This window comes from Pelobium manganitolerans (assembly GCF_003609575.1).
GTDB lineage: Bacteria > Bacteroidota > Bacteroidia > Sphingobacteriales > Sphingobacteriaceae > Pseudopedobacter > Pseudopedobacter manganitolerans.
Map to the genome: position 1 here is coordinate 115,344 of NZ_MBTA01000002.1, position 57,671 is coordinate 173,014.

Consider the following 57,671-nt stretch of genomic DNA (forward strand, 5'->3'; position numbering starts at 1 on the left):
TGATGATTGACGACAATATTTGGCCTTTGCCAAAATTCAGAGAGTTGTTATTTATCAAATAACCGAGTTCCATCTCAATAAAAAAGTCGCTCTTATAAAAATAGGGCGACTTTTTTGTTTTGGGCGTTCGGGCGGGCTTTCCGTTGCAATCTTTTTGCTGGTAGAAGCAAAAAGGATTTACACTGCAATCCCTAACGCAACCTGTCTCTTAATTACAAATCATCTAAGCCGACGGCTCTCCCCAGGCAGTAAGCACCAATTTCCTTCGTCCGCCGGCATTTCGGTGTTCGCACAAATAAATGCCCTGCCAAGTTCCTAAGGCCAATTTTCCGTTTTTAATAGGAACACTTACCGAAGCTCCCAAAATTGAGCTTTTTAAATGCGCCGGCATATCATCAGATCCTTCGTAATCATGCAAATATTCCGGATCGTTCTCGCGCACGGTTTTATTAAAAAACATCTCAAAATCTTGCCTCACCGTTGGGTCGGCGTTCTCGTTAATGGTTAAAGATGCGGAAGTATGCTGAATAAAAACCTGCAACATCCCCACTTTAAGTTCAGAAATTTGAGGAATAGCCCTTAAAACATCATTCGTAATCAAATGAAAACCTCTCCTTCTTTCCGCTAAAACCAATGTCTCTTGATAAAATTTCATCGTTACAAATTTATATGCTGTATCAATAAAGCGCTTAAATCTTCCTCTTCGCCATTAAAAACGTTCATATCTACCTTGTGCTTTATACCTTCAACTTTTGCATTATCCGCATGTTGCCAAAAACGCCAAGCAGTTTCTTTACCAAACTTCAACTTCGGCTGGTAATAATGTGCTACCCAAAGTGGATAATCATCAAATTCGCCCTGCAAATGGTCGCGGTAAAACTGGTAGCCGGTGTAAATAATCGGCTTTGCTTTGGTTTTTCGTTCCACTTCATCCAAAAAATCCTGAATATTGGGTATCAGCTCCGCTTTTGATAAGCCCGCGCTTTCTTCTATATCTACTACCGCGGGCAAATCGCCAGCTTCCATTTTTACAGTCTGCAAAAAAAACCGTGCCTGCCAAATCCCTGATTTTTTCGGTTTAAAGTAATGGTAAGCGCCTCTAATTACGCCTTCTTTCTTGGTTTCGCGCCAATTCCGCTGAAAATAAGAATCAACCAAAGTAATGCCTTCGGTGGCTTTTATAAACGCGAACGAAATTTTGACTCCATTATAATCCACCGCAGCAACTTTATCCCAATCTATCTTACCTTGGTAGTAAGAAACATCAATGCCGTGGACGTAGTATTTCCGCGGAATGCGTATGCCAAATTCTTCGTAATGCGGGTACTCGTCAAAAACAAATAAATCGCGAAACCATCTGCCGGTAGAGACCGCTGTTTTAAGCACTTTGCCATAGTAAAATGGCGAAAAAACCAACAGCACAATTAAAACCAAAACAACTTTTGTTTTAATGCCAAACGTTGTTTTCTTCTTGGCTTTTTTTCGCGTTCCGGTATTTGCGCGTGGCTTAACACTGCGTTTAGCGGGCGCTTTTTTTTGCACAGCCATTTAAATTAATGCAGATTAGGCTACAAATTTTTTGCGCAAATATTCGTAAAAGCGCTCAACTGTTGGCTGTTTACTTTCCCAATCATTTTTTACCGCATAGTTTTTCTGTAAAAAGTTATCAGCCGCGTCAAAACTTTCAAAACGGTTAACAATTTCAATGGCTTCGCTGTAAGCCAAATTATAGCCGTTAAATAGTTCTTTAATAAAAACCATTTTATCATTAATGCTTATCGCCGATTTCAGGTCTTCTAACTTTGCACCGTGCCTACTACTTTGATGGCCCGCCGCTTGGTTAAGCTTCGCCGAAAGCATTTCATTTAGGGTTAAAGGCCGTTCTTCTTTTGTGGCATAACCCGAAACAGGTGTGTTTTGTGCCGGTACATGTTGCACTGGTACCTGTTCGGGGCCAGGGCTACGGGGCTGTATCGGCGTTTCAATTGCAGGCGGGGTTGTCGGTACACTTTTTAAAATTGGCGACGTTTGCGCTTCTGCTGCAACAGGCTGTTCTTCTGTCACGCTCACGTTTTCCACCACAGGTTTTTCTGTTGCTTCAGGCTCGCCAGATAATTCTTTCTCTTGTAACTCCGGTTCTTTATCCAATAAAATCCCTGGCCTAGCAATTTCCGCTTCTTCGTCGTTTGTTTCTGCCCTAACATCATCCAAAACAATAAACTCCTCTTTAGATGCCTCCGGTGCACTTGTTTTTTCTGCAATTAGTTTTTGCTCTTCTTCACTTAACGGACGGTCAAATACTTCGTTAACTGCAATTTTTTTCTCAAAATCAAAAACCATCTCGGTTGGTTCTTCATCAAAAGAAAAACGGAATTTACTTTTGCTTTCTTCTTCAGTTGGGATATCCTGAACCACTGCTCTTGGCTCTATTTTCGGCTCCGGTTCCAAATCTTCCGTTACCAAAGGCTGGTTCTGCGCAGCTTCATAGAAAGATTTTTCGTTCAGTTTTTTCAAAATCTCGATATGATCTATCAAAAAATCGGCATTAGCCGTAAAAAGCTCCAGCTCCAACAAATTTATTTTGCTGGTACTAGCTAAATACTGCTGTTGTTCACCTAATTCCTCAATAATATTTCCGATTTTTCTTAAAATCTGCGACTTGTTCATCATGATAATAGGAACGCGTTTTTTGGGTGTTTATGTTGTTAAAACGCTATCAAAAATAACATATAATTCTGATATTAGCCGAACGCAGGGCACAATTAAAGGCGATTTATGTTGAATGACGACAGGTTTAAGAGACGTTTTGATTTGGGCGGAAGTGTAGAGGTTATCTGTGGTTCAATGTTTTCTGGCAAAACAGAAGAGCTCATCCGCCGGCTAAAAAGGGCGCAAATCGCAAAACAGCAGATCGAGATTTTTAAACCCAAAACAGATACCCGATATGATGAAACTGCCGTAGTTTCGCACGATGCAAATTTCATCCACTCTACTCCGGTAGATCATTCTTCGGCAATATTACTTTACGGAGGAAACTCGCAAGTAGTAGGTATTGATGAAGCGCAGTTTTTTGATTTGGAGCTTCCGGAAGTTTGCATAAAGCTGGCCAACAAAGGCGTAAGGGTAATTGTTGCAGGTTTAGATATGGATTTTGAAGGAAAACCTTTTGGCCCGATGCCCGCTTTAATGGCCATTGCCGAAGATGTTACCAAGGTACACGCGGTTTGTGTAAAATGCGGAGGTCCGGCATTGTACAGCTACCGGCTTGTGCAAAACAACAAACAGTTTATGCTGGGCGAAAAAGAAAGTTACGAACCCCGTTGCCGCTTTTGTTACCATCAACAATAGCTTATTCTGCAACCAACATTTTTACTACTTGCTGTTGACCGTTAAATAAAGCGCGGCAGAAATATATCCCCGGCCTCATCCCAGTCAAATCAATATTATAAGTGTAATTACCCTTTTTTAAGCTTTGGTTTACAACTTGTTTAAGTTGCCGGCCTAAATAATCGTATATATTTATAGCTATAATGCCGTCTTCTGGCAAAGCTAAGTTTAGCGCTGTGGTTTTACTTGCCGGATTAGGGTAATTCTGCGATAGCTTAAAAACATCCGAAGGTGCTAACACTTGCATTTCTTTATATTTCTCTTCTGCCAGCTCCGCCGATTTTTGTATATCTGGCAAATCATCACCAACTATAATGGCAAATGCTATTTTCACTGATTTGCCCGCGGCAATATTAAAAGGGCCATTTCCAATTACGCCCATTACATCCACGCCATCGCCATTGCCTAAAGAAGTACCTTTAATGCCGCTAGATAAGGTCTCGTACTTTTCTTTAGTTGTAAAAATACCATCGTACAGTAAATCGGCGCCAAGCTGGTAAGATAGCGGATAAAACAAAGGTTGCGCTTTGGTGCTAAGCAGTTTCACACCTGCAAAAGGAGTTAATGGCGTACTTGCATTCACATAGGCCAATCTGTTTTGTTCATCGTAATTCAGAAAATTTTTAGAGCTTTCATCAATGTCCCAATCTGTAAATAAACCAATAAAAAGTCGGTTCAATTGGCTTGCCGTATTGTTGGTTAACTCGTATTCTACAATTACATATTTATCGTTGGGTGCTGCGCCAAAAGCCAACTGTTTTTGGCTTACAGAAATGCCAATGGGTGTTTTTGCATTGCTATCGTTAAAAAAAGAAATCCCCTCGTAACTGGCTACTTTGCTTTGGACTCTGCTAACTCCTTTTACCTTCACAAAATCATTGTCAGACTCTCCGTTGCCGGACCGGGCATTGTTAGAAACCTGTGTAGGCGATAAACCCACCATCAGCGATGCTTCGTATAAAAGAGAGAAATCTTTATATAAAACGCCCAAACCATCATGTGCGTTGGCTTTACTGTAGCCAATGCGCCCGTTACTGGTAATGGTGGTGTAAAGCTGGTTTACCGTAATATTTTGGTAATCTAAGTTTACAGTGCTACTAAAAAATTCGTGAGCGCTGTAGTTAATCAAGGGATTTTCATAAGCTAACTTGAATAATATCGGCGTGTTTTCTGGTGCTGTTCTGCTAACTAAAACTTTAATTGGACCAATTTTTTTGCTTTCCAATGCTATAAACGCGCCCGCATTTGTAGATGCATTAAGCACTTTCACGTTCGGATTGTCAGAAGAAAGCTTTACCTCCATATTTGAAGTACTAGCCAATAAATTTTTTAGCTCAAAATAATAACTCACGGTATCTCCGGCAGCTAAAGCACCATTTGAGCTATCGTTAATTTCAATTTTTTGATAACGGATAGACGGGCTATTACTCATTTTCAGCGCGTTATATACATTTAAACGCCCCGAGCCAAGTTGGTTTTGATATAGCGCGTTTAATCCGTTGCTATAAATATCATCCGCAGACAAGCGTAAGATTTCGCCTATTTGCAAGCCACTTAAACTGGGATTTTTGGCTGATAAAAGCGCGGCCGCGCTTGAAACCAACGGCGCAGCCATAGAGGTACCGCTTTTGTAACCGAAGGCGTTATTGTTGAGCGTGCTATAAATACCGGTTCCGGGCGCCGCAATAGCTACATGGTATCCGTAACTTGAGGTAGTCGATTTTTCATCGTTGCTGTTCACATTGGCAACGGCAAAAGCACCCGCGTAAGCGGCCGGAAAAATTGGTTCGTTTGTTTTGCTATTCCCGGCAGCCACAACCACCAGGCATCCCTTGCTCACGGCATAATTGATCACATCTTGCCCGTAGGCGCCACCACCGGGACCTCCCCAACTGCAATTAATAATTTTTGCGCCGTGGTCGGCTGCATATATAATTCCCTCGTAGCCTTTATAAATCGCACTCGAATTATTATCCGCACCTGCTTTAATAAGCATTAATTTTGCGTTACCCGCGATACTACAGATGCCCGTTTGATTATTGCTGACCGCCGAAGCCAAACCACTAACATGCACCCCGTGGTCCAAAGAATCTGCCGGAATATCAGGATTATTGTCTTCTACAATTTTTGAGGCCGTGGCTCCTACAAAATCCCATCCCCAATAATTGTCAACATAACCGTCTTGGTCGTCATCAATACCGTTGATAGGATCTTTAGAATTGACGTAAATATTGTCTGCCAGGTCCTGATGTTGCAAATCCGAACCCGAATCAATAATAGCTATTACTGCGCCATTGGCATTGGGCTGTAAAGTCCAAGCTTCCGGCGCTTTAACCTGCTCTAGGTACGATTGCTTGCCAGCAATAAAATCCGGGTCATTATAACTAAAGCTATGATAAACAAAACTAGGCTCGGCGTAAGCAACATCCGGCCGTTGCAGCAATTCTTCAATCACGTTTTCTATAGGCAAACTGCTTTTATATTTTACCTCATAAATCCTGTTTAAACCTACCTCATCTATTTTTCTTTGTTCGGATAGCGTTCTTTTGGCAGCGCTTGCAAATTGGTACACCGGTTTTACCGAGATAAAACTGGTTTGAGATGTATTAGCGATTTTCTGATTGTTGGAACCAAAGGTTTTTTGTTGAAAAGAAACTTGTTTGAACTTTACAATCAAGGTATTGGCCTGATAATCTTTAGCAGATAGGCCTGCTGGCAAGCGGTAAGTATATTTTGGATCCTGGCCCCGGAAGGCGCATAAAATCAGAAATATGACTCCAATTGGCAACAAAAACGTTCTACCCATTCATCCATAAAAAGAGGATCTAAAATTAATCATTTTTGCCCGCTATCAATTAAAGTTCGTTAATGACACTATCAAAAATTAAAATTCTGTATCTAAGACGGCAAAAAAGTGCCATTTTAACAAAATTTAACATCTGTTAATAAACGTTTAACATATACATGACGAGGTTATGACACTAAACCTAAAGCTTAGTGTTACCTTTACACCATGTAATTCGAGGAACACCTCATTACAGATTTAAAGTTCCTATCGTTTAATTTAGGTTTATAATTGGTTAGTTTAAGCTCCGTCCTCCCCGTTCGGAGCTTAACTGTTTTATAGGGGTTTTATCACTGTTCGTTTATTCGGAAAACTTCCAAAACAAAAAAAGCCGTCCGGAAGACAGCTTTCTTTAAAACTTAATTTTATATCAACTACTTACCAGCAGCTTTAGCATGGTCTGCTAAAAACTGCGCCAAGCCGTTATCGGTAAGCGGGTGTTTTAACAAGCCTAATATCGAGCTTAAAGGACCAGTCATCACATCGGCACCAATTTTAGCACATTCAACCACGTGGACAGAGTTACGAATAGATGCGGCCAAAATTTCTGTTTGGAAACCGTAATTATCAAAAATTAAACGGATGTCTTCAATTAAACCAAAGCTATCAGCACCGATATCGTCTAATCTGCCTAAAAATGGAGACACATAAGAAGCACCTGCTTTAGCGGCTAAAAGCGCCTGGCCAGCAGAGAAAATCAAAGTACAGTTAGTTCTAATTCCTTTATCGCTAAAGTATCTAATCGCTTTAATCCCGTCTTTAATCATCGGAATTTTAACTACAATTTTATCGTCAAGCGCTGCCAAAGCCTCGCCTTCTTTAATCATCCCTTCGTAATCTGTTGAAATCACTTCGGCACTTACATTGTCATCAACAATTGCACAAATATCTTTATAGTGCTTTTTGATGTTTTCTTCGCCGGTAATTCCTTCTTTAGCCATTAAGCTTGGGTTGGTAGTAACCCCGTCTAACACGCCTAAATCCTGAGCTTCTTTAATTTGCGCAAGGTTTGCGGTATCAATAAAAAATTTCATGTCTATTTTGTTTTTGTTTTGTACGATTTTCAATCGATAAAGCATCTGCTTTTTTTACAGGTGCGAATATATCAGATTCTTAGCAATGATTGAGCTAAAATTTTAACATTTGCGATAAATAAAAAATCGCAGCATTGAAATAACAATAAGAAGAAGTTTAGCCCGAAGTATGAAAAGAAAAAAAATGGGCTAGCACCTTCTATCGCACCGCTACAACCTCTTACCCTTGCTGTGTTCCCACCCTGGGGGAGTTCAGAGGGAGCTGGTCGTAGAAGACTAACCCGGCACAAAGGTATCATTTTATTAATGATTTGAAAAGGCGGCTACGCTTAAAAATTTAAGCCACTGATAGTCAATTGGATTATTTGCGTTTTTTTCCCTTTTTCAACTTTATAGCTTCGTTATCGGCAATTAATGCTTTCCAATCGTTGCCATGCCCTTCCGAAATTGCCAAGGTTTCTTCGTAGGCATTTTTTTCGATTGTCATTACTTTAACGGGTTGCGTAAGATAACTTTCTATCTCTTTTAACACCGGTTTTTCTTCTTCACTGCAAAAAGAAATGGCTTTGCCACGGTGGTTCCCCCTACCGGTACGCCCCACGCGGTGAACATAGTTTTCTGCAACATCAGGTAAATCGTAGTTAACCACAAACTCCACCCCTTTTACGTCCAAACCCCGCGCACTCACATCCGTGGCTATTAAAATTCTATTTTTTCCGGACCTAAAACTTTCCAAAATCGCCATCCTGTCCTTTTGGTCTTTATCACCGTGCAAAGTTGCTGTGATAATGCCCACCCGTTCCATGGCTTTCAAAACCCGCTCTGCCCGCACCTTGGTGCGTACAAAAACCAAAATCTTTTTATCGTTATTTTCTTTAATCACCCGCTCTAAAAAAAAGCGCTTATCGTCCATTGCTACGTAAGCCACCACGTGATCTACGTTTTTAGAAACAGGGTCTTTAGGAGAAATTTGGATGCGTACAGGCTTAGTTACTAGCGCGTAAGCTAAATCTTTGATGGTTTCGTCAATAGTTGCCGAGAAAAACAAAGTTTGCCTGCGCCGGGGCAAAAACTGCAATAAGTGCTTAATGTCCTCATAAAAGCCTTTGCTCAGCATATGATCGGCTTCATCCAAAACCAGAAAATCAACTTTTTTAAGGTTAAGATGACTTTTATGCACCAAATCGGCAATTCTACCGGGTGTTGCAATCAACACATCTACGCCTTTTTTAAGTCTTGCAACTTGTGGCGCTATCTCTACTCCGCCAATAATCGCCATCGTCTCCACATCAGTATATCGCCCTATTTGCTTAAAAACTTCTTCTATTTGTACCGCCAATTCGCGGGTGGGCACCATCACAACCGCTTTAACATTTTGCCCCGGCACCCAATGCCTATTTGCCTGCAACATGCTAAGCAACGGAATGGCAAAGGCGGCAGTTTTGCCCGTACCAGTTTGTGCAATCGCTAAAATATCTTGTCCAGAAAGTATTTGCGGAATAGCTTTATACTGAATGTCCGTAGGTTTTTTGTAACCTAGCTCATCTAAACTTTGCTTAACCTCCCAAGCAATCTGGTATTTATCAAACTTCATCTTTGGCAAAGATAAACATTGAGACTTTATCCTAGCAGTTTATAAATCCATCTTCAAGCGCGAATCAAAATTAAAAGGCACCACATCTAAAATTTTAATTGCCGAAAACGAAGAATGGAGCGGATTGATAAGGTAATTATATTCACGATCTACAATAGCCGAAGGAACTTTTAAAAGTAAGGTAGATACATCAGCCAGCCATTTATCACCGATTGACTGTGTGATGGGATAGTTTGCAACCTTAAACCACGCTGCGTTAATGCGATTAAGCACTGCTAACGGAATTTCTTTCACAATGGCTTCATCGGGCACCTCAATAACAGCCATTGAAAAATTCCCCGAACTTAAAGCTGCACCCGTTTTATGTGCTAAAACCTCTAAACAGGCCAAAGAAGCCGAGCCGGCGGTATAAATTATTTTTTGGTTCTCGGTGTTCCAACGCCCCGCAAAACCTGGAGCATGTAAAGTAGAGGCAAATTTGGTTTGGCTAATCCGATAAACTTGCATCAGCAATTGTTAGGCTAAAATGCCATGATCAATACGGTGAAGCTCGTTCATTACGATATTGATACCCGTGATAGAATCTAAAAGATCATTTGGTTTTGCACCGATACCGATGTTGTACTCTGGCAACCATTTTTTAAACTCTTGGATAGAACCAAAGGTATCCAAACCTTTATCGTAAAGCTCTAAGAGAAAAAGAACATGCTCACTTAAGCTGGTACTAAGCTCTTTTGGCGCACTTAAATGCTTACGTAAGGTAGGCTCTGTTAAATCTAAGTTTTTAGCTAAATCAAAACGTGTAGAACCACTAATTTCTAATAAATCTGAAAGTGATTTTGACGATAAGCCTCCTTTTATTACACTTAATTTGTTTACCGGAGATTTGAAATAGCTATGGTAAGGAGCTAGCATCTCTGCAACAATGCTTTGTTGCTGTGGCGCGGTATCTTCAGTTTCATAGTATTTCATAAACCAAATGTAACTATTTTCATTTTAAAATGAAACTTTTTTCACATTTAATTTAACGAGCTTACTCCGCCAGATACGATAAATTTCATAGCTTGCGCCGAACTCATGTTCAAAGGTTTAACCTGGTCCGCCTTCACAATCATCACTTGCCCCGCAAAAGAATAGGACCAAGGGAAATAAACCGCCACATCTCCCTCTAAACCAATGTTGCTTAAATCTTTTTGGGTTAAAAAGCCAATCCGCTTAAAACCGTGGCTATCCTCAACCAATACCGGTTCGTTTAGCTTCTTTTCGTCGCCTACAAAAGCCTCCGTCAAATCTTTTACAGATGAGTAGATGAACTTGAAAATCGGCAGTTTGTTTAGCCACTTGTTAAACCAGTTATAAATAGGCTCGGTGATTAGATAAGTGGCCATAAAACCCGCCACTAAAATCACAATAATCACAGATAACAAGCCTAAACCGGGGATGTACAACGGTTTGCCCGTTTGCGGATCCACAAAAATTTTATCGCTTAAATTCAGCGCGTCATCCACAGAAGAAAACGCCCAAAATATCAAAAAGAACGCCGCGCCCAATGGCAATACCACCAATAGCCCTTTTACAAAATATCTAAAAATCGCCCTGAAAATTCTCTTCATCATGTTATTCGTAATAATAAACCCTTTTTACCCTTTGTGATATGTTGGTAATCACCTCATATGGGATGGTATCCAACTGTTCTGCCAGATCATATACACTAAAACCCTCGCCAAACACAATTACATCATCCCCTTCAGAAGTTTCAATTCCGCTAATGTCCAACATAGTCATATCCATACAAATATTACCGATGGTAGGCGCCAAAACCCCGTTTACCAACATTTTGCCCACACCATTACCTAGCGCCCGCGGATAGCCATCGGCGTAACCTATTTTTACCGTTGCCGTTTTACCCTTATGCTGCATTACACCTTTACGGCTGTATCCAACAGTTTCGCCTTTCTCCAGTTCTTTAATTTGTGATATAGTGGTTTTTAGACTTACAACCGGTTCTAACAAAGCTTTCTCGGTGTCAATACTTTCAATACCGTATAAACCGATACCCAAACGCACCATTTCAAACTGTGCCTGCGGCCATCTGCTAATGCCAGAAGTATTTAAAATGTGGCGCAAAAAAGTATAATCCAAATTTGATTGTAGCCGATTTACAAATAGCTCAAAGTCCGAAATTTGTTTCAAAGTAAAACTGTTATGCGCATCATTATCACTAGCTACCAAATGCGAAAAAACAGATTTTACTAGAACACTTGTATTTGTCTTCAGTTTAACAATTAGGGCATCAATATCTTTAAAATCGAAGCCTAAACGGTGCATCCCGGTATCTACCTTTATATGGATGGGGTAAAATTGGGCGTTTTTAGAATTTAAAAAATCAACAAATGCGTCTAATATGCGTGGCGAGTAAAGTTCGGGCTCTAAATTATGCTCAACAATCGATTCAAAAGAAGACACCTCGGGGCTTAAAACCATAATAGGAACTTTAATGCCGGCCTGCCGTAGCGCCACACCTTCATCGGCGTAAGCCACGGCCAAATAATCAACACGATGATGTTGCAACAAATTCGCAATCTCATCACTGCCACTGCCATAGGCGAAAGCTTTAACCATTGCCATTAATTTAACGCCCGGACGCAGTTTGGCCTTATAATGTTTAAGGTTAGCCAAAATGGCATTTAAGTTAATTTCCATAACGGTTTCGTGCACTTTTTGGGTCAGCATTTTGCTGATACGTTCAAAACCAAAATCGCGCGAACCTTTTAAAAGTATCGTTTCGTTTTTAAAATCGGAGGAGCGGAAATTCTCGATAAATTCATCTGTACTGTTATAAAAAACGCTATGAACCGGAAAAACCGAAGAAAAACGCTTTAAATCTGCACCTATGCCAATAAACCTGTCAACACCTTTATTTGTTAAAAGCATGGCCACATCGCGGTAAAGCTCATCGTTTGCTTTGCCAGACTGATGTATATCTGATAAAATAAGGGTTTTTGTGGGATATTGGTTTTGCTGATTTAAAAAATCAAGTGCGATATCTAAAGAGGAAAAATCAGAATTATAAGAATCATCGATGATGGCAGATTGATTGATTCCCGTTTTAAGCTCCAAACGCATTTTTACCTGCAATAGCTTTTGCATACGCTTCTCAATCTGGACCTGCGCTATGTTTTGGCTCAACAAAACCGCCCAACATATCACCGCATTTTCAATAGATGCCAAACTGCTGAAAGGAATATTTACGCTGATTTCCTCATTTTTATATTTGGCATGGATGGATGTAAAACTTATTTTGTGCGTTATTTTTACCACGTACAAATCTGCAGTTTCATCGTTCAAACTCCACGTAAACGTATTTTTTGACGGCTCTAAAGCATCCTTAAATTGTTGATTGATGACAACCAAACGTGCATTTTTAAACAGCTTCAATTTTTCGTGCAATTTCTCGTCCCGGCTGGCGAAACCTTCATCATGCGCGGCGCCAATGTTGGTTAAAACACCAATATCCGGTTTAATAATCGCTGCCAAATGTTCCATCTCATTGCCTGATGAAATTCCGGCCTCAAAAATTGCAAGGTTATAATCATCGCTCATTTGCCATACAGAAAGCGGCACTCCAATTTGCGAATTATAGCTTTTCGGGCTCCTAACAATATCATAATCTGGAGCCAAGAGTTGGTACAGCCATTCCTTTACAATGGTTTTTCCGTTACTGCCCGTTACCGCAATTACCGGATAAGCAAATTTACACCGGTGGGCTTTCGCAATTTCTTGCATGGCCAAAGTGGTATCGGCAACCCAAATAAAATTGCCCTCAGAAAAATCTGTTACATTAAAAGATAAATCAGAGATTATAAAAGTACGTACCCCTGCCCGGTATAAAGCGGGGATATATTGATGAGCATCTCGCGACCCTTTTAAAGCAAAAAACACCGAGCTTTTTGCATCGGTAATTTTTCTGCTATCGGTAAGCAGATGCTGTATTTCTTGATTTGGAGCGTTCAGTTGCGATTTGCGCGCTACTAAAGCGGAGAGTTCTTCTGCGGTGAAAGAAAATTGCGACATACCACGCAAATTTGAAGATTATTAGCGAATATCACTAATTTTAACCGCCATGCAGCAAAAAAACCAAAGTCCTTTAACCTATGCCCAGGCTTTGCAAAAAGCCGAAGCTTATTGCGCCTATCAAGAGCGCAGCCAGTACGAAGTTAGAGGCAAATTACTGGATTTGGGTTTGCGTGGCGATGATTTAGAGCGCATCATCAGCGAGCTCATCAGCACCAACTTTTTAAACGAAGAAAGGTTTGCTTTAGCCTACGCCCAAGGGAAAATGCGGATGAAAAGCTGGGGGCGCCGCAAAATAGCCGACGGCCTTAGATTTAAACAAGTTTCTGCACCGCTCATAAAAAAAGCATTAAACAGCTTAAACGGCGATGAATACGAAGAAAAACTACGCCAACTGATAGAAAAAAAGGGGCGTAGCATGAACGAAAAAAACACAAAACTGCTTAACTACAAACTAGGGAACTACGCTATAAGCAAAGGCTACGAACCCGATTTGGTTTTTTACATCTTGAAAACTAAAGAATTATAAAAAAAAGCCGTTTTTTTAAACAGCTGTTATTGCAAACTTTATTTTTCTGTCTATATTTGCAACCCGCAAGGGAAATAACAATATATGCGAAAGTAGCTCAGTTGGTAGAGCACAACCTTGCCAAGGTTGGGGTCGCGAGTTCGAATCTCGTCTTTCGCTCTTAGAATGTAGGTTCTATAAATTGTGTGCAAACACAGGCTGAAGTGGTGGAACTGGTAGACACGCAGGACTTAAAATCCTGTTCGCCCTAAAGCGAGTGCGGGTTCGATTCCCGCCTTCAGTACAAAAAGAGCCCGCAGGTCCGCGGGCCGTTCTTTAACCAGATTAGCGAAAGTAGCTCAGTTGGTAGAGCACAACCTTGCCAAGGTTGGGGTCGCGAGTTCGAATCTCGTCTTTCGCTCAACTACCTCTCAAAAAATCTTTTCCTTTACCAAAATCTTTCGCTCACAACAAAAGCATCTATACGTAAAAGCGTAATAATTTATGTCACTTTTAGAACAAACAAAGCTGAGCAAGCAGTTACAATCAGCAATGATACGTAACGGCTACACCGGCGCTACAGAACTGCAGCAAATTTTATGGCCCAGGCTACACGGCGGGCAAGATATAGTTGCCCTTGGGCCCGAAGGTTGCGGAAAAACAACCACCGCTGTGCTGGCTGCCCTTAACAAAATTAAATATACCGAAGAAATTGCGCCTCAGATTTTGTATCTGGTGCCAGACATAGAAAGCGGGGAAGCGGTTATAGATCTTTTCCATCAGTTTAATTACCGCCACGGGCTAAGGATTTTAGGTGTTTTTGCAGATGGCAGCAGTTTGGACCAGCAAGTTCTTGAGCTTACAGATGGTGTGGATGTTGTAGTGGCCACGCCAGACCGTGCCCGGGCGGTTTACTTAAAACTAGGCTTAAACCTTAACAAAATTTCTTTTTTTGTAATTGATGATGTTGAAGAAATTGTAAAAAAAGGATTAACGCTACCTACCTCGGAGCTGGCGCGTGGTATTAAAAAATCTCAGTTTTTAGTTTGCTCTACCGTTTTGCACGATAGGATTGAAAACCTGTTTGAGCAGTTTATGCCCTTGGCCAATATTATTGAAGTTGAAGATTTAGGCGAAAATGAGCTAAACACCACAGAACAGCTTCTGTACCATGTGCCCAATTTTGGAACAAAGCTTTATTTGGCGCATTTGTTAATGGCGGATGCAGAAGTTTTTGAAAAAGTACTCATTTTCACCAACAGCCAATATACCGCACAAACTGTTTTCAATAATTTAAGTAAAGATTATGATGATGCCGTTAAGCTGTTACAGGCAACAGAAACTGGGGGAACTATGGCAGAACAGCTGAATAGTTTTAAGCTTTCACCAAAACAACGAGCGCTTATTATCGCGAATGAAACTGTGGAAGACGTGGATGTTTCTACCTTTCCGAGCATTATCCATTTTGACATCCCAGAACAGGAAGAAACTTATTTACAAAGAGTTACAATTTTAAATGCGCAACAACAAGAACAGCTCTCTATTATTTTTTGTACAGATTTGGAGCTAAGCCAAATAAAAAAACTGGAACAAGCCCAAGGCAAAAAAATGCAATTGATGGAGCTTCCGGAAGATTTATATATCGTAAAAGATAAGCCTAAAGCCAGTGAAGGCAATGATGAACGTAAAAAATAGATGACAAATTCTTTTTAAAGTACTTGCATATTATGATAAAAATTAAATATCTTCGTTTTTAACGAACAATTAATCATCAAATAAATATTCAAAATGGACAAATTTAACGAGTTAAAAGCACTTATCAACAGTGCAGAGGCTGACGCAACAGCGTTCTTCGAAAAAGGTAACAAAGCTGCAGGTACCAGATTACGTAATGCAATGCAACAAACTAAAGTTTTAGCGCAAGACATCCGTAACGAAGTTACCGCTAAGAAAAACGCAGGATAATATCAACCAATAATATCCTAATGAAACGAAAGCCTGACTTTTTTAAAGTTAGGTTTTTTTGTTTAGGGCCAATTATATGCTAAGCATTTGCATTCCCCATTATAATTTTCCAAATCCGCAGTTGTTTGCCAGTTTATTAGCGCAATGCCAAAGCGCCGGCCTAGCTTTTGAAATTTTAATAGCCGACGATGGCTCCGAAAATAACAAAAAGCGATACCTAAGCGACTTAAACAACCAATATTTTCGCATTTTTTTATTAGAGCATAACCACGGCAGAAGCTTTACGCGCAACTTCTTAGCCGAAAAAGCAATGTTTCCAACGTTATTGTTTTCGGATGGTGACGCCGAAATTATCTCGGATGATTTTATCAAAATTTATTTAACCGCAAAACAAGCCGACATAGTTGCCGGAGGAAGAATTTACGGTGCAAAGCCCACCTCAAAAGATTATTTATTGCATTGGCGCTACGGAACTCAAATTGAGCAAAATGCCAACGCCCAATTTCAGTCTAACAACTTTATCATCAAAAAGGATCTTTTTAAAACCGTAAAATTTGATGAAAATATAAAGACTTACGGCTATGAAGACGTACTATTCGGATTAGAAGCTCAAAAACAAGGCTTTAAAATTCAGCAAATCAACAATCCGGTGAAGCACTTACAATTAAAAACGAATCAACAGTTTTTAGACGATACAGACGAGGCCTTACAAACTTTAGCAAAACTAATTTATAACCAAGGGGAATTTAAGCTTGCAACAGAAGTCAGATTAAGCGCAAAGTATTGCTGGTTGAAAAATCGCGGTGTAACGCCGTTTTTTAATATAGGCACCCATTTAATATTGGCTAATCTGCGCAAAGCACTGTTAAAAAACCCTGAAAGCCCGTTGTGGATACTGGCGCTGTATAAATTATATCGCTTCCATGCACTAGCAGAAAGCTATAAAGAATAATGCAGATTTTCTTTTTGAATGGCACCCGCATCTAAGAGGGTACGGATAAGCGCAATTTTATCTTTTTCGCCACCATGTTTGATATTGCTCAACAGCGTTTTTAAATCTGCCGGCCCATTTTTTAAAAAAGCAATCAGTTCATCGTGCATCAACTGCTCCAGATTTTGTTGTTGGGCACGTCTTTCGGCTAAGCAAACATCGCAAACGCCACATTTTTTGGGGTTTTCTTCATCAAAATAGTTTAGAAGTTGCACATTTCGACAGATTTCACGCTCGGCAAAAGCCAGCATAGCCGTCATTTTATGAAGGTAATTTTGCTTACGCTCTTCCAGATATTTATGGTTAACCATCAGATTTTCTGTTGGGATGCGCGCTTTTAAAAAGGTGAGCAAAGGCTGGTTGGTTTGCGCCTGGTAGCTAATTACACCTAAACTGTCCAGCTCTTCCAAAACCTCCACAACTGTTTTTTTTGCCATCCGGTTACGGTTCGCTAAATCAGCCTCTTTGATATTCACAAACTGATCAAAAGCACCGCCATAACTTCGCAGTACCGACTTTATAAAGCTATCAAACCTAAAATTTTCTACCTGAAAACGATATAAATCCTCCCCTCCTATTAAAAACTTGAGGCGCGATAGCATCAACGCATTTTCGTTGAGCGCGAAATACTCATCATGCTCTAAAAATTTAATGGCGCTGATCGCCGTAATGGCATCCAAGTTAAACTGCGTACAAAAATCGGCTAAATTAAATTCGTAGGTGGTATCCTCGCCTGCCTCAAACGGTATTTGCAGATAATTGCAGATAAAATGATAAATCTTTTTAATGTCAGCCGCTGGCGGAAAATTCTGCTCAAACCGTTTCTCAAAGCTTAAACGATCACGCTTTTGGTACAATAAAACCGCATAAGCCTTTTGTTCATCGCGCCCTGCCCTTCCGGCTTCCTGATAATAAGCTTCCAAACTCTCCGGCAGTTCGTAATGGACTACAAAACGCACATTTGGCTTATCAATGCCCATCCCAAACGCGTTTGTAGCCACCATTACCCGCACTTGGTCTTTTAGCCAGGCTTCTTGTTTGGCGGCGCGCTCATCCAAACCTAAACCGGCATGATAATATTGCGCAGCAATCTTATTCTGGTTCAGATATTTAGCCAGTTCCACGGTGTCTTTTCGGGTGCGTACATACAAAATTCCGCTTCCTTTAACACCATTACAAACATCTAATAACTTTTGGAGCTTATTTTCTTGGTTAATTACGGCGTAACTCAGGTTCTTGCGCTCAAAACTTTTCTTAAAAACTGCAGCCTTTTTAAAATTCAGCTTTTCGATGATATCCGCCTGCACCCGCGCCGTAGCAGATGCCGTTAAAGCTAAAACAGGCACCTCGGGATGTAAATCTCTAAAATCGGTAATGTGCAAATAGGGAGGGCGAAAATCATAGCCCCATTGCGAAATACAATGCGCCTCATCTACAGCTAACAAATTCACTTTCATGTACTTCACGCGCTCGCGCACCAAAGGTGATAATAGCCTCTCGGGCGATAAATACAAGAACTTCACATCGCCATACACACAATTATCCAAAGCAATGTCAATTTCTCTTTTGCCCATCCCAGAAACAATCGCGATAGCATTTATACCTCTATTGCGCAAGTTTTCTACCTGATCTTTCATCAGTGCTATAAGCGGAGAAATAACAATGCAGATACCCTCTTTAGCCATAGCCGGCACCTGGAAGCAGATAGATTTACCGCCTCCGGTGGGCAATAAAGCGAGTGTATCGGCACCGGAAAGTACCGAATTAATGATTTCTGACTGTAAAGGCCTAAAATCATCATAACCCCAGAACTGCTTTAGTATTGCTTTTGTAGCCATGTTGAAACCCAACAAAGAAACAAATATTTAAATATTGCGTTGCTATATGGCTCGTATTTTGTGGAAAATGGGCTTTTTAGCAGGCATCCTGTGGCTTCGGAGCCTGTTTAAGCCAGCTAAATTTTTATTTTTTAACTTGCGAGTTCTTTTAATCTTGATGATGAAACAAATTACAGCTCTTGTTTTTTTATTTTTTTTGATTAACCAATCTGGCCATGCACAAGACAGATGGAATGTAGAAAAACCCGCCGGGCCTAGCAAAAGCATCAGTTTTAACACCACAGAAGGCACTTTTATGAATTTGGACGTAAGTCCGGACGGCAAAACGATAGTTTTTGATTTGTTGGGCGACATTTATAAAATGCCAATTAAAGGCGGAAAGGCGACCCTGCTTTCTGGCGGGATGGCTTACGAAGTGCAACCGCGCTTTTCGCCGGATGGCAAATACATTTCTTACACCAGCGACAAAGACGGCGCAAACAATATTTGGGTGATGAACGCCGATGGCAATAACCAAAGGCAAGTTACCAAAGAACGTTTCCGTTTGTTAAATAATGCCGTGTGGACACGCGACGGTAAGTATATCATCGCCAGAAAACATTTTAGCTCGCAAAAAGCTGTAAACGGAGGTGAGTTGTGGATGTACCACATATCTGGCGGTTTTGACGGCGTGCAACTGAGCAAAAGAAAAAATGACCAGCAAGATTTAGGCGAGCCTTGGGTTAGCCCGGACGGATCTGTTTATTACAGCGAAAATTTAATCCCGAATCCCGTTTTCCAGTACAATAGAGACCCAAACGGAGAAATTTATGCGATAAAAAAACTAGACTTAAACACGGGCGATATTGAAAAAGTTGCCGGTGGCTCGGGCGGTGCTGCGCGTCCGCAGGTTTCGCCAGACGGCTCGCAAATTGCCTTTGTTAAACGCGACCGGTTAAACACCGTTTTGTATTTGCAAGACTTACAAACCGGCGAAGAAAAACCGCTGTACACCGATTTGTCTAAAGACCAGCAAGAAACGGATGCCGTTTTTGGCGTTTACCCCAACTTTAATTGGTTACCAGATAACAGAACCATTGTGTTTTACGCCAAAGGGAAAATTATGAAGGTGGACGCGATTACGCTTGAGGTGGGCGAAATACCGTTTTCTGCAGATGTAAAACAAAGCATTTCGGAGGCCTTACATTTTGAACAACCTGTTTTTAAAAACGAGTTCGACGTAAAAATGATCCGCCAGCTAGCCACATCGCCGGACGGCAAAAAGGTAGTTTTTAATGCGGCAGGTTATCTTTACCTAAAAGAACTTCCGGACGGTAAACCAGAGCGTTTGACCGAAGGAACAGACTGGGAGTTTGAACCCAATTTTAGTCCCGACGGAAAATCGGTAGTGTTTGTGAGCTGGAACGACGAGCTGCGCGGTGCTGTAATGAAGTTTGATTTTAAGGGAAAAAAGCTAAACCCTGTAACAAGCGAGCGCGGCATTTACCACAGTCCGCGGTTTAACCGTAAAGGCGACCTTATTGTGTACAGCAAAGGCGCGGGCAACGGTAATTTAGGTTACTCGTACGGCAAACACCCGGGCATTTACACTATAGCACCCGAAAAAGGCACGGCAAAATTAGTCATCAAACATGGCTTTAAGCCGATGTTTAGCGCCAATGATGATCGGATTTATTTTCAATCGCAACTAAACGGGAAAAAAGCATTTAACAGTTGCGATTTAAACGGACGTGATGTAAAAACGCATTATACATCTGTTTACGCCACTGACTTTATTCCAAGTCCGGATGGTAGATGGATGGCTTTTAATGAGCTGTACAATGTTTACCTTACCCCTATCATCAGCGCTGGCAGTGCCTTAGATTTATCATCAGAAAATAAAACTTTACCACTTAAAAAGCTGACCAAAGATGCCGGAACCGATATTCACTGGAGTGCCGACAGTAAGATTATCCATTGGACCATGGGGTCCGAATATTTTTCGAAACCGATAAATGACGCTTTTAATTTTATTGATGAGGAAGATTCAAAAAAGAAAAACGCACAGGTGGACACCAACGGCATCAGTTTAGGTTTGGTGCTGGCAAGTGATAAACCCCTAGGTCGCATTGTTTTAAAAGGAGCAAGAATTATCACCATGGAAGGCGATGAAGTGATAGACAAGGGCACCATCATCATCAATGAAAACAAAATTGAAACCATTGGAACCGAAAGCAGCGTTGAAATACCGGAAGATGCTAAAGTTTACGAGCTAAACGGGAAAACCATTATGCCCGGAATTGTAGATGTTAACGCGTATTTACCAACTAGCAGCAATGGTATCTCGCCTCAGCAAGACTGGCCCTACTTTGCCAATTTGGCTTATGGCGTAACTACCGTGCATGACCCATCTGCACAAACAGAAATGGTATTTAGTCAGGCCGAAATGATTAAAGGCGGATTAATGACCGGCCCACGGCTGTACGCTACCGGTCGCGTTTTTTACGGCGCCGAAAGTGATAACAACAACTCGATAAGCACATTAGACGATTTGCGCTCGCATTTACGGCGTTTAAAAGCGGTGGGTGCTTTTTCGGTGAAACCTCATAGCCAAAACCGCCGAGATCAAAGACAACAGGTGGTTATGGCGGCGCGCGAATTAAACATGGAAGTGCTGCCCGAAGGCGGAACCAACCTTTACACCAATCTGAGCATGATAGCAGATGGTTATACCGGTATTGAGCGCAACCTGCCTGCATACCCTATTTATAAAGATGTGACTTCAGTTTGGAACGGCAGCAAAACCTCCTACACCCCGTCGTTAATTATTGCCTACGGAACGCAATGGGGCGAAAATTATTGGTACGATAGGACTAATGTTTGGGAAAACGAGCGTCTTTTGAGCTATATGCCTAAAGCAATTGTGGACGAGCGCAGCAGAAGACGTACCACATCTGAATACGGCGATTATGGCCATATTGATATTGCGAGAAGCGTAAACCAGCTGGCAAAAGGTGGTACAAAAATTAATTTGGGAAGCCATGGGCAATTACAGGGTTTAGGGGCACATTGGGAACTGTGGATGCTGGCACAGGGCGGCATGAAACCGATTGACTGTTTAAAAGCGGCCACCATTAACGGAGCTGCCTATTTGGGTATGGATAAAGAAATAGGTTCATTAAAAAAAGGTAAGCTGGCCGATTTAATCGTTTTAAACGGCAACCCGCTTAACGACATCAGAAACTCGGAAAAAGTGATTTATACCATGGTCAACGGACGTTTATACGACGCTTCTACCATGAACGAAATTGGAAACCATGAGCAGTCGCGCAATAAATTTTGGTGGCAGTTTAGCAAATCAGAAAACTACATCATTCCGGAAGGAGAGATAAATTAGCATCAATAAAAAGCGAATCCAAGACCTCAGATTTTATCTGGGGTCTTTTTTGTTTAGGATTTTGGGCTCGGCAAAAACGCGCGTTTCAGGGATGTTTGGTTGCAGCAGAATTTGGCCGGCAACAAAAAAGCAAGAACATTCGACATCCTAAAACATGGAATTGTGGTGTTGAAGGTGCGGCAGAAAAAGTATTTTTGTTTGTTACGCCTGCGGGAAATCTTTTAGCGCAAACCGAAGCCGTGCGAGCGGTTGTGCTTTAACGAACTTTTTGCAACAATCGGCGGTTTGCTCAGGGCAGTGCAAGCTTTAATATTTCTGCAAAAGATTTCCGGGCTTCACTTCCAAAACTCGGAAGGCCGGGCTTGTCACGTGGCACACTACCTCGTTGCGTCACCTCTCTCATGCTAAGTGATGCGTTTCGTTGTCACTTTTGAATTTTTAATTTTCACTTTTTAACATTACAACGCAGCGGTATTTCGTTTTAAATAAATATATTTACAAACTATCGCTTATATCGCTAAATAAACATTAAATTGATAGCTATACTTATAGGTATTTGAATAATGAACTTAGATTGAGCTATGCAGTACCGCGCTGAAATTATCGAGCATAAAAAACAGAAGAGGATAGCCGTATGGTATGCTAATGACCCAAGGTTAATATCGAGATTTAGAAAACTGGATGATGCCAAATGGAGCGCTAGCCTTGGCGTTTGGCACGTGCCAGACAATGTTGCCAACCGTTTAAGGTTTAAACTCCGGTTAGACGAGGCGAATACCGTTGGAATGGATAAAATTGCTGAAATTGAAGCTTTTAAACGTTATCTAAACACCAAAAGATACAGTGCAAATACGGTTAAGACCTACTCGGAAGCTTTGTATGTTTTTTTGATGTTTTTTAACCATAAGGAAGTGGCGAAAATCAACAATGAGGATGTGGTGAATTTTTACAGCACTTATATTCTAGAAAAACAGCTGTCAACCTCGTTTCAGAATCAGATTATCAATGCCATTAAGTTATATTTTAAAACGATTAAAGAAACTTCCGTAAACGTAGATAAGATTTACCGGCCGAAGAGAGAAAAACTGCTGCCCAATGTTTTGAGCAAAGCGGAGGTTAAAAAGATTTTGATGGCCCACGGCAACATTAAACACAAAACGATGCTAAGCCTGATTTATAGTTGTGGGCTGCGGCGGAGCGAATTGCTGAATTTGAAACCTAGGGATATAGACTCGAAACGGAACTTAGTGATTATCAGACAAAGTAAAGGTAAAAAAGACCGGGTTGCGCCACTTTCTGCGGGTGTTTTGGAATTGCTGAGGTTATATTACCGCAGTTACAAACCAGAGTTTTTTTTATTTGAAGGCAGAGATGCTGGAACTAAGTACGATGAACGCTCGTTGGCCCAAGTGCTGAAGCAAGCGGTAGAAAAAGCCGGAATCGCGAAGCCGGTTAGCCTGCACTGGTTGAGGCACAGTTACGCTACTCATTTATTGGAAAGCGGGACAGATTTACGATATATCCAGGAGATATTAGGGCATAAAAGCAGCAAGACCACGGAGATATATACGCATGTGAGTACCAAAAGCTTACAAAATGTAAAAAGCCCGTTTGATGACTTATGAATTTAGTTAAATTTAAAAAAAATATGACGACAAGAAACCCCCACAAGCCAACCGTATTTGAAGTGCTATCGGGGGTTTTATTGCACATATATATAAGTTATAGGCAAATGTTCCCCGAACGAAATGCATCAGTTAACGAAAGTTTCTCCAATGCAAACTGACAATTTGAACTGACCGAAAGCATTTGAGGAATCGAACAAAAAAACCGAACTAAAACAAAATTGAACCGAACAAACCGAACGAACGAATAGAATTTCAAAGCTTTTAAAAACAAGTTTCAGACCGACACGCCCGACCGAACTGCTCAATTGAACGGCATTTCCAATCGGTTTCCAGCCGACCAAAAAGCTTAGCCGAACGAACTGTTTTTTCGGTTTTTAAGGACAAATCGGAAAGGAAAAACTACTTTTATTAAGACCGAACTGAACCGAAACAAACTTGAATATTATATGGAAAAAACACATCTGCCTATAACCACAGGTTTGCAAAATTGCGGGCGAAGTGCTTGCACTTTCTTTTGCCGTTTTTTATTTAATTTGGTTCGGGCTGACAGAGGTTCTGCAGGTAAAACCGCAATTTCTCAAACCTGCAAACCGTTAGGTGTAAGTGTTCCCCGAACTAAATGCGTTAGTTAACGAAAGTTTCTCCAATGCAAACGGACAAATTTGAACTGACCGAAAGCATTTAAGGAATCAAACAAAAAAACCGAACTAAAACAAAATTGAACCGGCGGACCGAATAAACGAAACAGAAATTACAGCTTTTAAAAACAAGTTTCAGACCGACCAAAACGCCCGACCTAACTGCTCAATTGAACGGCATTTCCAATCGGTTTCCAGCCGACCAATACGCTTAACGACCGGATTTTTTTCGGTTTTTAAGGCCAAATTGAAAAAAACTGAAGTATTTTTAGAAGCCGACCGAACCGAAAACTAAAAAGCGTGAACAGAATATGGGAAAAACACACCTACACCTAACCACAGGTTTGCAAAATTGCGGGGCGAAGTGCTTGCACTTTCTTTTGCCGTTTTTTATTTAATTTGGTGCGGGCTGACAGAGGTTCTGCAAGTAAAACCGCAATTTCTCAAACCTGCAAAACGTTATCGGTCAGTGTAAAAAGCCGACCGCACATTCAAGCACATTTGGTTTTTGCCGACACACAAATCCAAAGCGAAAACCAAAAGAGCTTGAATTTTTGCCACCGCACAAAATAAATAGAGTAATTTAGAACAGAAAAAATAAACTATTAAAGAGACAATAAATGACAGATTTTTTTAAACACTTAATACACGAATTTGAATTACCATTGGGAAACCCCGTGCTAATATTTTCATTGATTTTATTTATCATTCTGCTATCACCCATTCTGCTGAAAAGATTAAATATTCCCGGAATTATAGGATTAATAATAGCAGGAGTGGTTATTGGCCCGCATGGTTTTAACATCCTTGCGAAAAATTCTGCGGTTGACCTCTTTTCAACTATTGGCCTTCTTTACATCATGTTCATTGCAGGACTTGAGCTCGACATGAACGAATTCAAATCGAACCGAAAAAAGAGCCTTTTGTTTGGATTTTTTACGTTTATTATTCCATTAGGAATAGGTTTTCCCGTTTGCTTTTATTTACTCGGATATGATTTCAATGCGAGTTTTCTTACTGCAAGCATGTTTGCGACACATACACTTGTCGCCTATCCCATTGTGAGTAAATTAGGAGTTTCAAAAAATCAAGCTGTTGCCATAACAGTAGGCGGAACAATTTTAACAGATACAGCAGTTCTTATTATTTTGGCTGTAATCATGGGAAACAGCAAAGGAAATCTGAACTCAGAATTTTGGATAAGGTTAAGTGTTTCATTAGCCATTTTCTCGGCAATTATGTTTCTCATAATTCCAAGAATCGCAAAATGGTTTTTTCGAAAACTCGAAAGCGAAAAACACTCTCACTATATTTTCGTTCTTGCGGTAGTGTTCTTTGCAGCATTTTTGGCAGAAATAGCAGGAGTTGAAGCAATAATAGGAGCTTTCGTTGCTGGTTTAGCATTAAACAAACTCATTCCACATTCCTCTGCATTGATGAATCGTATAGAATTTATTGGAAATTCCTTATTCATTCCATTTTTTCTTATTAGCGTTGGAATGTTGGTTGATGTAAGCGTAATTTTAAGTGGCCCTATGGCTCTTATTGTAGCAGGAACGCTGACGGTTGTAGCTTTATTTGGAAAATGGTTTGCCGCATTATTTACGCAACTTATATTCAAGTATTCTACAGCACAACGACAACTTATTTTCGGATTGAGCAGTGCCCACGCTGCTGCAACGCTTGCAGTAATTTTAGTGGGGTATAAAGCTGAAATATTGGACGAGAACATTCTGAACGGAACCATTATACTTATTTTAATAACATGTATAGTTGCATCATTTGCTACTGAAAAAGCTGCTAAAAAAATTGTAATTGAATCTGAAGACGATACAGAAGGTCTTGCAAAATTGAATGGTATTCATAATGAACACATTCTTTTGCCTATTGCAAACGTTTCAAGCATAGAAAAGCTTCTTGAGTTTGCGATTTTTATTAAGGAAAAGAAATCTGCAAATCCTGTCTCAATCCTTTCGGTTGTATCCAATAATAAGGAAGCTGAAATTAATATACTGAAAGCAAGAAATAAATTGGAAGAATTTGTAAGACAAGCTTCTGCCTCCGAAACAAAAGTAAATATCATAACAACTATTGACCACAATCCAGCAAGTGGGATAGCCAGAATTTCAAGAGAAATAATGGCTGATATTATCGTCCTTGGATGGCCTCAACGCTCGGGTTTCATAGATAAATTTTTTGACGAAAAAATGGATACTATATTGAGTAATACGGACAAGACCACTTTTATCTGCCATTTGGAACAACCTTTGGTTCTCCACAAAAGAATTGTCATTGCTGCACCTCCGTTGACAGAGCACGAAAATGGGTTTGATTTATGGTTAAACAAAATTGCAATACTTGCTCAGGAATTAACCATTCCAATTGTATTGTATTGCAATGAGGCAACTGAAAAAGCGGTTGAAAAAACATTCAAAAAATTCAAACTTACGGCATCAATCAAAGTAAACCCATTCACTGATTGGGAAGATTTTCTCGTATTTTCAAGGCACATTCATGCGGATGATTTATTCGTTTTGGTTTCTGCCCGAAAAGGTGCAACTTCCTACATGGGAGTATTAGAGAATCTTCCTACTAAACTTGAAAAACACTTTACAGCTAATAGCAGGTTCGTAATTTATCCCCAACAATATACTGATAATTTTAGTAGTGAGAAATATGATGACTTTTCCGCAGAACCGCTAAACAAGGGGATAGAAGCCGTTCAGAAAATTGGTAAGGGCATAGGTTCATTTTTTAAAAATAAAGATAATGAGTAATTTATTTGAAGAACATCAATATCAACGCAGACTGTTACCATGGCTTTTGGTTGCAGCAATTTGGACTGCATCCATTTCCCATATTTATAAAAATGGAATTTCAACCGAACACAAAATGTATGATATTCTAATTTTACTTATTCTTCCTTTGACTATTAACCTGTTGCTCTTATTTTTTAGACTTTCAATTAAAATTGACAAAAAATATTTTAAGTTCAAAATGTTTCCGTTTCATTGGCACTTCAGAAAAATAAGGCTTAACGAAATAAGTAATGCGACTGTTAAGGAATATAACACAGACAGAACATTTCATGGTTGGGGTATGGGAATTCCGTGGAACAAAAATTATCAATCCTACACAGTAAAAGGTTATAAAGGTGTTGAAATTTCATTGAGTAACGGGAAGAAAATATTTATTGGAACTCAACAGCCTGAATCTCTGATTGAGAGCCTAAACATAAAATAAAATATGCCTACGCTTTACAGCCACACACATTGCCAAGTCGCACCAGCCAACACGCGAACCAAAACTTGGCAAAGAGTGTGTCTGCCCAACCGCACGACCAAAACGACCGAAAAATCAGCGGACGAAAAAGAACACCGAACCGATAACACGGGTTTGGCAAAAGTGGCGGTTCAGTACTCCGCAGACACATTTGTGGTTAATCAAACATTTGTTCTCCGCATCAACTTTTGTGGTAAAAATCGCCACCTTCGCCAAGCCCGAAACCGTTATGCCTCACCCTAAAAGACGACATCGAAACATAAAAACGACATAGAAAAATGGAAAACTTTGACCGCAAAAAACATTGGGAAAATATCTATCAGACAAAAGAACTGAAAGAAGTTAGTTGGTTTCAACCGACACCAGAAACCTCTTTGGACTTCTTTAAACAATTCAACGTGCCGACAACTGCAAAAGTGATTGACATTGGCGGTGGCGACAGTTTTTTGGTTGACCATTTACTCGACTTGGGTTATCAAGACATTTCAGTTCTCGACATTTCAGCGGCTGCCATTGACAGAGCTAAACAACGACTTGGGGACAAAGCAAAAAATGTAAAATGGATAGTTGCAGACGCAGCGACTTTTAAACCAACAGAGAAATATGACTTTTGGCACGACCGAGCGGCATTTCATTTTTTGACAGACGAACAAGAAATTTCTAACTACTTGGAAACTGCTGAACAAAATATAAACTCGACAGGTGTTTTGGTAATCGGGACATTTTCGGAACAAGGACCAAAAAAATGTAGTGGAATAGAAATCAAACAATATTCAGAAACGACAATGACTGACCGACTGAAAAAGTTTTTTGAGAAAATCAAATGTATTACGGTTGACCACAAGACACCGTTCGACACTATTCAGAACTTTGTTTTTTGCAGTTTCAGAAAATTACAAACGGCTTGACACGACACGAGAAAATAGAAGGGCGAAGGCATAACAGCACCTACACGCAAGCAGGGGTTTCGTGCTTCGTAGGACAGGAAAGTGCTGAATTTAAAGTTTGGTTCTTCATAGGAAGTTCAGTGGTTAAAATCCCTGCCTGCGTGTAGCTGCAAACCGTTATGGGTAAATGTTCCCCGAACGAAACGCATCAGGTAATGAAAATTTCGTTATTTAAACCGTAAGATTATAAAAATTTAAAACAATCAAATATCAAATCATCAATCGAGAGATTATAACCTAACAAGAATGCTCAACGCTGACAAGATTACTTTAATTTCACTTTTCGTGTTGTCATTTGTGGTTAATCTCGCCTTAATAGATAGTTACATAATCCCCAAAAAAAATGAAAGTGATAAAATTGTCGCTTACTCTGCAATTGAACAGAATACAGCTTTTAGGTTTGGACAGCCGACCAAAACATATTTAGGATTTCGCTTTTTTACTAAGAAGTCTTACAAATTTTCTCTTGAACAAACTTTTATAGAAAATCCTGAAATCACAATCAGCACTAGTAGAATTTTTAGAAATGTGACAAATGTTTATAACCAAAACGGAAACTATTCAGAGCAGTTAATCTCAGGGATGAACGGAATTAATCTATATGTTTTTCTTATACTATCAATCTCATCCATTGTAAGTATTTTAGTTTTAACCTTAAATGGAAACATCAGTAATACTACGTTTAGTAGTATAGTTACGTTTCATTTATTTATGATATTTATAGCTACGGTAATTTACTTTATGGTTTGAACATGGTACAATTACACACAACCTTATTAAAAACAAGTTTCAGACCGACCTAAATGCTCAACTTAACTGCTCATTTGAACGACAATTTTAATTTGGGTTTTAGCCGACCGAAATGCTTAACCGACCGAATTTTTTTCGGTTTTTAAAAACACATTGAAAGGATAAGAAACTGAACTATTTGTAAATACTGACCGAACTGAACCAAAACAAACGTGAATATAATATGGAAAAAAACACATCTACCCATAACCACAGGTTTGCAAAATTGCGGGCGCGGTGCTTGCACTTTCTTCATCACTTTTCACTAAATTCCCTGCGGGCTGACAGAGGTTCTGCAAGTAAAACCGCAATTTCGCAAACCTGCCAACCGTTATAGCCAATGGTGGGACAACCGTGCAACTAAGACTAGACCGACTTGAAATTTAAACATTAAAACAAAACCAATCCATTTTACCCGATATGCGAAAAACACAAGAACTTTTAGCTGAATTGGAGAAATATGAAAACAAAGGGAGATTTCAATTTCGCATCAATGATGTATTAAGTTTGGTTTGTAATATTCCTATACGAAAGGATTATAGTGGTTTGTATGCTTTCTATTCGGAAAATAAGGAACTCGTCTATGTTGGTATTTCTGGCAGAGAAGGTTCAGAGGGAAATATTATCCATAGAAAGGATGGGCTGAGAGGAAGATTTTTAACTGGTAAACAATTTGGACAAAGAAGAAGTATTTCACTTCCTATTCAAATGAAGCTAGATGGAATTTCAACTCTCGAAATTCACTGGTTTGTTACTTGTGGTGACAATGCAAAGGACATTCCTCGACCGATTGAAAAAGCTATAATCGAAATGTTTAAATTGGAAAATAATGGAAAACGACCTAAGTGGAATAAAAGAGATTAAACTAAAACCCTGACGATTGTTTACAAGTCGAACGACAGGAACCACTGGCTATAACACGGGTTTTGCGTCAGGCGGGGTGATGTGCAAACTTGGAGCTTTGTGCTTCTATTTGAGTTCAGTGTTGGTTGACAGTTTTGTGCTCCGAAACCCGCCCGAACGCAAAGCCCGAAACCGTTAGCACTCATTTTAACAAATACTACTTATGAAAAATATCCTACTAACATTAATTGCTTTTATCGGACTCTCTTCATGTAAGAAAGAAACAATTGAGAATAACATAAAAAATGACCCTAAATTTGCGACAGAACTACGACTCAGTCCAGAGAGCGTAAAATTAGACGGCCATAATCTAATATTAATTCCCTATTTGTGGCGTGACTTTATGCCAATTTCCGAAGAAGACGGAAAGAAAATGGTTTGCTCAAATAAACTGACAGAATCTAACGGCATGACTATTCCTAACACTATTGTACTTAAAAAACAATATTTGATTAAGGACAATGATATTTGGACGGCAAACTATAATGAGGTAAGAAGAAATACCGCTTTTATTGTTGAGGGAATTGTAAGAAATGGGCCGAAATGGGGACCTAACGTACGAGTTGATGTTGTGTGCGAATTTGAGGATAAAGGAAAGACATACAGAATTTTAGCAGAATCTCAATTAATAAACAGAACTGATTAGAAAAAACGAGTGCTAACAGCAAATTTGCACAAAAATGGCCGAAGGTGGTTTACATTAATTCATCAGTTATTTACTTAATTTAGTACTGTACGACAATGGATCTGCAAGCAATGCCATTTCTGCACAAATTAGCCAAACGTTAGCGGGCATTGCTACTGAAAACATATCGCTGTTTTAAACTGCCGACCGAACTGGAACAATATCTTGCTGTTAAACTTTGGCGACAAGTCAGCCGGACAAATTCCGCTTGTTCACCGACCGACCTGGATTTTGCTCCTCCCCTTTGCTGTAAACTGCCGACCTCAAGCGCTTTCTGACCGACCTCCTGTGACACGGCAACCGTTTATTTTTGCCGACCTGCTCTGCAAAACAGAGCTAACGGAAAAAGTTTTCTGCCCTTAAAAATCAACTGCGCTGACAGACTTAACTTTATCAAATGCCGACCGAAATGCTGTTTCCGCACTTGAATGTCGCAGGGAAAGCAACCGCAACGTCCGCTAACAACAGGTTTGCAAAATTGCGGGGCGAAGTGCTTGCACTTTCTTTTGCCGTTTTTTATTTAATTTGGTGCGGGCTGACAGAGGTTCTGCAAGTAAAACCGCAATTTCTCAAACCTGCAAACCGTTAGTGGCAAGGCTATGACGACACAACCCGACAGACAAATCGGGTTCTTTTTGATGTTTCGTATTTTAGTAGTTGCTTAAATAAGCAAATTGACTACCTTTCTACTATGGACAACAATTCTTGCATACGACAACAAGCGGACATTAAACAAATAAATCGCTGTAAAGACAGAGTTTCAGAACTCAACGGCTCATTTGACTATTTATCAAACGGACTTAAATTGGCAGGAAACAACGTAAGACTGAAAATTCTCTTTCTGATCTATGAAGAAAAACGACTTTGTGTTTGTGATATAAGCGATATTCTTGGTATGACAATTTCAGCGGTTTCACAACACTTGCGAAAACTCAAAGACAGAAAACTCATTGAAACAGAAAGAGAAGCTCAAACCATTTTTTACTCATTAACAAAAGAGTATGAAAAAATGCTGAAACCGTTTTTCAAAATACTTGACGAAAACAAAATTTTGGAAACATTATGAAAACAGACAACAAACTAATTGGAGCAGGACTTTTAACAGCAATTGCAGCTTCATTGTGTTGCATTACACCTGTTTTGGCTCTCATTGCAGGAACAAGCGGACTTGCCTCAACTTTTTCTTGGCTTGAACCTTTCCGACCGTATTTTATCGGAATGACAATTTTAGTGCTTGGTTTTGCTTGGTATCAAAAGTTGAAACCAAAAAAGCAAATTGACTGCAACTGTGAGACAGAAGAAAAACCAAAATTCATTCAGTCAAAAATGTTTTTAGGAATAGTAACGGGATTTGCCATCGTTATGCTTGCTTTTCCATACTATTCAAGTGTTTTTTACTCAAAGGCTGAAAAGCAAATCATAGTAGTGGACAAATCCAATATTAAAAAAATAGAATTTACGATTAGCGGTATGACTTGTGAAAGTTGTGGCGAACACGTAAATCACGAAGTAAATAAATTGACAGGAATAATAAGTTCAAACGCATCTTACGAAAATGGAAATGCAATCGTAGAATTTGACAACTCAAAAACAAACATTTCTGAAATCGAAAAAGCAATAAACTCAACAGGATATTCTGTAGCTGACAAAAAAGAAAATTAAAATGGAAATCAAATTACAATCAACAATAACTTGTCCCAACTGCGGACACAAGAAAGAAGAAACAATGCCGACAGACGCTTGTCAATATTTTTACGAATGTGAAAAATGTAAACAAGTTCTAAAACCAAAACAAGGCGACTGCTGTGTTTATTGTAGTTACGGAAGTGTTGCTTGTCCACCAATTCAGCAGGACAAAAAATGTTGCTAACAGACGAAAAACAAAGAAGCCCAGCCACTAACAGCGGTTTGGCAAAAGTGGCGGTTCAGTTCTTCGTATGACAGTTTATCGTAAATTTGAAGAGTGTGCTTCGTATGAACATTTGTGGTAAAATCGCCACCTTCGCCAAGCCGCGAAACGTTAGTGGCAAGGCTACTCGACAAGAAGGAACAAACCACGACAATGAATAGAAAATTGATTTTTACATTTATTGGGCTGACATTTTTAGTTACAGCTTTGTTCCTTGGAACTCCGTTTGAATTTTTAAACGCCCAGACTGACATGATTGCTACTTTCGCAATCATGACTTTATTTTCAATACTATTCATTCTTTTATTTAGACAAATTAGACGCCTCGAACACAGGAAGACAAAGTACATTACTATGGTTCTTCTAATTAGTTTGGCAATTCCATATCTGTATATAGGCGTATTGACAACTTTATCAATGGTTTCAGAACATCGACCTATGTGGCAAGACATTAAGATTTACACAAACTATAAAGATGAAAAAATAATCAGTCAGCGGATAGAAGTAAGTGGCTCTCTTTATGAATATCGGGACAGAAAAATCATTGCAGACTTTGGAAACTTCCGTATATCTTTTAATTATAATTCTGAAAATTTAAATGGTATTTGGAAGGAGCATAATATTAAGAAAAACACTACAGTAACAGTAATTTTTGATAACCATAAATAACAGGGAATATTATGCAAAAAAACAGCCCAGCCACTAACAACAGGTTTGCAAAATTGCGGGGCGAAGTGCTTGCACTTTCTTCATCACTTTTCACTAAATTCACTGCGGGCTGACAGAGGTTCTGCAAGTAAAACCGCAATTTCTCAAACCTGCAAAACGTTATAAGTAAGTGTTTCCCGAACGAAATGCATCAGTGAATGAAAGTCCCGCAATGCAGATGGCGGACATGTAGAATCGATTAAACAGCAAAGATTTGTTTAAGGTTATAATTAAAAGATAAAATGGTAACGACGAACTATCACCCAATAATTAAATCCTTTGTAATCTCATTTCTATATGTGGGCATAGGTACATTGAGTTTGATTTCGTTATATCCGCAATCTGGGTTCTATACTCCAATTTCATGGGGTGGACTTCTCCTTACTTTTCCCGTTACTATATATAGTTTTGGTATTATGTACACCGAATCAAACTCATTAGATAAAATATTGAATACTCAACTAGTAGTGTTCCTATGTTTCTGGTCTATTATCTATGTTTTAATTTTATTAAAAAAGTCGAACAATCACAAAATTAGGCCGACCGAGCCGAATAAACAAAATAGAAATCACATGGTGTAACAATCAAGTTTCAGACCGACCAAGAGGCTCAACTAAACTGCTTTGTTGAACGACATTTTCGATTGGTTTTTTAGGCGGTCCGAACTATTAGCCGACCGAATTTTTCTGGTTTTCACAAATAAGTTGAAAAGGAAAAACTACTTTACTATTGACCGAACTGAACCAAAACATACTTGAATATAATATGAAAAAAACACACCTACTTATAACAACAGGTTTGCAAAATTGCGGGGCGAAGTGCTTACACTTTCTTCATCACTTTTCACTAAATTCACTGCGGGCTGACAGAGGTTCTGCAAGTAAAACCGCAATTTCTCAAACCTGCAAACCGTTATGGGTAAATGTTCCCCGAACTAAATGCGTTAGTTAACGAAAGTTTCTCCAATGCAAACGGACAAATTTGAACTGACCGAAAGCATTTAAGGAATCAAACAAAACCGAACTAAAACAAAATTGAATCGGCGGACCGAATAAACGACAGAAATTACAGCTTTTAAAAACAAGTTTCAGACCGACCAAAACGCCCGACCTAACTGCTCAATTGAACGACAATTTCAACCGGTTTTTAGCCGACCAATACGCTTAACCGACCGGATTTTTTTCGGTTTTTAAGGACAAATTGAAAAAAACTGAAGTATTTTTAAATGCCGACCGAACTGAAAACCAAAAAGCGTGGATTAAATATGGAAAAAACACACCTACACCTAACCACAGGTTTGCAAAATTGCGGGGCGAAGTGCTTGCACTTTCTTTTGCCGTTTTTTATTTAATTTGGTGCGGGCTGACAGAGGTTCTGCAGGTAAAACCGCAATTTCTCAAACCTGCAAACCGTTAGTGGCAAGTGTAACACGACATCGTCTCGAATGACAAATACGAATTGATATATCAAAATGACACCAAGAATTGAAACATCAAACGAAAAGAAATTAGTTGGACAGCGACTTGTAATGAGTTTTGCTGATTACAAAGCAGGAGAACTTTGGAAAAGTTTTATGCCAAAACGAAAGGAAATAACCAATAATCTGACAAACGAACTAATTTCATTGGTGGTTTACCAATCGACACATTTCACAGACTTTAAACCGACAAACCAATTTGAAAGGTGGGCGACGGTTGAGGTTGCAAACTTTGACAATGTGCCAGCGGAAATGAAAACATTTATTTTGCCAAGCGGACTTTATGCAGTTTTTAATTACAAAGGCTTAAATACGGACAATTCAATTTTTCAATACATTTTAGGAACTTGGTTACCAAATTCGGCTTATGATTTGGACGACAGACCACACTTTGAAATTTTGGGCGAAAAATACAAAAACAACGACCCAAATTCAGAAGAAGAAATATGGATACCAATAACACGTAGAAACACCAGCCACTAACAGCAAATTTGTTCAAAAATGGCTGACGGTGGTTCAACTCAGGTTTTTCGTCAATTATTTAGTTTTGTGCGGTACGACAATGGTTATGCAAGTAATGCCATTTCTGCACAAATTTCCAAAACGTTATAAGGCATTAAACCTATGCAACTGCAAATAAACGAAAGCCGACAATTTGGAGATAACAGAATTAGACTATTAAGTTCAATTCTAAATGTACTTTTGACTTTGCTATTAATGACTTTCTTGGTTATAATTATTTGTTCGACAATTTTTTTCTTTGGGGAGATTGACGGTGCAGTACTAATTATGGTAATGAATTTTATTTTAATTGTTGCGACAGTTTTTGCAATCCATTATTTAAAAAGGACTTATTTTAAAATTATATTTGCCGACCATCATTTACTACTTTGCTCCCGACTTAAACTCCTAAATAGAAAAATAAAATATAACGACATAATAAAAATTATAATCGACGAAAAGACTGTTAGAAGACGAGTTGAAACGAAAAATGAATATTTTGAAGTAGATAATGCTGACAGCGAAAGCTTGACGTTAATATCTCAAGAAAAGCGTATAAATCTGAAAAGAATTAACGCCTTATAACAGCAAATTTGTTCAAAAATGGCTGACGGTGGTTCAACTCAGGTTTTTCGTCAATTATTTAGTTCAGTGCGGGCTGACATTGGTTCTGCAAGCAATGCCATTTATGCACAAATTTTCAAAACGTTATAGGGCATTTTAAGATGACACTCACGAATTGAAACAGACAACCAAAATATTAAACCTTGTTTACTGTTTGACAGTTTTACTTTTCCTGTTAGACGGCTTGACAAGTTTTGACATCAAAAACCAATTTCTAAAATCGTTCGTTTACTTTGGTTTCTTAATCGGGACACCGACAATTTTACTTTGGAACTTATTTTCAATAAAGACAAAAACTAAACGAATTATTGGGATAGTTTATCCGACAATTTTATTGGTTTTAATTCTTGTCGTAAACCCATTTGTTGTAAGCTCCCCCCAAAAATAGTACAGTTTAAAAGTAGAGTAAATAACTTTAAAAACTGTAGATATGAAAAAGAGCAAATTCAGTCCGGTACAGGTAGCCGGCATTCTAAAAGAGTTCGAGAACGGGAAAGACGTTGAGACTATATCGCGCGAGCACGGTGTAAGCAGGGCGACATTCTATAAGTGGCGCCAGCGTTACGGCGGCATGGAAGCCAGCGAGCTGAAAAAGGTAAAAGCACTGGAGGAAGAGAACGCCAAGCTGAAGCGCATGTATGCTGATCTGGCGCTAGAGCTGGACATGGCAAAACACGTCATCGAAAAAAAGCTTTAAAGCCTTGCGTAAAAAAGGAGCTGGTAAGAGAACTGGCCAAAATCTATCCCAGGGGCATCAGCAAGGCGTGCCATCTGTTGAAGGTCAGCCGCAGCAGCCTGGATTACGTACCCGTGAAACGGGACGACACGGAGCTCATCGAACTCCTGAAAAGCCAGAGCGGATCATACCCGCGCGAAGGATTCTGGAAAGGCTATTTCAGGCTCCGCAACGGTGGTTATGCGGTAAACCACAAAAGGCTGCACCGGGTGTACAAGGATATGGGTCTCCCATTGAGGAGGAAGTCAAAGAAGCGGCTGCCTTTACGGGTAAAGGAGCCGATCGTGATACCGGAGGCCTTTACCCATACCTGGAGCATCGACTTCATGAGCGATGCGCTCTACAGTACGCGCAAGTTCCGTACATTCAACGTGATAGATGACTACAACCGCGAAGTCCTGTTCATCGAGGCGGATTATTCTCTGAAGAGCAGCAGAGTTGTCTGGACTCTGCGCCATCTGGTAAGCCGTTACGGCAAACCGCAAAGGATAAGGATGGACAACGGACCTGAGTTTGTAGCCATGCTGGCCAGGGACTGGAGCGAGGCGAACGGGATAGAGTTCAAATATACCCAGCCGGGGAAACCGACACAGAACGCACTGATAGAAAGATTCAACAGGACATACAGGGAACAGGTGCTGGACGCTTACATTTTCGATTCGCTCGACGAAGTAAGGGAAGTTACGGAGGAGTGGATACTGGACTACAATAACCACCGGCCCCACGACGCGCTGGGAGGGCTCAGCCCAATAGCTTACCGGAACAAGAACCAAAAAATATTGCCGGATTCCGTTCCGCTACGCTCCACTTCATCCGGCAATATTTAACAAATGGAAAAACAACGGAAAAGTCTACTTTTGGAATGTACTAAAAATGGGGAGCCTACAATTTCCTTTTGTTTAGAATTTAAGTTTTCATAAACATCATTTTGTTCTTTTATTGTTGACATAACTTTAATGCCGACCGACTTTTGTTAAAGTTTGACAATCTAAGTCGGGCGGACTTTTTAAACGATTGACAAACTGTGTGGATAATAACCCTACCGCTAACAAGCGGTTTTATTTATGCCCGGGCGAAGTGCGTTCACTTCTTTCATCGGGTTTTATAATGTTAGTGATTGGGCGGAAATCTGTGCTATAAATCGGGTACAAATCAAACCGCCAAAACGTTAGCAGTAATGGCAATAAACCGGCTCCAAAGGAGAAACACGACTGAAAAAACATAAATTTGTAGCATATAGAAATAAATAATGGACAATCGCTTTACGGACATAATTCAACTCATAAAACAATCTCGGACTAATGCTATAAAAGCCGTAAACGCTGAACTAATAAACCTCTATTGGAATATCGGAGAACATATCAGCAAGAAAATTGAACAATCAGAATGGGGCGACTCTGTGGTAACAGAATTAGCCAATTTCATACAGATACAAGAACCAGAAATAAAAGGATTCTCCGACAAAAATATTTGGAGAATGAAGCAGTTTTACGAGACTTACAAGGCCTTTCCAAAACTCTCAACACTGTTGAGAGAAATTAGTTGGTCGCACAATTTGGCAATATTTTCAAGATGCAAGACTGTTGAAGAAAGGGAGTTTTATTTGAAACTGGCTAAGAAGGAGAACTATAGTTTCAGGGAACTTGAGCGACAAATTTCTGCGAGCCTTTTTGAGCGGACAATGATTGGAAACTCAAAACTCTCGACAGCGTTGAGAGAAACTAATCACGACCTTTCAAACACCTTCAAAGACAGCTATGTATTTGAATTTTTAAACTTACCTGACCTACATAGTGAAAGCGATTTACAACGTGGACTTATAAGACAAATGAAAAATTTCATTCTAGAACTCGGGAAAGACTTTTTGTTCATAGGAGAAGAATATAAGTTGCAAGTTGGTAACAGCGACTTTTACATTGACTTGCTTTTTTACCACCGTGGACTACAATGCTTAGTGGCATTTGAACTCAAAGCAGACAAATTCAAGCCCGACCACTTGGGACAGCTTAACTTTTACTTAGAAGCATTGGACAGAGACGTGAGAAAGCCAAACGAAAATCCGAGCATTGGAGTTTTGCTATGCAAGGACAAAGACAGTGAAGTTGTTGAATATGCTTTAAGTAGAAGTCTTTCACCAACAATGGTTTCAGAGTATAAAACGCAACTACCCGACAAGAAACTTTTACAACAAAAGCTACACGAACTATTTGACAATGAGACAGACGAGAAATAGAGCCACTACTGCTAACACGGGTTTTGCGTCAGGCGGGGTGACGTGCAAATTTGGAGCTTTGTGCTTCTATTCAAGTGTAGTGCAGGTTGACAGTTTTGTGCTCCGAAACCCGCCCGAACGCAAAGCCCGAAAACGTTATCGCTCAGTGTAAAAAGCCAACGCACATTCAAGCACATTTGCTTTTGCTCCAACCGCACGGCAGAGCAACACAAAATAAACTGACAAGAACCCAATAAATAATAGCGACAGATATTAATATTTGATAGTTACAGATTTGCTTCGTTGTACCTCCTCGTCCCAAAGCGACCTCTTGGGCAATGAACCTTGTAAAAGGCTGGAAGGTCGTCCTTATGGCTTGAGACATTAAGTCGCTACTTTTGAAACTTTTAAGTTCTTTTTAATTTTTAAACTGCAAAAGATTTCCCGGACGTCAAGCTAAAAACCCATCCTATCCACCTCCTACCACTCGCTAAATCCTTTAAAACAAAGTCAACTGCTCATTCTTTTTCCTAAAATGGGCAAAAGAAAGCTCGTGTTTGGCTTGGTGGGGCATGTATTTTTTTAAAGCGAGCTTAAACAGTTGATGGATGGCCTCTGCTTCTTTACCATCGCCGCGCATGCGTGTCCCCCATCTGCTGTCGTTGAGCTTACCACCGTGGCAGGCTTCAATCTGGTGCAATACTTTTTGTGCCCTTTCGGGATAAGCTTTTTTAATCCAATCTTCAAAGATGTTGCCTATGGCACCGTTTAAGCGGATTATGGTAAAGCCTGCACCGCTGGCGCCGGCCTCTGAAGCTGCCTTAATGACAGCCGGAATTTCGTCGCTGTTTAAGCCGGGGATGATGGGCGCCACCATCACCTTAACGGGGATGTGATGTTGCGCCAGCTGTTGGATGACTTTGATGCGGCCTTTGCCGGTTACGGTGCGTGGCTCCAGCTTTTGCCTTAAAGATTCGTTAAGTGAGGTGACGCTGACGCTTATTTGCACCAGGTTGAATTTTGCCAGTTCTTGCAGCAGATCCAAATCGCGCAAAATGAGGTTGTTTTTGGTGATGATGCCTACGGGGTGCTTGTATTTCAAAAACACCTCCAGCAAAGAGCGCGTAATTTTAAACTTCCGTTCGGCAGGTTGGTAGCAATCTGTATTGCCCGATAGCATAATCACCTGTGGCTGGTAGTTTTTATGATTAAGCTGTTTTTCTAAAATAGCGGCGGCATCGGGTTTGTAGATAATTTTACGCTCAAAATCCAGTCCGGCGCTAAAGCCCCAATACTCGTGCGCGTTGCGCGCATAGCAATAAATACAGCCATGTTCGCAACCTTGGTAAGGATTGATGGAATACATAAAGGGAATATCTGGGCTGTTGCTTACGCTGATTATTTTTTTGGGGCTTTCTTTAATAAACTCGGTGCTGCTGTTTTCGAGGAAAGGCTCATCTAAACCCTCGCTGTGTTCTAAAGAAATTTGGTGTCTAAAAAATTTGTTGTTGGGATTGCTTTGCGAGCCCCTGCCTTTAAAAAAATCCTGATTCCCGATCTGCTCCATCCAACAAAAATACTAAAATATTTAGTAAAAGTACAGCAGATAAAATCATGTAAGATGGGCAAGACCCCTGTAGCGTACTTTGATATTGCTCACATTACCGGATGCCTGCTTTTATACAAACCTTAAAATACTTAGCTTTGCAGCACATAAAAAAGACAAACAATTTTTCTAATATGAATTATGATGTTATAGTTATAGGCAGTGGTCCGGGTGGCTACGTTGCTGCAATCAGAGCCGCTCAACTGGGTTTAAAAACCGCTGTTGTAGAAAAAGAATCACTTGGTGGCGTTTGCTTAAACTGGGGCTGTATCCCTACAAAAGCCTTGTTAAAAAGCGCACAGGTTTTTGAATATATCAACCACGCCAGTGATTACGGTATAACTGTAAATGATGCTTCGGCAGATTTTGACGCCATTGTAAAGAGAAGTCGTGGCGTTGCCGACGGCATGAGCAAAGGCATCCAGTTTTTGATGAAGAAGAACAAAATCGACGTGATTAACGGTTTCGGAAAAATCAAAGCTGGCGGAAAAGTTGAAGTAAAAGCGGCCGACGGGTCTGTAAAAGAATATAGCGCTAAACACACCATTTTAGCAACCGGTGGCCGCTCCAGAGAATTGCCTCATATTAAACAAGACGGTAAAAAAGTAATTGGCTACCGCGAAGCAATGAACTTGCCTAAACAACCTAAAAGCATGGTTGTAATGGGTTCTGGCGCCATAGGTGTAGAGTTTGCCTATTTTTACGCTACCATGGGAACCAAGGTAACCATTGTAGAGTTTATGGATAACATTGTACCGGTAGAAGACGAGGATGTTTCGAAACAATTGGCGCGTTCTTTTAAAAAGGTAGGTATTGATATCATGACCAAATCTTCTGTTGAAAAAATTGACAGCAGTGGCAATTTATGCCAAGTTACCGTTAAAACAGATGCCGGCGAAAAAGTATTAGAAGCTGAGGTTGTGCTTTCTGCAGTGGGATACACCCCTAACTTAGAAGGTATCGGTTTAGAAGAAGTTGGCGTTAAGGTAGATAAAGGCCGTGTAGTTACCGATGAGTTTTACCGCACCAACGTAAACGGCGTATATGCCATTGGCGATATTGTTGCCGGCCAGGCTTTGGCGCACGTAGCTTCTGCGGAAGGCATCATCTGCGTTGAAAAAATTGCCGGTCACCACCCAGAACCTTTAAATTACGGAAACATCCCGGGCTGTACCTATTGCTCGCCAGAAATTGCATCTGTTGGGATGACAGAGAAAAAGGCAAAAGAAGCAGGTTACGAGCTTAAAGTGGGTAAATTCCCGTTCTCGGCATCGGGCAAAGCCAGTGCCGCAGGTGCAAAAGACGGTTTTGTAAAATTAATTTTTGATGCTAAGTACGGCGAGTTATTGGGCGCTCACATGATTGGTTTTAACGTTACCGAGATGATTGCCGAATTGGTGATGGCGCGTAAACTGGAAACTACCGGCATGGAAATCATTAAAGCCGTGCACCCGCACCCAACCATGAGTGAAGCTGTGATGGAAGCGGCTGCTGATGCTTATGGAGAGGTGATACATTTGTAGTTGGTTAGTTTGTTAGGTGGTTAGTTAGCTAGGCAAACCAAACGGCCAAAAACAATTGTTATACATTATTAAAACTTGCGAAGTTTTTAAAACTTCGCAAGTTTCTACTCAAAATATAAGTCCTCATGCCGTCATGCTGACGACAGGACGCATCACACGTGTAAGGTTACTATAAGGTTGGATACTTATCTGTGAGATGTTTCGTTATCACTCAACATCACGAATATGGTTATCCGCATCGCAAACTAACCAACTGACAAACCAAAAACTAACCACCCAATTATGAACCTATATAAAATAGAAACCGGCTTTTTTAAATTAGATGGCGGCGCTATGTTTGGTGTGGTGCCAAAAGTGATTTGGGAGAAAAGCAACCCGGCAGATGAACGCAATTTATGCACTTGGGCCATGCGTTGTTTGCTGATAGAAGATGAAGGGCGTTTGATTTTGGTAGATACCGGCATCGGCGATAAGCAAGACGAAAAGTTTTTTAGCCATTATCACCTTCACGGCGATGACAGTTTGGAAAAATCATTAGCGCAGGCAGGTTTCAGTAAAGATGACATTACCGACGTTTTTTTAACACACCTCCACTTTGACCATGTGGGCGGTGCCGTAGTGCGCGAAAACGGCGAACTGAAAACAGCCTTTAAGAACGCCACTTATTGGAGCAACAAGCAACATTGGGAATGGGCAGTAAACCCCAACGCACGCGAAAAAGCATCTTTTTTAAAGGAAAACATTTTACCTATTGCAGAAAGCGGGCAACTAAAATTTATTGATGTAGTAGACGGCATCCAGTTTACCAAAAACATTAAAGTACGTTTTGCTTACGGGCATACCCACGCACAGATGTTGCCTCAGCTAAATTACAAGGGAAAAACCCTGGTTTACATGGCAGATTTACTCCCATCTGTAGGGCACATTCCGCTTCCTTATGTCATGTCTTACGATATGTTTCCGATAAAAACTTTGGATGAAAAGGCCACGTTTTTAAAAGAAGCCGAAGCCAACAATTACATTTTAATTTTAGAGCACGATCCGGTTAACGAATGTTGCACTTTAAAAAGCACCGAAAAAGGCATCAAGTTTGATAAAGCATTTACAATCGCCTCTATTTAGCAGATGCTCTTGTATTTTACATGACAAAACACCTTACGATTTTACTTTTTACAGTAATATTTTTTTCTTCTTGCCTTGATTTAGAGTACAGCCCTAACCAGGCTTTTGACAGAAACAGCCCTACAGATTTAAATGCCATAAATTTAGCCAAGCTGGCAAAGCTTGATGCCAACAGCAACAATGACACCGTACGTTTTATTTTAACCGGCGATACGCAACGCTCTTATGATCAGGCGCGAGACCTTATCCGGATTGCGAACAGAGATTATCCTGAACTGGATTTTGTATTGCTGAATGGTGACATTTCTGACTTTGGCCTACGCCAAGAGATGGAATGGGTGACAAAGATTTACGAAGATTTAAGAGTCCCCTATATTACTGTTATAGGCAACCACGATTTGGTGGCGAATAGCCTAAATGCTTACAGGCATATGTTTGGCGAGCTAAATTTCAGCTTTGTTTACAAAAATGTGAAGTTTATATGCCAAGATGACAATGGCAGAGAATACCATTTTAACGGCGAAGTACCCGATTTGGATTGGTTGGCAAAAGAATTACAAACGGACAACAGCGTTAGCGCAATTGTAAATATAGCACACATTCCGCCAAGCTCGGGCGATTTTGACCGCAACCTACAACAACCCTACGAAAACCTGCTTAACAGCAATCCAAAAGTGGTCGCATCATTACACTCGCATGAAAACCGACAAAATGTTGAATATCCAACACCAAACGGTGTACCCTTCATCACCTCAAACGCCGTTACTAACCGCGAGTTTTTATACGTAGAAATAGCCAAGGGCAAAATGTTAAAATATGAAACCATTATTTACTAAGCTGCTTTTTGTCCTTATACTTGTGGTAAACGCAAGCGTGTTTGCTCAAAATACGGATTCAAACGCCAGGCACCATTGGTACGTACCACGGAGCGCCGTGTTGCAACATGCCGGCAGTATCGGTTACTTTAGCGTGGGCGCAGGTTATAAGCTTAACAAAAGCGGCAACAGCACCTTAGATTTTACTTACGGATATGTGCCGGTTAAATTTGGTGGCGACTTAAACATCATTACAACCAAATTTACCTACCGCCCTTACCATTTTAAAATTAAAGATTGGGGAACTTTGTACCCTACCAACCCAGGCATATTTTTCAGCTACCATGCCGGCGGCGATTACGATTCGACTTGGGATGATGACAACTATCCGAAAGGATACTATTGGTGGTCCACTGCAATTAGGCCCCACATTTCTTTAAGTACCGAGTTAAAACTGAATGCGCGCAAATTACTTCCAAATCTGCATATCAAAAGTTTGAGCCTTTACAGCGAATTTAATACTAATGAGCTTTACGCAATTAGTTACTTCCAAAATCCGCGCGACTTAAACCTTACCGGGATTTTCAAGTTAGGCTTGGGAACCAGAGTAGAATTTTAGCTTTTCCTGAATTCTAAAATATCACCTGGCTGGCAGTCCAAAACCTCACAAATTGCGTTTAAGGTTTCTAGTCTAATCGCTTTTGCTTTACCGGTTTTTAAAATAGAGAGGTTTGACATGGTAATGCCAACACGTTCGCTCAATTCTGTAAGCGACATCTTACGCTGTGCTAAAACTACGTCTAAGTTTACGATGATTGGCATTGTTAAACCGTTAAATCTTGTTCTTCCTGCAAACTTAAACCGCGCTTAAAAAAGTTAATAACCGTAATCAATAAGACAGAAAACATCCCGAAAAAAAAGAAAGTCCCAACCTGATTATTCATTGAATGCGCTAAGCGTACGCCTGGTGGCATTAGGCCTCGTATGTACGAATTATACTGAAAAACTAACACCACTTTTATTACCAATGAGGCGTAAACCAGGAAATGCAACCTATTTAAATTGGACAAAGTATTGTGCGAAAACTTAAAATCTTCGGGTGTGTTCTTTATTAAAATAAAAAGTCCTAGGGTGACAACAAAAAAGAACCACGTGAAAGAAAAGGAAAAAATATTCTCAGAATTAGGGTCTAAATCAAATAACATTTGTTGACCGAGAGATTTGGGTTTAAGAAGTAACTCGCTCTTTTGCGACACCTCTAATAATCTGCCCTTGAAGGTGTTTGTTTCAGCTTGAGATTTATGCACATTTTCAATGGCAACCTTTTTTTCATGTTGATGCCGGTATTTATCATAACTATTCCAAAAGCTAAAGCCCAACAAGAAAATGCCGGCAAATAATATTCGATAAGCTTTCCAAGTTGGATTAAAAGCAGTAGATGGCGGCCCAAAAAATGACTTTAGTTGTGATAAACTTCTACGTTTTGACATGATTTTTCAAAATTGACAATATCAGTTGAGGTTCTAATAAACAATTATAGGCATTTAAATATCAAGTAACAATAATTATTTATTGAATTTCAATAAATAATACCTTCAAATCAATAAATAAATCTTTAGCCTGACAATATTTCAATGGCTTGATTTTTGAGGACTGACAAACGACTGTTGTATAAAAATTAAAATCAAATAATCCCAACATTTTCATACAATTAACGTTTAATCATGCAAAGTTTCTTAACTTTGCAGACTTTTAGTTTTTAGAATAGCACAATACTAATTTTATAAATGAGACAACTCAAGATTACTCAATCCATTACCAACCGTGAATCTCAATCTTTAGATAAATATCTTCACGAAATTGGAAAAGTTGATCTAATTACCGCCGAGGAAGAAGTAATTCTGGCGCAAAAAATACGCGAAGGCGACCAAGCCGCTTTAGAGCGCTTAACCAAAACCAACTTACGCTTTGTGGTTTCGGTAGCTAAACAATATCAAAATCAAGGACTTACCCTTGGAGATTTAATTAACGAAGGAAACTTAGGTTTAATTAAAGCCGCCAAAAGGTTTGACGAAACCAAAGGTTTTAAATTCATTTCTTATGCGGTTTGGTGGATCCGCCAATCTATTTTACAAGCTATTGCAGAGCAGTCGCGGATTGTTCGTTTGCCTTTGAACCAAGTTGGTTCTTTAAGCAAAATTAGCAAGGCATTCTCTAGATTAGAGCAAGAGTATGAGCGCGAACCTTCTCCGGAAGAACTAGCGGACACGCTGGAAACCACCGTAGATAAAATTTCTGACACTTTAAGCAACTCCGGACGCCACGTTTCTATGGACGCACCATTTGTACAAGGCGAGGAAAATACGCTTTTAGATGTTTTGGAAAACGACAATCCGGATACAGACAGTATGTTGATTGACGAGTCTTTGTCTGAAGAAATTAAACGTTCTTTATCTACCTTAACCGAACGCGAGCGCGAAATCATCGTACTTTTCTTTGGCTTAAGCACCAACCATCCGCTTTCTTTAGAAGAAATTGGCGAGAAATTTAACTTAACCCGCGAGCGTGTGCGCCAAATTAAAGACAAAGCTTTGCAAAGGCTGCGTCATACTTCAAGAAGTAAAATCTTAAAATCTTATTTGGGCTAAGTCCCGGATATATTGTTATTAAAAAAGCATTCCAAAAACGGGATGCTTTTTTTTGTTTAAGCTTTTGCGAGCATTACATCCACCAGAACCATGGCAATATTATTGCTTTTACAGCAGAAAAGACATCGCCATGAAAAAGAAAAACCTCATCTTCTATTCCACATTATCCATCTTATTTTCAATAGCTTGCACCAGCAACAAAGCATCAGAAAGTAGCACACCAACAGACAGTAATAATGTTGTTTCGCAGGATTCCTTGGCTCCTATCTCAGCATCAAAAACAAAATTTAGTAAAGTCATCGGCTGGAAAGCCGAAGAAGCCCCCAAAGCCCCGGAAGGCTTTACCGTAAGCCGCTTTGCAGAGGATATTAAAAGTCCGCGACAAACTTATGTTGCGCCAAATGGCGATGTGTTAATTGTGCTTTCCAACTCGGAACGCAGTGCGAAAGAAAAAGCAATAGGTGCTATCACTGGGAAATCGGATGCGGAAGTAGCGGGCAAAAGTGCTAATAATATTTTGTTGTACCGGGATGCGGACGGCGACGGCGTAGCAGAAACCAAAAGCCTGTTTTTAAGTGGCTTAAACCAGCCTTTCGGGATGTTGATTATAGGCGATAAATTTTACGTAGCAAACACAGATGGCGTAGTGGCTTATCCTTATAAAACCGGCGCCACTAAAATTGAGGGCGCAGGCAAAAAGATTTTGGATTTGCCCGCTGGTGGTTACAACAACCACTGGACACGTAATTTAATTGCCAATGCCGATGGCTCGAAGATTTACGTTTCTGTAGGTTCTGGAAGTAACGTTGCAGAACATGGCATGGAAAACGAGCAACGCCGCGCAAACATCTTGGAAATTAACACCGATGGCAGCGGCGAAATCATTTATGCTTCGGGTTTAAGAAATCCGGTAGGCATGGCATGGAATCCGGTTACGAAGGCGCTTTGGACCGCCGTAAATGAGCGCGACGAGTTAGGCGATGAGTTAGTTCCGGATTACATTACCTCTGTAAAAAAAGGCGCATTTTATGGTTGGCCGTACAGCTACTTTGGCCAACATGAAGATCCGCGGCGTAAAGGTGAAAACCCCGAATTGGTGGCAAAAGCCATTGCTCCTGATTTTGCTCTAGCACCACACAGTGCTTCTTTAGGTTTGGCTTTTTATACAGGCAGTAATTTTCCGGAGAAATATAGAAACGGTGCTTTCGTGGGGCAACACGGATCGTGGAACCGCTCTGAATTTAACGGATACAAAGTGGTGTTTGTGCCTTTCAAAAATGGCAAGCCTACCGGAAAAGCCGAAGACTTTTTAAGCGGTTTTGTAGTGCAACGGCGGACGCGAAGTGCACGGACGACCGGTTGGCGTTAGCGTTGCCAAAGATGGTGCGCTGTTAGTTTGCGATGATGCCGCGGGGATTGTGTGGCGTGTAGCAAAGAAATAACCCTACACCATTGTACTCAGTTAAAAATACGCAGGGTCCTCTACGAGAGACCCTGCTATTACAGTTGGGTGTTTTTTGTCCGAGCAGGGTTTCTCAAAGAGAACCCTGCGACGTTGCTACCACATTTTACATACTTAAGTATTGGAGGAACCTGCTACCACATTTTACATACCTACGCAGGGCCCTCTGCGAGAGACCCTTCTGTCACGTTTGCCTTATACCTCTCACCTTAAACCTTATGCCTTAATAAGCCTCACTAAAGCGCCTTGTAACTCACCACCATCTCTTGATTTGCTTTTAGCGTAGCTTCGTAAAGATTAACGCCAATTTTTTTGGCTTTTCCGTAGCTCAATTTTGGCGTTGTAGCGCTTTTTATTTTAAGTTTTCCGGTGCCTTCGCTGGCTAAAACTTTAATTCGGGTGGTGCTGCAATCTACTTTTACAGAACCGTTAGGTGTGGGCACCTCTCCTTTCATCCATTTTAAACCGCCCAAAACCGGCTCAACAACATATTCGCTGTAACCTGGCGCTGTTGGTTTTACACCCAGGTAATATTTCCCCAACAAATAGATGGGGCTGGCACCCCAAGCATGGCAAAGGCTTTTACCATAAGGCCGGCCGTACATTTCTAAGTGCTCTTTTCCTGATTTATTGGGATTATATTCTTCCCAAAAAGAAGTTGCACCTAGCTTTAACATTCCGCCCCAGTAATCGCGCATTTCTTTTAGCACATAATCTTGTTCGCCCATGGCGCAAAGTGCTTCCAGCTCGTAAAAACGCATATATGGCGTGGTAATTTGGAGCACATTATCATTAAGCAATACCTTGTTTTTGATACTTTGCTTTTGATCTTCGTTAAAGTAATTGAAAAAAATGCCGAACATATTGGCGTATCTGGTAACAATATCTTGTACCTTGCCATCAATGCGCTGGTGTTTCATCACGTTTTCCTTTTTATCCCAAAACACATCAAACAACCTGGTTTTTAAATCTTCAGCTAGGTTTTGATAATACTTTTGATCATCATTTTTACCTGCAATACCCGCACTAACCGACATAGCTTCTAAACTGCGGGCTAAAAGCATCTGCTCAAAACTAACCTCACCGGTTTTTGGCAATCCGTTTGCCCAATCAATAAAAACCCAATCACCTTCTAAAGGCTCCAGAAACCCGCTTTTATTTCTCCGCTCCAAACAAAACTCCATTAGAGATTTCATCCGCGGATAAAAAGTTTTGATAAACTTCGTATCGCCGGTATGCAGGTAATAATCGTACACGCCGATAAACCAGTACAACGAATAATCCATAATGATGTTGATGTGCGCCGTTACCGGTTCTTTACCGCGCAAGGCCAACAGCGTACGCTCTACAGAAGGGGAATCAAAAAACAAATAATAATTCATTAAATAGCTTTGATAGGCATCACCGGACCATATCCATCGGTCGCGCTTAATTCCGTCTATAAAAAATTCGCGGGTGGTTAAGTGCATGGTATAAGCCGAAACATCCCAAATCTGATTCAGCAAAGGATCCGAAGATTTAAATGCTCCACGGTATTCCAAGGGCAGATACTCGTACAGCATAGAAATGGAATCGTACTTCACACTCGGATCGGTCTGTACGTTCACGTAACGGAACGCCTTTGAGCCAGCATTCGTATAAAGCTCGGGCTGGGTTCCGTCAAAAGAAAGATGATCTAATGTTTCGCATTTTGCGGTGTCTAGTGCTTCTTCACGCGATTCGCCGTAGTAAAGCGCTAGTTTGCCTTTGCCTTTTAAACCGTGAATTTTTACATAACCAAAAGTTTCTTTGCCAAAATCAACCAGCTCGCCAGCACCAACTTTTTCTGTTTTTACTGCGCTCCATGGTGTAGTTGTTAATTTAAATTCGGACGGCTTGCGTTCTGGCGCATCAAAATTCCACGAACCAACGGGCACCCACGGCGTGCCCGATTGCTGTGCCTGTCCGTTTTCATCAATCCAAAGTTTATCTTCATTGGTTACTTTCCAAGAAGCGTTTGATTTTACGTATTTCCCTTCAATATAAATCGCGGGCAACACCTCTTGATTGTACACTTTGAGAGAAATTTTATGCTTTCCGGCAGGCACTTTTATGGATTTAGGTTGCCCGTGCACCTGAACGCCATCTAAAAGCAATTGGAAAGGGCCTTCCGAATAAATTTTTACATCGTCGGCTTCTGGCAGTTCTACTTCTGTTTGAAAAGTTACCAAAGCATAAGGGCTGTAATATTGCCAAAGTGGCGGAAATACAGCTTCGCGCTCTGTGCGCCTCACCTGCATCTTATTGCTCAACCAAACTTCAAAATCTCCCGGATACCAAATCCAAGTGGCTTTCTGTTGGGCGCTTACGGTATTCATCGGCGAAAGCCCGATACAAATAAGCAACATGAGCAAAGGTTTAACGAGATGTTTGTTCATGATATTTAGGGTTTTTAATGGTTATTGAAAATGATATACAGCGCCACCATTACCACACACAGCGCTAACCACAACAGTTTCACTTGCTTATCGGGTTTTGCTTTAGCATCTATGCGTAACAGGGTTTGATGGTCGGCCTGGCCGTTTTCATCGGTAAGGCTAATGAAAAAGGCGACTAGCGCAAGCGCCACAAAAATATAGAAAGACAGGAGCAAGAAATGCGGCCAATTGTAGGTGCCGTTAGGAAAAACCCATAGGTATAAAATGCCGGTGCCCAAACTGATAGCCGTGCCCAAGGTTAACACGATATTTGCAGCCTTTGTGGTGGTTTTGTTCCACAATACGCCAAACAAAAACACTACGGACATTGGCGGGGCAATAAATCCTAATACCGACTGAAAAACGTCGAACAAGTTTAGGCCTTTGATGCTATCAATGGCCAAAGTGATAAAGATGGAAAGCAAGGAACCAAATAAAACCACCAAGCGGCCTGTCTTTTTAATTTCGGCTTGTGTTGCCTGCGGGCGATATTTTTTAACGTAAATATCCATGGTAAACACGGTACTTAACGAGTTGAGCGCCGAGCCGATGGTACTGATTAAAGCCGCAATTAATACCACGATAATTAAGCCTCGCAAGCCGATGGGAAACAGTTGCGTAACCATGGTTAAGTAAGCTTCATCGGGGTTTTTAAGGCTTGGGAACAGCACAAAACAGATGACTCCGGGCAAAATGAACAAAGGAACATCCAATATTTTAAGCCAGCCGATAAAGTTAGCACCCAACTGACCTTCCTTTAAGCTTTTAGCGCCTAAAACAGATTGCACCATAGATTGGTCCGTACACCAAAACCACACGCCCATGATGGGATAACCCAGCAAAATTGCTATCCAAGGATAGTTTTTGTCATCTGCCGGAAGCAGTAAATTCCAGTACGAACCAGGAGTTTGGCTGTAAATGGCATCTAAACCACCGGCGCGATTTACGCCCATCACCACCAAAAGTAAAGACACCGCTATCAACAGCAACATTTGGAAAACGTTGGTGTAAGCAATTGCCTTTAAACCACCGGCTGCTGCAAAAAACGCAGATAAAACCACCATCAATATCACCGAAAGGTACATGGGCATGCCCAAAAGCTGCTTTACCAAAATTCCGCCGGCAAACAAAGTGAGCGAAAGCCAAGAAATTAATACTGTGATAAGGGTATACCAAGCTAGGATGTTACGGGTAGAGTCGCCAAAGCGTTTGCCCATAAACTCGGGCAAAGTAAGCACCTTGGCCCCTAAGTAGCGTGGCGCAAAAACTACGGCCAACAACAGTATAAATATAAATGCGTACCAAGCAAAGTTACCGGCCACAATACCGCTGGTGAAACCCACGCTTGCCGACGCAATGAGCATTGACGGCCCCACGTTTGTGCCCCACATGTTTAAACCAATGCTGGTCCAGCCCAAAGTGTTGCCCGCCAAAAAGATATTTTCGTCGGTTTTTTTATTTTTAATGAAGGAGATATAATAGCCAAACGCTAATAAAATTAACAGATACCCGATAACGATGGCATAATCTAGGGGCTCTAAAAAACTGCTTACCTGTACCATATTAATTGTTTAAAGACGGAACCTGAAATTCTTGTAAAATGGCATCTACCTTAACGGGAACACCCGTTTTTAACGAGCGGTCCATCGCTTGCAATAAAGCTACAGTGCCAATGCCTTCTCGCATATCCGGATAAGCGGTAAAGCCCTGCTCAATGCTATCTACAAAATACTCCAGATAGTTTTGATACTCGCCGCCGTGGTGGCTTTGCCCTTCAAAACGGAAATAATATTTGATGGTGGCATCGCCCCAATGTACCATACGCTCCTCACCGCTTTTATCTGTAATGGCGTAGCGCAACTCGTGATAATCGGCTTGGTTGGCACCCAGCGTGCCACGCAAAATACAGCTCATGCCGCTATCGCGTTTGGTAGGTTGCGTTGGCGAGGTGTACACGCCGCTAACACGGGCAATACGTCCGTCTTTCGCTTTAAAAATAAAGTGCATGGTATCCTCATTTTTTAAGCCTGCCACCTGTCCGTTGCTGCTGATCATTCCATAACCCATTACCTCTTCAATTTCGGGCAGGTACCAACGGATAAAATCTACCGGGTGGCTCAGGCCGCCGTACAACCATTTAAATGATTGTAGCAAAGACCATCCTTTCTCTAAAAACCAGCGATGATCTGCATGGTAATGCGACTCTACCGTGATTAAATCGCCAATGAGGCCTTCTTCAAAATCTTTTCTTTGGCGCATGGCGGGCTCAAAAAAACGCGAACTTTGACCCACAAAAACCTTTTTACCGCTTTTTTCGGCTATTTCCAACAGCTCTTTGGCGTCGGTTAAATCATCAATAAAAGGTTTTGTGCACACCACGTGCTTGCCGCGCAACAACGCCTGCTTTACATGCTGAGCATGAAGATGATCGGGAGTATAAATAGCGATGATATCAATAGAAGCATCATTCAATAAATCATCATAGTTGGTGGTATAGTGCGGAAAATCAAACTCTTTTGCCCTTTGTTTGCACAGTTCTTCGTTTCTGTCGCATACTTTCACCAGTTCCAGTTTTTGGCTTTGTATAGCAGCCGACATGGTACTTCGGCCTTCGCCAAGACCGAGAATTGCAATTTTTAACATTCGTTTAGGTTTAATCTAGTTTCTTTAAAAACACCCAGCTTTCACCAGGTTTTGTTCCTTCAATTCCGGTTTGATACTGACTCATAATTTTATTCCAATCATCAACTCTCGGATTATTTTCTGTTGTTTTTGGGTTTAGCTCGTCTAAAGTTTTTCCTTTAGGGATGCTGATGACCAATAGCAACTGCCTACCGTTTTTAAATACCTGTAACTGCTGAAAATCTGCATTGCAAAATCCTTGGGCTACCTCTGGCCATTTTTCAAACTGCGTACGGTGGTACTCTAAATACTCACTTTGCATTTTCTCATCGTCCACCAAATTTGCTGTCAATAGCACATGCTCCCACTCGGGCGCTACCACAGCATCTTTACAGTTGATATTCCGCTGAAAATTATAAACCGAACGGCTATATGTTTTCATTTTAACTGCCGGAAAAGCCTCTGCTAAATCTTTTTCTAAAGATTGGATACGGTTTAGCTTGCCATACAGCACCAAATGGTTTTTCCACTGATAAAACTGTGGCTCAATTACGCCGTTAGCAATAGCAATGGATTTTATTTTTGCTACGTCCAAATCGGCGCCAAGCAGCTCCACAGCGGCAAAATGAGGAACTTCCTGCAAAGGCCAAGTTCTATCAACAAAACGTTCTTTAACCAGGTATTGAAAAGGTTTTCTGATGCCTGCGTTTGCCTTTACACTGTCGTTTACAAAGGCGCTGTTATTTGTCCACACGTTGCCCGGACCATTGGCATTCTGCAAAAATTTCTCTGCCGGAACCCAGTTGTTTTTTACGGTAAAGTAGGAAGAACCTTCATCGGTATAAAGGTAAAACCAATGAAAAGGATCGTGCGCGTAAGGATTTAAATAAATGCTGTCGATATAATTATCTGCAATTAAACTGCCCGGCTGTGCCGATAGCGTATAAATTGCGGCCACATCATAAAGGTGTTTGCCGTAATGATGAATTTTGTTAGCCAACACTTTATTGTTGCTCATGGCGTTGATGGATTTTGTCCAGCCCCAGCCCAGCCCAATCCCAGTATAAGAGACATCAGAAATCTCGTTATGGGCTATGGTAATGTTTTTCACAAAACCCGCGCTAATGCCCACCGTGCCCCAATCTTCGTTGGTGACATCCGTAATTAAATTGTCGGTAATCAGCTCATTTTGACACAGCTCGCGCACATCTTTGGGTTGATATGGCAAGTGAGTTTCAACGGCCTCGTCGGAAAAAATGCCGATGTTGATGCCGCTTCCGCCGATGTCTTTAAACAAGTTGCCTTTGATGGTGTTATTGTTGGTGCCACGGTGTAAATCTAGCCCGGTTGATGAGAGGTGTTGAAAGTTACAGCCCTCAAACGTGATGTTGTTAGTGTAATTTACACTTACCGCGGATTGTGGACGTCCAATCCAAGCCTGATTTTCGAGCCCTGCTTTATCTGGCGTACCCGGAATTTTCAGCTTGTAGGCATCAAGCAGGTACATGCCAGCTTGCAAAGGCACGTGCCCTTGTTGCGACGGACGTAGCCAATTGCTGTATTGGAAAGCCAAACCCTCTATGCGGATATGTTGCACCGGCCCATCGATGGTGCCGGTAATTTGCAGTAAATTCTCCAGCACGGGCGCTACCACTTGTGCTTGGTTCATCTGCTCGCCGGCACGCGGATAGTAATAAATTTTTCCTTTTTGCCTGTCTAAATACCATTCGCCAGGTTCGTTAAGCAGGCAAAGGGCATTATTAAGTTGAAAAGGCGAGTTTCCCGTTTTTTTAGAAATCCATGGCGCAGGCCAAGGGTGCTCGCTTTGGATGCGACTTTCTGGCTGTTCAAAAAACAGCTTTGCGCTATCGCCTTGTATATCCATTTTTTTGATGCGGAGGTTTGCAATTGCCCACCATTGCTGGATAAACATTTCCATCCCGGGCTCAAATTTCACGGATTTATCTTTGAAAGGGATCCAGCAGGTCTGCTCTTTTTTATCCCACGAAAGGATGCGTTCCATTTCGCTTCCTGATGTGCTTTTTGCCCGAACAGCTTTTTGCCCGTTTACCCATAATTGGCGATAATTCAAAATTTCTCCGGCCTTTGTGGCTGCGTCGGCAACCCAAACTGTTCCGGGTTTTAGTCCGTTTATTGCACCCGCTTTTTTCCAGTTTTTGATATTAACACCACCGTTTAAAATAGCTTTCCCCGTATTTTCTGCTTGAACAACGGTTGGGCTTTCGGCTGTTCCAGAATCTTCTGGCCGGATAAAAACAGCTTCTTCTAAACGGTAATTGCCATCTTTTAAAATGATGTAGATGCCGTTTTTAATGTTTTTATCTTGTAAACGGCGGAGCTCGCGTGCTTTGCGCAAAGCCATGTTTAAACTGGCTAAAGGTTGGCTTTGTGTTCCTTCCGCCAAATCCGATCCGGTTGTGGAAACGTAAATTTTTGTTGTAACGCCTTCATCAGCTTTTAATGTTTGTAAGCTGATGAAAAACAAAAAACATAAGAGAATTTTTTTTACCATTTGATTTCTGTCAAACAATCATCTAAAAAGTTAAAACCCCAACCTGCACCTTCATGCGGGATAGCAAAACCATCTTTTAACTGCATCGGATTATCAATTAAAGGATCAATCCAGTCAAAAGACTCTACACCAACACCATTTGGAACAGAGCAAACCAAAGGCACATCATAATCCTTATAATAATGGGGTAAAACCGGAACGTGGTAACTTTGCGCCAGCGATGCGCTCTCCCGCCACATTTCTACACCTCCAATTCTCAACAAATCGGGTTGCCAAATGTCTATCGCTTTTTTTTGTAATAGCTGTAATAGCGGTAGCGTATCGTACTCACGCTCGCCCATTGCTAATGAAATTCCGGTAGAGCGTTTCAGCATTTCGTAACCATCAAAATTCTGATGGTTTAGCGGTTCTTCAAACCAATAAACGCCTAAGTTTTCTGCTGATTTAGCTAGTTGAATTGCCGAAGGTAAGTCCATTCCCTGATTGGCGTCCATCATAATGTTGATGTCGTTGCCAACCGCTTCCCTTACTTTTTGCAGTCGTAAGACATCTGTTCTCCAATTTGGGGAACCAACTTTTATTTTAACAGCCTTAAAACCACGGGACGCATAGCCAGTAACTTCTTCAATGAGCTCATCAATACTGTAAGAAATCCAGCCACCGCTACCGTAAATGGCACATTTATCACGATAGGTCCCAAAAATTTTATGGATTGGTTGGTTCAGATATTTTCCCCAAGCATCCCACATGGCAACATTAATTAAAGCTTGTGCCCAACGATTAATACCTTGGTTTCCAAAATATTCGGAAAGATGATCGAGGTGCTGGTAAAATTTCCCGGTTTCATTTACCTCGAACTTCTTTACTTCGGGAAGTAGGTCTTTTAGCGCTCCTTTAATTGCTTCGGGCGAATATTGAAACGACAATAAATAGGACTCACCTACGATACCGTTTTCCAACTGGATTCTTAAAACCAAAAAAGAAATTTCATGAAGCGTGTGCGTAGCATCGGCAATTGGCTTTTTTAATTTAGCCTTTGCTTTATAAAGCTTGTAATCTTTTATTTTTATAGATGAGCTGTTCATTTGCGATTAATCTTGAAATACCTTTTTCAGATAAGCCACATTGGCGCTAAAATTTGCCTTTACATTTCGGGGCTGTGTGGCATCTCTTGAGCGTTCTACCACCAGCCAGCCTTTCCATTTCATATCTTGTAAAGTCTGTTTTACTTGATATAAGTCCAAGCGGGTGTTGTTTTGTAGCCAAACGCCATCCTCGTCTGTGGCGTGGATTTGAACGATGTGTTTTTTTCCTAAAATTTTAAGCTCTTTATTTAAATCTCTCCCGTTTTTCAACGGATTGGAGAAATTAAAATAACTTTTTATGTTTTTTGAGCCGATATCTTTTAAGAGTTGTTTTTCTGCTGTGGCATCTAAGGAAGTTTCTATCCCGATGGTTACACCTGCTTTTTTCGCCATTTTTCCGGCTATTTTTAAGCGTTCAACAATTGCCGGACGTAGTTCGGGATGTTGAACCAAATCGCCTTTGACGCCTAATGGTAAAAACGCGACTTTAATATTCATTGCTTTTGCAGTTGCCAAACAGTCGGCAATCATTTTTTGCCAGGTGGGGCGTTCGGCAAAAGACTGTGCGTAAAAACCTGTCATGGCGATGGAACAAAATTCAATGTTCTGTTCTTTTGCTTTGGCGATGTATTCTTGCCTAGTGGTGTCGTTATTTAGTCTGCTATCAAAGGTTTCCCGGTTTCCTAATCCGCCCATATCAATTTCTAATCCATCGGCACCCAATTCATGCGCTAACGGAATTGCGCTCGGCTTTTGGCGTTTAAGGATCATTAAATCAATAACGGCCACTTTGAAATCTTTTTGTTGGGCAAAAGAGGACAGCGGAGCTATTGAAAGTATTGCAAAGAAACAGGACAATAACTTTTTAGCGAAACTAGAAAAGTTTGCGTTAACGATGGAAGCGGCATCCTTTTTTGTGCGCCCTTCGACCCCGCCCGGGGTGACAAAAAAGATACAGCGGACAGCGTGTATAAACGCCCAAAACCTATTTCGCATTTTCTAAAGATTTAAAATAGTTTTCCAAATTATCGTAGCCCTTCATGGCGTTTGCAGGCAATTTTTCGCCTTTATCACCAAATACTTTCATGGCATTTTCTTTCTCGATAGTCACCTTTTTTTCATCAACCGCACCTATATCCATTTTGAAG

Annotated in this window: 50 protein-coding genes, 3 tRNA genes and 1 other RNA gene (2 of these 54 cut by a window edge); 32 read left to right on the top strand and 22 right to left on the bottom strand. The window is 40.6% G+C overall.

Annotated elements, in window-relative coordinates:
- Window positions 1-62 carry the end of a glutamine synthetase III family protein gene (locus BCY91_RS02700; protein WP_120180497.1) on the top strand. The gene continues 2,113 nt to the left of window position 1, outside the view, so the window shows 62 of its 2,175 coding nt (coding positions 2,114-2,175); the start codon falls outside the window, past its left edge; it ends in the stop codon at window positions 60-62.
- A 161-nt stretch (window positions 63-223) separates the two neighbouring features.
- Here BCY91_RS02700 and BCY91_RS02705 read toward each other — a convergent pair whose 3' ends face one another.
- From BCY91_RS02705 to BCY91_RS02715, 3 genes are read right to left on the bottom strand one after another with little or no spacing between them, the layout of a single operon-like run.
- Window positions 224-655 carry a secondary thiamine-phosphate synthase enzyme YjbQ gene (locus tag BCY91_RS02705; RefSeq protein ID WP_120180498.1) on the bottom strand — a complete coding sequence of 144 codons (432 nt, stop codon included), beginning with the start codon at window positions 653-655 and terminating at the stop codon, window positions 224-226.
- 2 nt (window positions 656-657) lie between these two features.
- Window positions 658-1,548, bottom strand: a complete 891-nt coding sequence (locus tag BCY91_RS02710; RefSeq protein WP_120180499.1) for a glycoside hydrolase family 25 protein — start codon at window positions 1,546-1,548, stop codon at window positions 658-660.
- A 15-nt stretch (window positions 1,549-1,563) separates the two neighbouring features.
- A complete protein-coding gene (locus BCY91_RS02715) occupies window positions 1,564-2,670 on the bottom strand; it encodes a hypothetical protein (RefSeq protein WP_120180500.1) in 1,107 nt (368 codons plus the stop codon).
- 105 nt (window positions 2,671-2,775) lie between these two features.
- Between BCY91_RS02715 and BCY91_RS02720 the strand changes: the two genes are divergently transcribed.
- Window positions 2,776-3,348 (top strand): thymidine kinase, encoded by a 573-nt coding sequence (locus tag BCY91_RS02720; RefSeq protein ID WP_120180501.1) that lies wholly within the window; start codon window positions 2,776-2,778, stop codon window positions 3,346-3,348.
- A gap of 1 nt (window position 3,349) precedes the next feature.
- Here BCY91_RS02720 and BCY91_RS02725 read toward each other — a convergent pair whose 3' ends face one another.
- The 8 genes from BCY91_RS02725 to BCY91_RS02760 all read right to left on the bottom strand — a co-directional run bounded on the left by BCY91_RS02725 (window position 3,350) and on the right by BCY91_RS02760 (window position 12,934).
- Window positions 3,350-6,193 (bottom strand): S8 family serine peptidase, encoded by a 2,844-nt coding sequence (locus BCY91_RS02725; protein ID WP_120180502.1) that lies wholly within the window; start codon window positions 6,191-6,193, stop codon window positions 3,350-3,352.
- A 413-nt stretch (window positions 6,194-6,606) separates the two neighbouring features.
- Window positions 6,607-7,266 (bottom strand): fructose-6-phosphate aldolase, encoded by a 660-nt coding sequence (fsa, locus tag BCY91_RS02730; protein WP_120180573.1) that lies wholly within the window; start codon window positions 7,264-7,266, stop codon window positions 6,607-6,609.
- A gap of 184 nt (window positions 7,267-7,450) precedes the next feature.
- An RNA gene (ffs, locus tag BCY91_RS02735) (signal recognition particle sRNA small type) lies at window positions 7,451-7,549 on the bottom strand.
- A gap of 78 nt (window positions 7,550-7,627) precedes the next feature.
- Window positions 7,628-8,860 (bottom strand): DEAD/DEAH box helicase, encoded by a 1,233-nt coding sequence (locus BCY91_RS02740; RefSeq protein WP_120180503.1) that lies wholly within the window; start codon window positions 8,858-8,860, stop codon window positions 7,628-7,630.
- Between the two features lie 39 nt (window positions 8,861-8,899).
- Window positions 8,900-9,367 (bottom strand): RES family NAD+ phosphorylase, encoded by a 468-nt coding sequence (locus BCY91_RS02745; RefSeq protein WP_120180504.1) that lies wholly within the window; start codon window positions 9,365-9,367, stop codon window positions 8,900-8,902.
- A 9-nt stretch (window positions 9,368-9,376) separates the two neighbouring features.
- Window positions 9,377-9,832 carry an antitoxin Xre/MbcA/ParS toxin-binding domain-containing protein gene (locus tag BCY91_RS02750; RefSeq protein WP_120180505.1) on the bottom strand — a complete coding sequence of 152 codons (456 nt, stop codon included), beginning with the start codon at window positions 9,830-9,832 and terminating at the stop codon, window positions 9,377-9,379.
- Window positions 9,833-9,879: 47 nt separating this feature from the next.
- The gene (locus BCY91_RS02755) at window positions 9,880-10,473 is read right to left on the bottom strand and encodes a DUF502 domain-containing protein (RefSeq protein ID WP_182995292.1); all 594 of its coding nucleotides are present in this window, start codon (window positions 10,471-10,473) and stop codon (window positions 9,880-9,882) included.
- Window positions 10,474-10,477: 4 nt separating this feature from the next.
- On the bottom strand, window positions 10,478-12,934 hold the full coding sequence (locus BCY91_RS02760; RefSeq protein ID WP_120180507.1) for a bifunctional UDP-N-acetylmuramoyl-tripeptide:D-alanyl-D-alanine ligase/alanine racemase: 2,457 nt from the start codon (window positions 12,932-12,934) through the stop codon (window positions 10,478-10,480).
- Window positions 12,935-12,983: 49 nt separating this feature from the next.
- On the opposite strand from BCY91_RS02760, the gene BCY91_RS02765 reads away from it, so the two are divergent.
- From BCY91_RS02765 to BCY91_RS02795, 7 genes are all read left to right on the top strand, one after another.
- Window positions 12,984-13,463, top strand: coding sequence for a regulatory protein RecX (locus tag BCY91_RS02765; protein WP_120180508.1), 480 nt, complete (start codon window positions 12,984-12,986; stop codon window positions 13,461-13,463).
- 86 nt (window positions 13,464-13,549) lie between these two features.
- Window positions 13,550-13,622 (top strand) — tRNA-Gly (locus BCY91_RS02770).
- Between the two features lie 38 nt (window positions 13,623-13,660).
- Window positions 13,661-13,746 (top strand) — tRNA-Leu (locus BCY91_RS02775).
- 44 nt (window positions 13,747-13,790) lie between these two features.
- Window positions 13,791-13,863, top strand: a tRNA-Gly gene (locus BCY91_RS02780).
- Window positions 13,864-13,946: 83 nt separating this feature from the next.
- Window positions 13,947-15,137: a DEAD/DEAH box helicase gene (locus BCY91_RS02785; protein ID WP_120180509.1), complete on the top strand. Its 1,191-nt coding sequence runs from the start codon at window positions 13,947-13,949 to the stop codon at window positions 15,135-15,137.
- A 93-nt stretch (window positions 15,138-15,230) separates the two neighbouring features.
- A complete protein-coding gene (locus tag BCY91_RS02790; RefSeq protein ID WP_120180510.1) occupies window positions 15,231-15,407 on the top strand; it encodes a histone H1 in 177 nt (58 codons plus the stop codon).
- A 76-nt stretch (window positions 15,408-15,483) separates the two neighbouring features.
- Entirely contained in the window at window positions 15,484-16,359 is an 876-nt protein-coding gene (locus BCY91_RS02795; protein ID WP_120180511.1) for a glycosyltransferase family 2 protein, read from the top strand.
- Here the strand turns inward: BCY91_RS02795 and BCY91_RS02800 are convergent.
- Entirely contained in the window at window positions 16,347-18,236 is a 1,890-nt protein-coding gene (locus BCY91_RS02800) for a RecQ family ATP-dependent DNA helicase (protein WP_120180512.1), read from the bottom strand. The two genes, BCY91_RS02795 and BCY91_RS02800, sit on opposite strands and share 13 nt — an antisense overlap.
- A gap of 157 nt (window positions 18,237-18,393) precedes the next feature.
- Between BCY91_RS02800 and BCY91_RS02805 the strand changes: the two genes are divergently transcribed.
- The 17 genes from BCY91_RS02805 (at window position 18,394) to BCY91_RS02900 (ending at window position 38,672) form a co-directional block, all read left to right on the top strand.
- A complete protein-coding gene (locus BCY91_RS02805) occupies window positions 18,394-21,612 on the top strand; it encodes an amidohydrolase family protein (RefSeq protein WP_120180574.1) in 3,219 nt (1,072 codons plus the stop codon).
- Window positions 21,613-21,707: 95 nt separating this feature from the next.
- Window positions 21,708-21,872: a hypothetical protein gene (locus tag BCY91_RS17510; protein ID WP_182995289.1), complete on the top strand. Its 165-nt coding sequence runs from the start codon at window positions 21,708-21,710 to the stop codon at window positions 21,870-21,872.
- 321 nt (window positions 21,873-22,193) lie between these two features.
- Window positions 22,194-23,237: a tyrosine-type recombinase/integrase gene (locus tag BCY91_RS02810; RefSeq protein WP_120180513.1), complete on the top strand. Its 1,044-nt coding sequence runs from the start codon at window positions 22,194-22,196 to the stop codon at window positions 23,235-23,237.
- A gap of 1,261 nt (window positions 23,238-24,498) precedes the next feature.
- Window positions 24,499-26,655, top strand: a complete 2,157-nt coding sequence (locus tag BCY91_RS02815; protein WP_120180514.1) for a cation:proton antiporter — start codon at window positions 24,499-24,501, stop codon at window positions 26,653-26,655.
- A complete protein-coding gene (locus tag BCY91_RS02820) occupies window positions 26,648-27,121 on the top strand; it encodes a hypothetical protein (protein ID WP_120180515.1) in 474 nt (157 codons plus the stop codon). Before BCY91_RS02815 ends, BCY91_RS02820 begins: the two co-directional genes overlap by 8 nt.
- Window positions 27,122-27,438: 317 nt before the next feature.
- Entirely contained in the window at window positions 27,439-28,068 is a 630-nt protein-coding gene (locus BCY91_RS02830) for a class I SAM-dependent methyltransferase (RefSeq protein WP_120180517.1), read from the top strand.
- A gap of 1,248 nt (window positions 28,069-29,316) precedes the next feature.
- Window positions 29,317-29,760: a GIY-YIG nuclease family protein gene (locus tag BCY91_RS02840; RefSeq protein WP_120180519.1), complete on the top strand. Its 444-nt coding sequence runs from the start codon at window positions 29,317-29,319 to the stop codon at window positions 29,758-29,760.
- A gap of 202 nt (window positions 29,761-29,962) precedes the next feature.
- Complete coding sequence (locus BCY91_RS02845; protein ID WP_120180520.1) at window positions 29,963-30,445, top strand: hypothetical protein; 483 nt, start codon at window positions 29,963-29,965, stop codon at window positions 30,443-30,445.
- Between the two features lie 730 nt (window positions 30,446-31,175).
- Entirely contained in the window at window positions 31,176-31,550 is a 375-nt protein-coding gene (locus BCY91_RS02855; RefSeq protein WP_120180522.1) for an ArsR/SmtB family transcription factor, read from the top strand.
- A complete protein-coding gene (merTP, locus tag BCY91_RS02860; protein ID WP_120180523.1) occupies window positions 31,547-32,146 on the top strand; it encodes a mercuric transport protein MerTP in 600 nt (199 codons plus the stop codon). The genes BCY91_RS02855 and merTP overlap by 4 nt, the downstream gene beginning before the upstream one ends.
- 1 nt (window position 32,147) lies before the next feature.
- Window positions 32,148-32,354 carry a GDCCVxC domain-containing (seleno)protein gene (locus BCY91_RS17995; protein WP_069796431.1) on the top strand — a complete coding sequence of 69 codons (207 nt, stop codon included), beginning with the start codon at window positions 32,148-32,150 and terminating at the stop codon, window positions 32,352-32,354.
- Between the two features lie 192 nt (window positions 32,355-32,546).
- Window positions 32,547-33,062, top strand: coding sequence for a hypothetical protein (locus BCY91_RS02875; RefSeq protein WP_147387894.1), 516 nt, complete (start codon window positions 32,547-32,549; stop codon window positions 33,060-33,062).
- A 1,510-nt stretch (window positions 33,063-34,572) separates the two neighbouring features.
- Window positions 34,573-35,061, top strand: a complete 489-nt coding sequence (locus BCY91_RS02885; protein WP_120180527.1) for a GyrI-like domain-containing protein — start codon at window positions 34,573-34,575, stop codon at window positions 35,059-35,061.
- A 141-nt stretch (window positions 35,062-35,202) separates the two neighbouring features.
- Window positions 35,203-35,664 carry a hypothetical protein gene (locus tag BCY91_RS02890; protein WP_147387895.1) on the top strand — a complete coding sequence of 154 codons (462 nt, stop codon included), beginning with the start codon at window positions 35,203-35,205 and terminating at the stop codon, window positions 35,662-35,664.
- Between the two features lie 469 nt (window positions 35,665-36,133).
- Window positions 36,134-36,400: a transposase gene (locus BCY91_RS18030; RefSeq protein ID WP_394341544.1), complete on the top strand. Its 267-nt coding sequence runs from the start codon at window positions 36,134-36,136 to the stop codon at window positions 36,398-36,400.
- A gap of 41 nt (window positions 36,401-36,441) precedes the next feature.
- Window positions 36,442-37,266, top strand: coding sequence for an IS3 family transposase (locus BCY91_RS02895; RefSeq protein ID WP_394341545.1), 825 nt, complete (start codon window positions 36,442-36,444; stop codon window positions 37,264-37,266).
- 422 nt (window positions 37,267-37,688) lie between these two features.
- Window positions 37,689-38,672 (top strand): PDDEXK nuclease domain-containing protein, encoded by a 984-nt coding sequence (locus BCY91_RS02900; RefSeq protein ID WP_120180529.1) that lies wholly within the window; start codon window positions 37,689-37,691, stop codon window positions 38,670-38,672.
- A gap of 478 nt (window positions 38,673-39,150) precedes the next feature.
- Here BCY91_RS02900 and BCY91_RS02905 read toward each other — a convergent pair whose 3' ends face one another.
- On the bottom strand, window positions 39,151-40,218 hold the full coding sequence (locus BCY91_RS02905) for a PA0069 family radical SAM protein (RefSeq protein WP_120180530.1): 1,068 nt from the start codon (window positions 40,216-40,218) through the stop codon (window positions 39,151-39,153).
- A 173-nt stretch (window positions 40,219-40,391) separates the two neighbouring features.
- Between BCY91_RS02905 and lpdA the strand changes: the two genes are divergently transcribed.
- The 4 genes from lpdA to BCY91_RS02925 all read left to right on the top strand — a co-directional run bounded on the left by lpdA (window position 40,392) and on the right by BCY91_RS02925 (window position 44,336).
- Window positions 40,392-41,780, top strand: coding sequence for a dihydrolipoyl dehydrogenase (gene lpdA, locus BCY91_RS02910; protein ID WP_120180575.1), 1,389 nt, complete (start codon window positions 40,392-40,394; stop codon window positions 41,778-41,780).
- Window positions 41,781-42,062: 282 nt separating this feature from the next.
- Window positions 42,063-42,902 (top strand): MBL fold metallo-hydrolase, encoded by an 840-nt coding sequence (locus tag BCY91_RS02915; RefSeq protein WP_120180531.1) that lies wholly within the window; start codon window positions 42,063-42,065, stop codon window positions 42,900-42,902.
- Window positions 42,903-42,922: 20 nt separating this feature from the next.
- Complete coding sequence (locus tag BCY91_RS02920) at window positions 42,923-43,738, top strand: metallophosphoesterase family protein (RefSeq protein ID WP_120180532.1); 816 nt, start codon at window positions 42,923-42,925, stop codon at window positions 43,736-43,738.
- Window positions 43,719-44,336 (top strand): hypothetical protein, encoded by a 618-nt coding sequence (locus BCY91_RS02925; protein WP_245988986.1) that lies wholly within the window; start codon window positions 43,719-43,721, stop codon window positions 44,334-44,336. Before BCY91_RS02920 ends, BCY91_RS02925 begins: the two co-directional genes overlap by 20 nt.
- Here the strand turns inward: BCY91_RS02925 and BCY91_RS02930 are convergent.
- Both BCY91_RS02930 and BCY91_RS02935 read right to left on the bottom strand, forming a co-directional pair.
- A complete protein-coding gene (locus BCY91_RS02930) occupies window positions 44,333-44,539 on the bottom strand; it encodes a helix-turn-helix domain-containing protein (protein ID WP_120180533.1) in 207 nt (68 codons plus the stop codon). The two genes, BCY91_RS02925 and BCY91_RS02930, sit on opposite strands and share 4 nt — an antisense overlap.
- Window positions 44,540-44,541: 2 nt before the next feature.
- Complete coding sequence (locus BCY91_RS02935) at window positions 44,542-45,207, bottom strand: DUF2975 domain-containing protein (protein WP_120180534.1); 666 nt, start codon at window positions 45,205-45,207, stop codon at window positions 44,542-44,544.
- A 297-nt stretch (window positions 45,208-45,504) separates the two neighbouring features.
- Between BCY91_RS02935 and BCY91_RS02940 the strand changes: the two genes are divergently transcribed.
- Entirely contained in the window at window positions 45,505-46,365 is an 861-nt protein-coding gene (locus BCY91_RS02940) for a sigma-70 family RNA polymerase sigma factor (RefSeq protein WP_120180535.1), read from the top strand.
- A 130-nt stretch (window positions 46,366-46,495) separates the two neighbouring features.
- A complete protein-coding gene (locus BCY91_RS02945; RefSeq protein WP_245988987.1) occupies window positions 46,496-47,734 on the top strand; it encodes a PQQ-dependent sugar dehydrogenase in 1,239 nt (412 codons plus the stop codon).
- A gap of 329 nt (window positions 47,735-48,063) precedes the next feature.
- Here BCY91_RS02945 and BCY91_RS02950 read toward each other — a convergent pair whose 3' ends face one another.
- From BCY91_RS02950 to BCY91_RS02980, 7 genes are all read right to left on the bottom strand, one after another.
- Window positions 48,064-50,244, bottom strand: coding sequence for an alpha-L-rhamnosidase-related protein (locus tag BCY91_RS02950; protein WP_220699419.1), 2,181 nt, complete (start codon window positions 50,242-50,244; stop codon window positions 48,064-48,066).
- Window positions 50,245-50,258: 14 nt separating this feature from the next.
- A complete protein-coding gene (locus BCY91_RS02955; protein WP_120180537.1) occupies window positions 50,259-51,845 on the bottom strand; it encodes a sodium:solute symporter family transporter in 1,587 nt (528 codons plus the stop codon).
- A 1-nt stretch (window position 51,846) separates the two neighbouring features.
- Window positions 51,847-52,926, bottom strand: a complete 1,080-nt coding sequence (locus tag BCY91_RS02960) for a Gfo/Idh/MocA family protein (protein ID WP_120180538.1) — start codon at window positions 52,924-52,926, stop codon at window positions 51,847-51,849.
- Window positions 52,927-52,936: 10 nt separating this feature from the next.
- A complete protein-coding gene (locus BCY91_RS02965) occupies window positions 52,937-55,438 on the bottom strand; it encodes an L-rhamnose mutarotase (protein WP_120180539.1) in 2,502 nt (833 codons plus the stop codon).
- Entirely contained in the window at window positions 55,432-56,523 is a 1,092-nt protein-coding gene (locus BCY91_RS02970; RefSeq protein WP_120180540.1) for a mandelate racemase/muconate lactonizing enzyme family protein, read from the bottom strand. Before BCY91_RS02970 ends, BCY91_RS02965 begins: the two co-directional genes overlap by 7 nt.
- 6 nt (window positions 56,524-56,529) lie before the next feature.
- A complete protein-coding gene (locus BCY91_RS02975; protein ID WP_245988988.1) occupies window positions 56,530-57,312 on the bottom strand; it encodes a sugar phosphate isomerase/epimerase family protein in 783 nt (260 codons plus the stop codon).
- A gap of 196 nt (window positions 57,313-57,508) precedes the next feature.
- Window positions 57,509-57,671: the 3' end of an alpha/beta hydrolase family protein gene (locus BCY91_RS02980; protein ID WP_245988989.1), read on the bottom strand. The gene runs 1,274 nt beyond the window's last position; only the last 163 of its 1,437 coding nucleotides appear in the window; its start codon lies beyond the right edge, outside the window; its stop codon occupies window positions 57,509-57,511.

What these genes read in the sequence shown, in the direction of transcription:
- BCY91_RS02705 (WP_120180498.1), bottom strand. Translation starts at nt 655, where the DNA reads ATGAAATTTTATCAAGAGACATTGGTTTTAGCGGAAAGAAGGAGAGGT.
- BCY91_RS02710 (WP_120180499.1), bottom strand. Translation starts at nt 1,548, where the DNA reads ATGGCTGTGCAAAAAAAAGCGCCCGCTAAACGCAGTGTTAAGCCACGC.
- BCY91_RS02715 (WP_120180500.1), bottom strand. Translation starts at nt 2,670, where the DNA reads ATGATGAACAAGTCGCAGATTTTAAGAAAAATCGGAAATATTATTGAG.
- BCY91_RS02720 (WP_120180501.1), top strand. Translation starts at nt 2,776, where the DNA reads ATGTTGAATGACGACAGGTTTAAGAGACGTTTTGATTTGGGCGGAAGT.
- BCY91_RS02725 (WP_120180502.1), bottom strand. Translation starts at nt 6,193, where the DNA reads ATGGGTAGAACGTTTTTGTTGCCAATTGGAGTCATATTTCTGATTTTA.
- fsa (WP_120180573.1), bottom strand. Translation starts at nt 7,266, where the DNA reads ATGAAATTTTTTATTGATACCGCAAACCTTGCGCAAATTAAAGAAGCT.
- BCY91_RS02740 (WP_120180503.1), bottom strand. Translation starts at nt 8,860, where the DNA reads ATGAAGTTTGATAAATACCAGATTGCTTGGGAGGTTAAGCAAAGTTTA.
- BCY91_RS02745 (WP_120180504.1), bottom strand. Translation starts at nt 9,367, where the DNA reads ATGCAAGTTTATCGGATTAGCCAAACCAAATTTGCCTCTACTTTACAT.
- BCY91_RS02750 (WP_120180505.1), bottom strand. Translation starts at nt 9,832, where the DNA reads ATGAAATACTATGAAACTGAAGATACCGCGCCACAGCAACAAAGCATT.
- BCY91_RS02755 (WP_182995292.1), bottom strand. Translation starts at nt 10,473, where the DNA reads ATGAAGAGAATTTTCAGGGCGATTTTTAGATATTTTGTAAAAGGGCTA.
- BCY91_RS02760 (WP_120180507.1), bottom strand. Translation starts at nt 12,934, where the DNA reads ATGTCGCAATTTTCTTTCACCGCAGAAGAACTCTCCGCTTTAGTAGCG.
- BCY91_RS02765 (WP_120180508.1), top strand. Translation starts at nt 12,984, where the DNA reads ATGCAGCAAAAAAACCAAAGTCCTTTAACCTATGCCCAGGCTTTGCAA.
- BCY91_RS02785 (WP_120180509.1), top strand. Translation starts at nt 13,947, where the DNA reads ATGTCACTTTTAGAACAAACAAAGCTGAGCAAGCAGTTACAATCAGCA.
- BCY91_RS02790 (WP_120180510.1), top strand. Translation starts at nt 15,231, where the DNA reads ATGGACAAATTTAACGAGTTAAAAGCACTTATCAACAGTGCAGAGGCT.
- BCY91_RS02795 (WP_120180511.1), top strand. Translation starts at nt 15,484, where the DNA reads ATGCTAAGCATTTGCATTCCCCATTATAATTTTCCAAATCCGCAGTTG.
- BCY91_RS02800 (WP_120180512.1), bottom strand. Translation starts at nt 18,236, where the DNA reads ATGGCTACAAAAGCAATACTAAAGCAGTTCTGGGGTTATGATGATTTT.
- BCY91_RS02805 (WP_120180574.1), top strand. Translation starts at nt 18,394, where the DNA reads ATGATGAAACAAATTACAGCTCTTGTTTTTTTATTTTTTTTGATTAAC.
- BCY91_RS02810 (WP_120180513.1), top strand. Translation starts at nt 22,194, where the DNA reads ATGCAGTACCGCGCTGAAATTATCGAGCATAAAAAACAGAAGAGGATA.
- BCY91_RS02815 (WP_120180514.1), top strand. Translation starts at nt 24,499, where the DNA reads ATGACAGATTTTTTTAAACACTTAATACACGAATTTGAATTACCATTG.
- BCY91_RS02820 (WP_120180515.1), top strand. Translation starts at nt 26,648, where the DNA reads ATGAGTAATTTATTTGAAGAACATCAATATCAACGCAGACTGTTACCA.
- BCY91_RS02830 (WP_120180517.1), top strand. Translation starts at nt 27,439, where the DNA reads ATGGAAAACTTTGACCGCAAAAAACATTGGGAAAATATCTATCAGACA.
- BCY91_RS02840 (WP_120180519.1), top strand. Translation starts at nt 29,317, where the DNA reads ATGCGAAAAACACAAGAACTTTTAGCTGAATTGGAGAAATATGAAAAC.
- BCY91_RS02845 (WP_120180520.1), top strand. Translation starts at nt 29,963, where the DNA reads ATGAAAAATATCCTACTAACATTAATTGCTTTTATCGGACTCTCTTCA.
- BCY91_RS02855 (WP_120180522.1), top strand. Translation starts at nt 31,176, where the DNA reads ATGGACAACAATTCTTGCATACGACAACAAGCGGACATTAAACAAATA.
- merTP (WP_120180523.1), top strand. Translation starts at nt 31,547, where the DNA reads ATGAAAACAGACAACAAACTAATTGGAGCAGGACTTTTAACAGCAATT.
- BCY91_RS17995 (WP_069796431.1), top strand. Translation starts at nt 32,148, where the DNA reads ATGGAAATCAAATTACAATCAACAATAACTTGTCCCAACTGCGGACAC.
- BCY91_RS02875 (WP_147387894.1), top strand. Translation starts at nt 32,547, where the DNA reads ATGAATAGAAAATTGATTTTTACATTTATTGGGCTGACATTTTTAGTT.
- BCY91_RS02885 (WP_120180527.1), top strand. Translation starts at nt 34,573, where the DNA reads ATGACACCAAGAATTGAAACATCAAACGAAAAGAAATTAGTTGGACAG.
- BCY91_RS02890 (WP_147387895.1), top strand. Translation starts at nt 35,203, where the DNA reads ATGCAACTGCAAATAAACGAAAGCCGACAATTTGGAGATAACAGAATT.
- BCY91_RS18030 (WP_394341544.1), top strand. Translation starts at nt 36,134, where the DNA reads ATGAAAAAGAGCAAATTCAGTCCGGTACAGGTAGCCGGCATTCTAAAA.
- BCY91_RS02900 (WP_120180529.1), top strand. Translation starts at nt 37,689, where the DNA reads ATGGACAATCGCTTTACGGACATAATTCAACTCATAAAACAATCTCGG.
- BCY91_RS02905 (WP_120180530.1), bottom strand. Translation starts at nt 40,218, where the DNA reads ATGGAGCAGATCGGGAATCAGGATTTTTTTAAAGGCAGGGGCTCGCAA.
- lpdA (WP_120180575.1), top strand. Translation starts at nt 40,392, where the DNA reads ATGAATTATGATGTTATAGTTATAGGCAGTGGTCCGGGTGGCTACGTT.
- BCY91_RS02915 (WP_120180531.1), top strand. Translation starts at nt 42,063, where the DNA reads ATGAACCTATATAAAATAGAAACCGGCTTTTTTAAATTAGATGGCGGC.
- BCY91_RS02920 (WP_120180532.1), top strand. Translation starts at nt 42,923, where the DNA reads ATGACAAAACACCTTACGATTTTACTTTTTACAGTAATATTTTTTTCT.
- BCY91_RS02925 (WP_245988986.1), top strand. Translation starts at nt 43,719, where the DNA reads ATGAAACCATTATTTACTAAGCTGCTTTTTGTCCTTATACTTGTGGTA.
- BCY91_RS02930 (WP_120180533.1), bottom strand. Translation starts at nt 44,539, where the DNA reads ATGCCAATCATCGTAAACTTAGACGTAGTTTTAGCACAGCGTAAGATG.
- BCY91_RS02935 (WP_120180534.1), bottom strand. Translation starts at nt 45,207, where the DNA reads ATGTCAAAACGTAGAAGTTTATCACAACTAAAGTCATTTTTTGGGCCG.
- BCY91_RS02940 (WP_120180535.1), top strand. Translation starts at nt 45,505, where the DNA reads ATGAGACAACTCAAGATTACTCAATCCATTACCAACCGTGAATCTCAA.
- BCY91_RS02945 (WP_245988987.1), top strand. Translation starts at nt 46,496, where the DNA reads ATGAAAAAGAAAAACCTCATCTTCTATTCCACATTATCCATCTTATTT.
- BCY91_RS02950 (WP_220699419.1), bottom strand. Translation starts at nt 50,244, where the DNA reads ATGAACAAACATCTCGTTAAACCTTTGCTCATGTTGCTTATTTGTATC.
- BCY91_RS02955 (WP_120180537.1), bottom strand. Translation starts at nt 51,845, where the DNA reads ATGGTACAGGTAAGCAGTTTTTTAGAGCCCCTAGATTATGCCATCGTT.
- BCY91_RS02960 (WP_120180538.1), bottom strand. Translation starts at nt 52,926, where the DNA reads ATGTTAAAAATTGCAATTCTCGGTCTTGGCGAAGGCCGAAGTACCATG.
- BCY91_RS02965 (WP_120180539.1), bottom strand. Translation starts at nt 55,438, where the DNA reads ATGGTAAAAAAAATTCTCTTATGTTTTTTGTTTTTCATCAGCTTACAA.
- BCY91_RS02970 (WP_120180540.1), bottom strand. Translation starts at nt 56,523, where the DNA reads ATGAACAGCTCATCTATAAAAATAAAAGATTACAAGCTTTATAAAGCA.